Source organism: Pantoea sp. PGP6 (genome assembly GCF_053474785.1).
On record NZ_JBQBMA010000001.1, the window covers coordinates 1 to 57,671 of the forward strand.

The window sequence follows — 57,671 nt, forward strand, 5'->3', positions numbered from 1 at the left end:
GTGTCACTTACGCTTTGGCAACAGTGTCTTGCCCGTTTGCAGGATGAGCTTCCTGCCACCGAATTCAGCATGTGGATTCGTCCACTACAGGCTGAGTTAAACGACAATACGCTTGCCTTGTATGCTCCAAATCGCTTCGTACTCGACTGGGTTCGGGACAAATACCTCAATAGCATTAACGCATTACTGAATGAATTCTGCGGTCCGAACGTACCGTTATTGCGTTTTGAAGTGGGTACACGCCCGGTTCAGCAAACTGCCGCCGTCAGCCAGCCGGTGATGGCCAGCGTCAGCGCGCCTGCTATCCCGGTACAGAGCCATATCCGTCCGGCCCCGACGCAGATCATGCGTCCAAGCTGGGATAACGTGCCGGCACCCGCTGATGTGACCTACCGTTCGAATGTGAATAACCGCCATAACTTCGATAACTTCGTCGAAGGTAAATCTAACCAGCTGGCGCGCGCGGCGGCACGCCAGGTGGCAGATAATCCGGGCGGCGCGTACAACCCGCTGTTCCTGTATGGCGGCACCGGCCTGGGGAAAACCCACCTGCTGCACGCGGTAGGCAACGGCATTATTGCGCGTAAACCCAATGCTAAAGTGGTTTACATGCACTCAGAGCGCTTCGTCCAGGACATGGTTAAGGCGTTGCAGAACAATGCGATCGAAGAATTTAAGCGCTACTACCGTTCGGTCGATGCGCTGCTGATCGATGATATTCAGTTCTTCGCCAATAAAGAGCGTTCGCAGGAAGAGTTCTTCCACACCTTTAATGCCTTATTAGAAGGCAATCAGCAGATCATCCTGACCTCAGATCGTTATCCAAAAGAGATCAACGGGGTGGAAGATCGTCTGAAGTCGCGTTTTGGCTGGGGGTTAACAGTGGCGATCGAGCCGCCTGAACTGGAAACGCGCGTGGCGATCCTGATGAAAAAAGCCGACGAGAATGACATTCGTCTGCCGGGTGAAGTGGCGTTCTTTATTGCCAAGCGTTTACGCTCTAACGTTCGTGAGCTGGAAGGCGCACTGAATCGCGTGATCGCCAACGCCAACTTTACCGGCCGGGCGATCACCATCGACTTCGTGCGCGAAGCGTTGCGCGATCTGCTGGCGCTGCAGGAAAAGCTGGTCACCATTGATAATATTCAGAAGACCGTGGCTGAGTACTACAAAATTAAGGTCGCGGATCTGCTTTCCAAGCGCCGTTCGCGTTCGGTAGCGCGTCCGCGCCAGATGGCGATGGCGATGGCAAAAGAGCTGACTAACCATAGCTTGCCAGAAATTGGCGATGCCTTTGGCGGTCGCGACCACACGACGGTGCTTCACGCCTGCCGCAAGATTGAGCAGCTGCGTGAAGAGAGCCACGATATCAAAGAAGATTTCTCTAATCTCATCAGAACATTATCTTCCTGACGCTATGAAATTTATTGTTGAACGTGAGCAGTTACTGAAGCCGCTGCAACAGGTGAGCGGCCCGCTAGGGGGTCGTCCGACGCTGCCGATTCTTGGAAACCTGCTGTTGCAGGTAACAGAAGGTACGCTGTTGCTGACCGGTACCGATTTAGAAATGGAGATGGTGGCGCGCGTTGCCCTGACGCAGGCTCATGAGCCTGGAGCAACCACCGTGCCCGCGCGGAAATTCCTCGATATCTGTCGCGGATTGCCGGAAGGCGCGGAGATCACGCTGTCACTGGAAGGCGATCGCATGTTAGTGCGTTCAGGCCGCAGCCGCTTCTCGCTGTCGACCCTGCCCGCCAGCGACTTCCCGAATCTGGATGACTGGCAGAGTGAGGTTGAATTCACCCTGCCGCAGGCGACGCTGAAACGACTGATCGAAGCGACTCAGTTCTCAATGGCGCATCAGGATGTTCGCTACTACCTCAACGGGATGATGTTTGAAACCGAAGGGGAAGAGCTGCGCACCGTGGCTACCGACGGTCACCGTCTGGCGGTCTGTTCAATGCCGATCGGTCAGGCACTGCCGAGTCACTCGGTGATTGTGCCGCGTAAAGGGGTGATTGAGCTGCTGCGACTGCTGGATGGCGGCGATACGCCGCTGCAGGTGCAAATCGGCGGCAGCAATATCCGCGCGCACGTCGGCGACTTTATCTTTACGTCGAAGCTGGTTGATGGTCGTTTCCCTGACTATCGCCGCGTATTGCCGAAGAATCCCGATAAAGCGCTGGAAGCCGGCTGCGATCTGTTAAAGCAGGCATTTGCCCGCGCAGCGATTCTGTCGAATGAGAAGTTCCGCGGCGTTCGCCTCTATATCACCGAAAATCAGCTGAAAATCACCGCCAATAACCCTGAACAGGAAGAAGCGGAAGAGATGCTGGATGTCAGCTACAACGGCACCGAACTGGAGATCGGCTTTAACGTCAGTTACGTGCTGGATGTGCTGAACGCCCTGAAGTGTGAAAATGTCCGTCTGCTGCTGACCGACTCGGTGTCGAGCGTACAGATTGAAGATGTGGCGAGTCCGGCAGCAGCCTACGTCGTGATGCCCATGCGCTTGTAGAATATATCGGCCTGGCTTACTTGCTACGTTGTGCCCCGGCAGTGCTCGCCATCCTCACGTACTTCAGTACGCTCCGGTGGCTGTGCGCTGGCGGGGCGCAACGTAGCTGCGACGCCGACGGCCTGGTGACTGAGGTATCGGGCAAACCAGCTTTGCCGTTGACGCACTGGATCGCCAGGCCCAAAATTTTATTGCCCTTCACGCTGGATTGATTCATGGCTTTAACCCGCCTCCTTATCAAAGATTTTCGTAATATTGAGCAGGCTGACCTGCAGCTGGCACCCGGCTTTAATTTCCTGGTCGGCGCTAATGGCAGCGGTAAAACCAGCGTATTAGAGGCGATTTACACCCTGGGCCACGGTCGGGCGTTTCGCAGCCTGCAGGCGGGCCGCGTGATCCGTCACGACGAAGCAGCCTTTGTGCTGCATGGCCGGCTGGAAGGTAAAGAGCGGGAGATTTCTGTCGGGCTGACCAAAAACCGCGCCGGTGACAGTAAAGTACGCATTGACGGCAGCGACGGCCACAAAGTGGCTGAACTGGCGCAGCTGTTACCGATGCAGTTAATCACGCCGGAAGGGTTTACTTTGCTCAATGGCGGCCCCAAATACCGTAGAGCTTACGTCGACTGGGGCTGCTTTCATAATACGCCCGGTTTTTTCAACGCCTGGAGCAACCTGCGCCGCCTGTTAAAACAGCGCAACGCCGCCCTGCGCCAGGTCTCACGTTACAGTCAGATTCGTCCCTGGGACCAGGAACTGGTGCCGCTGGCTGAACAGATAAGCCAGTGGCGCGCCGAATACAGCGCGGCGATTTCGGCGGAGATTACTGCCACCTGCCGCCAGTTCCTGCCCGAGTTTGAGCTGCGCTTTTCATTTCAGCGCGGCTGGGACAAAGAGAGCGATTACGGCGAACTGCTGGAACGCAACTTTGAGCGCGATCGCGCCCTGACCTACACCGCCAGCGGGCCGCATAAAGCCGATTTTCGTATTCGGGCTGAAGGGACGCCGGTGGAAGATTTACTCTCACGCGGGCAGCTAAAACTGCTGATGTGTGCATTGCGTCTGGCGCAGGGCGAGTTCCTGACAAGCCAGAGCGGACGCCGTTGTGTTTACCTGATCGATGACTTTGCTTCTGAGCTGGATGACAGCCGCCGACGCCTGCTGGCAGAGCGGTTAAAAGCCACCCAGGCGCAGGTGTTTGTCAGCGCTATTTCTGCCGAGCATGTAATCGACATGACCGACGAAAAGGGCAAGATGTTCCGCGTGGAACAGGGTAAAATAGCGGTTCAACCTGAAGATTAAAATGAGCGAGAAACGTTGATGTCGAATTCTTATGACTCCTCAAGTATCAAAGTCCTGAAGGGGCTTGATGCGGTACGCAAACGCCCGGGCATGTATATCGGCGATACCGATGACGGTACCGGTCTGCATCACATGGTATTCGAGGTCGTGGATAACGCAATCGACGAAGCGCTCGCTGGTCACTGTAGTGACATCGTGGTCACCATTCATGCGGATAACTCCGTTTCGGTGCAGGATGATGGGCGCGGCATTCCAACCGGCATTCACGAAGAAGAAGGCATTTCCGCCGCTGAAGTGATCATGACGGTGCTGCATGCGGGCGGTAAGTTCGACGATAACTCCTATAAAGTCTCCGGCGGTCTGCATGGCGTCGGTGTCTCGGTGGTTAACGCCCTGTCACAGAAGCTGGAGCTGACCATTCGTCGCGAAGGCAAAGTACACCAGCAGGTCTACGTCCATGGCGTGCCGCAGGCACCGCTGTCGGTGACCGGCGAGACCGATTTGACCGGTACCCGTGTGCGCTTCTGGCCAAGCCACGAAACCTTTACCAACGTGCGCGATTTTGAGTATGACATCCTGGCGAAACGCCTGCGTGAACTGTCGTTCCTCAACTCCGGCGTGTCGATTCGTCTGGAAGATAAGCGTGACGGCAAGTCTGATCACTTCCATTACGAAGGCGGCATCCGGGCATTCGTTGAATACCTCAACAAAAACAAAACCCCGATTCACCCAACCGTGTTCTATTTCTCTACCGAGAAAGATGGCATCGGTGTGGAAGTGGCGCTGCAGTGGAACGATGGCTTCCAGGAAAACATCTACTGCTTCACCAACAACATCCCACAGCGTGACGGCGGTACCCACCTTGCGGGCTTCCGTGCGGCGATGACCCGTACCCTGAATGCCTACATGGATAAAGAGGGTTACAGCAAGAAAGCCAAAGTCAGCGCCACCGGTGACGATGCGCGTGAAGGTCTGATCGCAGTGGTTTCGGTGAAAGTGCCGGACCCAAAATTCTCATCCCAGACCAAAGACAAACTGGTTTCGTCTGAAGTGAAGTCAGCGGTTGAACAGCAGATGAACGAACTGCTGGCGGAATACCTGCTGGAAAATCCGGGTGACGCAAAAATCGTGGTCGGCAAAATCATCGACGCAGCGCGCGCCCGTGAAGCCGCACGTCGTGCCCGTGAAATGACCCGTCGTAAAGGCGCGCTGGACCTGGCGGGTCTGCCAGGCAAACTGGCGGATTGCCAGGAGCGCGACCCGGCGCTGTCTGAAATCTACCTGGTGGAGGGTGACTCCGCTGGCGGTTCGGCCAAACAGGGCCGTAACCGTAAGAATCAGGCGATTCTGCCGCTAAAAGGTAAGATCCTTAACGTTGAGAAAGCGCGCTTCGACAAAATGCTCGCCTCGCAGGAAGTGGCCACGCTGATTACCGCGCTCGGTTGCGGCATTGGTCGCGACGAGTACAACCCGGACAAGCTGCGCTATCACAGCATCATCATCATGACCGATGCCGATGTCGATGGTTCGCACATCCGTACGCTGCTGCTGACTTTCTTCTACCGTCAGATGCCGGAAATCATCGAGCGCGGCCACGTTTATATCGCGCAGCCGCCGCTGTATAAAGTGAAGAAAGGCAAGCAGGAGCAGTACATCAAAGATGACGACGCGATGGATCAATACCAGATCGCTATCGCGCTTGATGGTGCCACGCTGCACACTAATGCCAGCGCCCCGGCCCTGGCTGGTGAGCCGCTGGAGACGCTGGTCTCTGACTTCAACAGCACCCAGAAGATGATCAAGCGTATGGAGCGCCGTTATCCGGTTGCCCTGCTGCGCGCGCTGATTTATCACGACACGCTGAGCGATCTGAGCAATGAAGCAGAAGTGACCCGCTGGCTGAACAGCCTGGTGAGCTATCTCACTGAGCGCGAAGCGCACGGTAGTACCTATCTGGCGCAGGTGCGTGAAAACCGCGAGCTGAACCTGTTCGAACCGGTGCTGCGCGTCCGTACCCACGGTGTGGATACTGATTATCCGCTGGAAGCCGATTTCATCCAGGGACCTGAGTACCGCAAAATCTGTGGCCTCGGCGACAAGCTGCGTGGCCTGCTGGAAGAGGATGCTTACATTGAACGTGGCGAGCGTCGTCAACCGGTAGCCAGCTTCGAGCAGGCGATTGAGTGGCTGGTGAAAGAGTCGCGTCGCGGCCTCTCGGTACAGCGCTACAAAGGTCTGGGCGAGATGAACCCGGAACAGCTGTGGGAAACCACCATGGACCCGGATAGCCGTCGTATGCTGCGCGTTACCATTAAAGATGCGATTGGCGCTGACCAGCTATTTACTACCCTGATGGGCGATGCGGTTGAACCGCGCCGTGCCTTCATCGAAGAGAATGCGCTGAAAGCCGCCAATATCGATATCTAATCGGCTGCTGACGTCACAGGCCATCACGCAAGTGATGGCCTTTTTTTTGCCCTGCACAGTCCGATACTCGCAGACGAGGGCACCGCGTTGCCTGCAGGCTGCGATCGCGATCACTTTTTAGCGGCGGGCCCTCCCTTACTCTTGCCTCTCTTCGCGCCTCTGCGGGCGCACTATGCTGTTCAGACAGGGAGTTACACCATGATTATTTGCGATCGTCTCGACTGGGCCACAGAACGTCACGCCTTTCATCCGGTCATTGACCAGGCGATAAGCTGGATTGCTGAGACAGATTTTAGCCAGCTTGAAAGCGGGAAATACCCGATCCTCGCGGACGACAAAATGTTCTGTCTGGTGCAGGAGATGATGACCGAGCCGGCCAGCGCCCGGCGGGCAGAATCCCACGTCAGCTACATCGACATCCAGTACCTGCTGGCTGGAGTAGAGAATATCGGCGTGGCTCGCGCGCACCCGGAGCATGTGGTGACCGAAGATTTTATCCAGCAGCGTGACGTGATTTTTTATCAGCAGACGATAAACGAGTCGATGATCACCCTGATGCCCGGCATGTTTGCGCTGTTCTTCCCGCATGACGTTCATCGTCCCTGCTGCGCGCCCGCCGAACCGGCCCTGATTCGAAAAGCCGTGATTAAAATCCATCGCGATCTGTTTACCGGCTGAGGTCCGGCCGTCAGTCATTTGTCATCGCTTGCCGCTAAACTGGTCAATGTGAGCTGAATCGCGCTAGCATTGAACAAAACCCAGACGCAACGAGGACCCTATGGCTATTAAATTGATCGCTATCGATATGGATGGCACCCTGCTTAATCCGCAACATGAAATCACGCCGGGCGTGAAATCCGCTCTGGATCGCGCCCGCCAGCAGGGGGTCTCGATTGTGCTGACCACCGGCCGGCCGTTTGTCGGTATCCAGCGCTACCTGATGGAGCTGGATATGCAGACGCCCGGTCAGTACGCAATCAGCAACAACGGTGCGCTGGTCCATCAGGCCGAAGATGGCGAATGCGTAGCGGAAGTGACGCTGACCTTTGACGACTACCTCTACATTGAGCAGCTGGCGCGTGAGTTGGGCGTGCATTTCCAGGCGTTCGACAAGTCCCACCTCTATACGCCAAATAAAGACATCAGTGAATACACCATTCATGAAGCCAGCCTGACCGGGATTCCGGTACGCTACCGCGCCGTTGAAGAGATGGATCGCGCCACCCGCTTTCCGAAACTGATGATGATCGACCGGCCTGCCCTGCTGGATGCGGCCATTGCTCGTCTGCCCGAACAGGCGCGCCAGACTTACACCATTCTGAAGAGTGCGCCTTACTACCTCGAAATTCTCGATCGTCGGGTTAACAAGGGTCAGGGCGTCAGAATGCTGGCTGAGAAGCTTGGGCTGAAGCAGGAAGAAGTAATGGCGATTGGCGATCAGGAAAATGATCTGGCGATGATTGAGTATGCCGGCACCGGAGTAGCGATGGGTAATGCCATTGATTCAGTTAAGGAAATCGCCCAGTTCGTGACTAAAACCAATATGGAAGATGGCGTAGCACACGCGATTGAAGAGCTGGTGCTGTAATCGTCTGTTTTCTTGCTGGCAGGCTGCAGCGCAACAGATTGTCTGTTTTGTGATCAGGATTGTAGTACAACCTTGATAGGTGGTACTACAATTTTTGCTCAGGCATCAGCCGGGCAAAGGAACACAGACAGTGGAAAAGCAGGACGTCAGCAAAACCGATCGGATTCTTTTAACGCTGGGCGAAGAGATTGTCTCCGGCCAGTTTGTGGCGGGTCAGCCGTTGCCCGCCGAGGCGGACCTGTGCGAACGGTTCGCCACCTCCCGTAATATCATCCGCGAAGTTTATCGCTCGCTAACCGCGAAACGACTGATTGAAATTAAGCGTTATCGCGGCGCTTTCGTCACCCCGCATCAGCACTGGAACTTCCTCGACAGTGACGTCCTGCAATGGTCGTTAAAGCACAATCACGATCCACAACTCATCGCCGCGATGAACGATGTGCGGGTGCTGGTCGAGCCGCAGCTGGCGCGCTGGTCAGCCGAACGCGCCACCTCGCAGGATCTAGCCGCTATCGAGCTGGCGCTCAACGATATGATCGCCCGGCACAACGATCGTGACGCCTTTAACGAAGCCGATATGCGCTACCACGAGGCGCTGCTGGCTTCGGTTCACAATCCGATTCTGCAACAGCTCAGTATCGCCCTGGTTCAGCTGCAGAAAGCGGTTTTTGCCCGCACCTACCGCGCCGATCGCGACAATATGCCGCAAACCCTGCGTGAACATCAGAACCTGTTCGATGCCATTCGCCATCAGGATGGTGACGCCGCAGAAGCGGCGGCACGCGCCATGATTGCCAGCTCAACCCAACGCCTGAAGGAGATCGTGTGAGCCACTATATCGCTCTCGACTGGGGCTCGACCAACCTGCGCGCCTGGTACTACCGCGACGGCGACGCTGTTGAGAGCCGACGTTCAGAAGCGGGCGTCACCCGCTTAAACGGCCGCAGCCACCAGCAGGTGTTCGATGAGATAACCCACGGCTGGCCGGTGAATGCGGTGCCGGTGGTGATGGCGGGCATGGTGGGTAGCAACGCCGGCTGGAAGGCCGCGCCCTATCTTCCCTGCCCGCTGACGCTGGACTCCCTCGCGACGCAGCTGACCGCAGCCGGTGAAAATCGCTGGATCGTGCCGGGATTAAGCGTCAGCCGCCGTGACAATCACAACGTGATGCGCGGTGAAGAGACCCAGCTGCTGGGGGCGCAAACCCTGGCACCGGCGGAACTGATCGTGATGCCCGGTACCCATTCCAAGTGGGTGAAATGCGAAGCGCGCCGGGTGATCGATTTCCGCACCGTGATGACCGGCGAACTGCATCATCTGCTGCTGAACCACGCCCTGATCGGGACCGGTTTACCTCAACAGCAGCCGGATGCGGCGGCCTTTCAGCGCGGGCTGGAAACCGGCATCAACGATCCGTCCCTGCTGGCGCGCCTGTTTGAAGTGCGGGCGCAGCATCTGCTGGGTGCGCTGGCCCCCGGGTCGGTCAGCGATTTCCTCTCCGGTTTGTTGATCGGACATGAAGTCGCCAGTCAGGCGGCGCAGTCGGCGCTGAGCGGTCCGGTGACGCTGATTGCCAGTGAAGCACTGGCCCAGCGTTATCAGGCGGCTTTTGCCCTGCTCAATATCCCGCTGCAATGGCTGGCAGGCGATAGTGCCTTCCAGCAAGGAATAAGGAGAATTGTCGATGACCTTGCCCTTTAAGCTGCCGCTGATCGCCATCCTGCGCGGCATCCGGCCGGACGAAGCCGGGGCGCACGTTAGCGCCCTGATTGAGTGCGGTTTTGACAGTATTGAAGTGCCGCTCAACTCGCCCGACTGGCAGCAGACCCTGCCGCAGCTGGTACGTCAGTTTGGTGATCGGGCCATGATTGGTGCCGGAACGGTGCTGAACGTCGCGCAGGTCAACGCCGTTGCGGCAGCAGGTGCCCGCCTGCTGGTGACGCCGAATACCGATGCAGAGGTGATTGCCGGGGCAGTCCGGCAGCAGATCTGGACGGCCATCGGCTGCGCCAGCGCCAGTGAAGCCTTTACCGCGCTAAACGCAGGGGCCCATGCGCTGAAAATTTTCCCGGCATCGGCTTTTGGGCCCGCCTATATCAAGGCGATCAAAGCCGTATTGCCGCCGGAGGTGCCGCTGTTCGCAGTAGGTGGAGTGACGCCAGAAAACCTGGCGGACTATCTGGCGGCGGGCTGCGTCGGTGCCGGACTGGGCAGTGACCTGTACCGCGCCGGTCAGCCGCTGTCGCGCACCGTGGAAAAAGCTGAGGCTTTTATTGCTGCTTATAAGGATGCCGTACGATGAAAATCACAAAACTCACCACTTACCGCCTGCCGCCACGCTGGATGTTCCTGAAAATTGAAACCGATGAAGGCGTCTGCGGCTGGGGCGAGCCGGTAATCGAAGGCCGGGCGCGCAGCGTCGAAGCGGCGGTGCATGAACTGGGCGATGCACTCATCGGTCAGGACCCGGCGCGCATTAACGACTTGTGGCAGGTGATGTACCGGGGCGGTTTCTATCGCGGCGGTCCGATCCTGATGAGCGCCATTGCCGGTATCGATCAGGCGTTATGGGATATCAAAGGCAAAACGCTCGGCGTCCCGGTCTGGCAACTGCTTGGCGGTCTGGTACGCGACCGGATGAAAGCCTACAGCTGGGTTGGCGGCGATCGTCCCGCCGATGTGATTGCCGGGATTCAAACGCTGCGCGCCATCGGCATCGATACTTTCAAGCTCAACGGCTGCGCCGAAATGAGCCTGATCGATAACAGCCGCGCGGTGGATGAGGCGGTCAATACCGTGGCGCAAATCCGCGAAGTCTTTGGCAATCAGATTGAATTCGGCCTCGATTTTCATGGCCGGGTCAGCGCGCCGATGGCGAAAATATTGATCAAAGAGCTGGAGCCCTATCGGCCGCTGTTTATTGAAGAGCCGGTGCTGGCCGAGCAGGCAGAATACTATCCGCGCCTCGCCGCGCAAACCCACATTCCGATTGCCGCAGGCGAGCGCATGTACTCCCGCTTCGAGTTTAAGCGGGTGCTGGCAGCGGGCGGTCTGGCAATCGTGCAGCCCGATCTCTCCCATGCTGGCGGCATCACGGAATGCGTCAGGATTGCCGCGATGGCAGAGGCTTACGATGTCGGACTGGCACCGCACTGCCCGCTCGGACCGCTGGCGCTGGCCGCCTGTCTGCAGGTCGATTTTGTCTCGCATAACGCCATATTCCAGGAACAGAGCATGGGCATTCACTATAATCAGGGAGCGGAACTGCTTGATTATGTTGTCAATAAAGCTGATTTCGCCATGCACAATGGCAGCTTTGCGCCGCTGAACCGGCCGGGTCTCGGGGTTGAGATCGATGAAGCGCTGGTGATTGAACGCAGCCGTGATGCCCCAGACTGGCGCAACCCATTGTGGCGGCACGCTGACGGCGCCGTTGCCGAATGGTAATGTTCGCCGCTTTTCAGTAGCAGCCACCCGCTTCACCCCATAATAAGAAACACTCGCCAGGTCCCGCGCGATGCGGGATCCGGGTCCGCTATACCCTACGTGAGGATCTCCCGATGAGTGAACATCTGCATCTCAGTACCGTGAAAAAAATGAACCGGCGCATTATGCCGTTCATCATGCTGCTCTACCTGATTGCCTATATCGATCGCGCCAATATCTCCGTCGCCGCGCTACAGATGAATGCCGATCTGGCGATGACCGCCGAGATGTACGGCATCGCCGCCGGCATTTTTTACGTCACCTACATCATCTTCGAAGTGCCGAGTAACGTCCTGCTGACGCGGGTCGGTGCGCGGCGCTGGATCGCCCGCATCATGGTGAGCTGGGGCATCATTGCCGCCGGCATGAGCCTGGTCCAGACGCCCACCCAGCTTTATGTGATGCGCTTTCTGCTCGGGGCGGCAGAGGCCGGGTTTACGCCCGGCATTATCTTCTACCTCTCCTGCTGGTATCCGCGTAGCGATCGCGCCCGCGCCATGTCGATGTTCTATATCGGTGCGGCGCTGGCATCGGTGATTGGCCTGCCGCTCTCCGGCAGTCTGCTGAACATGCACGGCATGTTAGGTGTCGAGGGCTGGCGCTGGCTGTTCCTGCTGGAAGGCATTCCCGCTTTCTTCCTCGGCATCGTCACCTGGTTTTATCTTGATGATTCACCGGCCAAAGCGCGCTGGCTCTCCGGCGAGCAGCGTAGCTGGCTGCAGCAGACCATTGAACGTGACGAGAAGCATTCCGCCATTCACCATCATAACTGGCGGGTGGCGCTGAAAAGCGGTCGCGTCTGGGCGCTCAGCCTGCTGTGGCTGTTGCAGGCGTTTGGCACCATCGGCGTGACGCTGTTTCTGCCGCTGATTGTCAAGGCCGTGGCGGAGGACCGCAGTAACCTGATGGTCAGCCTGCTGTCGGCGGTGCCGTTCCTGTTTGCCTGCCTGTTTATGTATTTCAATGGCCGTCATTCGGACAAAACCGGTGAGCGGGCCCGTCATCTGGGATTGCCGTTGATCGCCGCGGGCCTGCTGCTGCTGGGCGCGATGGCAGTCTCGCAACAGTGGCTGGCCTACGGTCTGCTGGTGCTGATGGTGGGCCTCAACTGGGCGATTACGCCGGTCTTCTGGGCCGTCACCACCGAGACCATCTCCGGCGTCGCCGGGGCCGCGTCGATTGCGCTGATCAACGCCGTGGCGAACATTGCCGGCCTCGGTTTTCCGCCGATCATGGGCCGCATCAAAGATGCCACCCACAGCTACAATGATGGTTTGCTGATTGTGGCGGGCGCGCTGGTGCTGGGCGGCTTACTCGGCCTGCTGCTGGGACGAAAAAAAACCGTCGAGGGTGACGGGCGGGTGCTCAGTGAGGCGAAATCGAAGCTGCATCTTTAGCCCGTTTGGCGTAGCGTGTGGGGCAACATTTTTATCAGGTTGCCTCCATGCGCGAAAAACAGATCACCTTTGCTGCCCGCCAGCATCAGCTTACCAATATCAATGTCTGGACCGCCGATAGCCAGTGGCTGGCGTTTGACCTGCGTCCCTCCGGCGCGTCGTTTACCAGCCAGACCATTGAGCGCGTCAATGTGACCACCGGCGAGGTTGAGGTGCTGTATCAGGCGCACCACGGCGCCCATGTCGGGGTAGTTACCGTCAGCCCCGATCTGCCGCCGCGCTATGTCTGTATTCACGGCCCGGAGCATCCCGACGCAAGCTGGCAGTATGACTTTCACCATCGGCGTGGCGTCATTATTCAGAACGGCAATGCGATGAATCTCGATGCCTGCGACATTACCCCGCCCTTTACGCCCGGCGCGCTGCGGGGCGGCTCGCACGTACATGTGTTCAGTGCCGACGGGTCACGCCTCAGCTTCACCTACAACGATCATGTGATGCATGAATGGGATAGCCGCCAGGACCTGCGTAACGTGGGCATCGCCGTACCGCTGCGGGCAGTGACGCCGCAGAAGCAGCATCCCCGTGAATATGACGGCAGTTATTTTTGTCTGCTGGTCAGCCGTACCCATGCGCAGCCCCTACCCGGCAGCGACCAGATTAATCGCGCTTATGAAGAGTGCTGGGTCGGCGATCGCGGCTATCAGAAACCGGACGGCAGCTGGCAGCGCTGGGCCATCGCCTTTATTGGCGATACGCTGAATGCGCAGGGTGAAAAACGGCCTGAGGTGTTTATTGTCGATCTGCCCGAGGCGCTGGAGGATTATGCCCGCGCGGGCGAGGCGCCGCTGGAGGGCAGCGAGCGGCAGTTACCTGCACCGCCTGCTGGCGTGCAGCAGCGTCGCCTGACGGTAAGTCGCGGTCTGGCACTGCAACCGCGCCACTGGCTGCGCGCCGCGCCGGACGGCAGCCAGATCGCCTTTCTGATGGCGGACCCGCAGCAGGTGGTTCAGCTGTGGACCGTATCGCCCAACGGCGGCGAGCCACGCCAGATCACCTGGCTGAGCCACAGCATCCAGTCGGCGTTTAGCTGGCACCCCAGAGGTGAGGCGATCGCCTTTATCTGCGACAACAGCGTGATGCGGTGTGAGGTGATAAGCGGAGCATGTCAGCGGCTGACTGACCGGACAGAGCAGCCACCATCAGGTGACGCGGTGGTCTGGTCGCCTGATGGAAGCCAGATTGCTTATATGCGTGAGGTGAACGGCTGGCGGCAGCTGTTTACGGTTGCGGCGACGGCGGCTGCATAGTCGGCATCGGCTGTGCCTGCGCCAGATTTTCCTGGGTATGCGCCAGCTTCTCGCTTTGCAGTACCCGCTCGCGCGGAGAGTCGATCGATTTGTCACTGTCGTTGCGATAATAATCCCACGGCAGTAACAGCGTATCCAGCGCAGCGGAGAAAGGCAGATCGATCAGCGCCAGCGGTTTTAGTGCCCAGCTGGTGTCGTCATCGACCAGCAGATCGGCGCTGGCGCGGGTGCCAGGATAGTAGCCCTGACTGGCGCCGGTGTGTGACATAACGCTGGAGCAGCCGCTTGCCGCAACGGCACAGCAGACTACACCCGCCAGCGGTAACGTTTTCATCAATTTCATTATTATCATCCCTTCAGTCCTGACAGAAGCCTGACTGAGTTGGTTTGCCAGACAACGCCATCACTCTGGGGTGAAGTCCGTTCTGGTCCGGCAAAGGTAGTCCTGAGTGTATGTCATTTTCTCAAACAGGCGAAAAAAATTGCGTTTTCCCCCTTGAAAGCTGACGTCCGGCACCCATTTTTAGATTACGGACGCACTCACCGTTGCCGCAAGGGACAGTGAGGTGCCGTACAGAAACCTGTCCCGTAGTGGAAGGTTGCCAAAACTTGCTGAAACTCAGGAGTCTTAATATGCGTAATTTTGATCTCTCTCCACTTTATCGTTCTGCCATCGGCTTTGACCGCCTGTTTAACCTGCTCGAAGCGAATCAAAATCAGAGCAACGGCGGCTATCCTCCGTACAACGTCGAGCTGGTCGATGAAAACCACTATCGCATTACCATCGCCGTAGCCGGTTTTTCTCAGAGCGAACTGGAGATCACCGCCCACGATAATGTGCTGATCGTGCGGGGTGCCCACCCGGAAGAGCAGACCGAACGTAAATACCTGTATCAGGGTATCGCCGAACGCAACTTCGAGCGTAAATTCCAGCTGGCCGACCACATTGTGGTACGCGATGCCCGTCTGGAAAATGGTCTGTTAAGCATCGATCTTGAACGCCTGGTGCCGGAAGAAGCGAAACCACGCCGTATTGAGATTCTGAAATAATCATAACAAACGCCGCTAACGCGGCGTTTTTCGTTTTTGATATCAGTACCTGCTCAGGGAGCAAAAAGGCTGCTCCGCTCCATGGTTTCAGACGGCTGATTGAATTAACGCGATGGGAGCATACGCCTGTAGCAAAGCATAGCGGACCAGAAATGGTGTTTTTGCGTCTTTGCGAAACGCAGCCATCACGCTCTTAAACGCCGCGCCAGCGGCGTTTTTCTGTTTGCCTTTACGGCTGCGTTCGCATCGCTAAACGCTGACCCACTACCCCGCCAAATACGTTTACCAGCAGCCCCAGAATAATGATGGTAGCGCCCAGCATCTGCTGTCCCGACAGATGCTCATCCAGCACCAGCGCGGCGGTGATAATCCCGACTACCGGCACCAGCAGCGACAGCGGCGCAACGCGCCAGGTTTCGTAGCGGCTCAGCAGGTTGCCCCAAATCGCATAGCCTATGATGGTAGCGATAAACGCCAGATAAATTAACGCCAGTATGGTCTGTAACCCGATATGCAGCAGGCTATTGAGGATGGCGGCCTGGCCGTCAAACAGCAGCGAGCAGGCAAAGAAAGGCACCACCGGCACCAGCGCACTCCAGACCACCAGTGACATGATCGGCACCTTGCGGTTACGCATAATGATCTTATTGGTGATGTTACCCAGCCCCCACGACAGCGCGGCCGCCAGCGTCAGCATCATTGTCGTCAGCGTGATACCGGCCGTGGTCTGGCCCTCCATGCCAGCCGTGGCCAGCATAAACATCCCCAGCGTGGCGATAATAATTCCGACAATGTGATTCCAGCGCAGCTTCTCCGACAGCAGCAGCGCGCCCAGCAGCAGCGTGAAGAACGCCTGCGCCTGCAGCACCAGCGACGCCAGTCCGGCGGGCATGCCCAGCTTGATCGCCAGAAACAGAAACGCGAACTGACCAAAACTGATGGTCATCCCGTAGACCACCAGCCAGCGCAGCGGAATCGGCGGACGGCGCACAAAGAAGATGGCGGGAAACGCCACCAGGCTGAAGCGCAGCCCGGCCAGCAAGAAGGGCGGCATGCCCTGCAGCCCTAACTTGATCACCACAAAATTGACGCCCCATGCCACCACCACGCACAGCGCTAACAGCATATCTTTTACCGACATCGGATACTCCTTGTGCCGCTTCAGGCAGTGATCGCCACCGGCGTCGCGATATCCACACAGCAGTCGTCACCCACAATGCGAAAATAGTCCTCTACCGCCAGCGCAATTGACTTATCCAGCGCACCCGCGTTAAACCATAACGTCCCGACCTGTTGCAGCCGCGTATCGACCCGCAACGCCAGCCGGTCATCAAAACTAAACGGTGGCACCGCACCCATTACGCAGTCGGTCAGCGCCTGCGCCATCTCCGGAGCGGCAAAGGCGGACTTCTTACCGCCGATGGCGCGCGCCGCGCTTTTGAAATTGATGCGGCAATCGCCCGGCACAATCGCCAGCAGATAACGCGCATCGGCGCCCTCTGGCATGCTGACCTCAAGCACCATCGCTTTGGCCGCCTGATTGAGCGCGTTACCGCGTATCTCACTGATCAGATCGGTCTGACCCACCGCCTGATGCTCTGCCACCCGATAGTTCGCCTGATGCTGATCCAGCAGCGCGATGATTTTTTCAAACGTCGTCATTCCCCTCTCCTTAATCTGGCGCAACCTGGATTAACTCCAGGCGATAGCGTGCTTCATTTTTTTATCGGTCAGGCCGAAAAAGAAGCCCATGGTGATGCGGGTATCGCCTTCGACCCGGTCAATTTCGTGATAGAAGGCGGGATTAAACAGGTAGATATCGCCGCTGCGCGGTGAAAACTCGCAGGTTTCACTGCCCGCCACTACGCCGCTGTGGTAACCCAGTTCACCGGCGGTTTTGAACTGTTCATCTTCCGGCGACCATTTTTTGTTGTAGATGCGTAGCGCGCCGCCCGCGTTGCACTCCTGCAGGCAGACCACGCAGCTGAGCTGATGCAGGATCTGGGTTACCGCCAGACCGCTGTCGGCGGCATCACGCACGATGTTGTCGTTATGCAGGGGATTCGCCACGCCGTCGGCATGAAAGCGCACAATCGAACCGGCATACTCGCCCCGGCCCGGCTCCTGCGCGGTACGCAGGCTCTCCAGCCTTAGCGCATGTTGTACCCAGTAGTAGATCTGTTCACGCAACGTACCAAGCGACGGCGGCAGCGACGGCTGAATGTCGCGCAGCTCAGTAAAGTAGTTATCCGGCGCCGCCGTATGCCGGGCCAGATAGGGGCCGAGCGTAGTGAGCGCACCGTTGGGGTAGTGGGATACGCGGATCTTTTCCCGGCAGCGCTGAAGATCGGTCACCACCGCCTGACGGACGTCCGGCGTGAGGAAATTGCGCAGCACCAGCAACGGCACGCGTGCCGTCACGATGTCATCCAGCCAGGTCGACTCCACAAACATGTTGGGATTAATCACGCGGAACTGATTGAAAATAGCCATGTTTCTCACTCCCTAAACGGTATTTCATAGAGTTCATGATTGTTCATTCGCCGCCAGTTGCCGGCGCTGCCTGGTATTGCCACCGGTTCAGACGCGATCAGGGTACAATCGTCCTGTTGCCGAAAATGCATCGTAAAGTAGTCGGGATACGGCGTGTCGTGCGGATGCCACTGCCACGCCCAGGCCTTATCGCGGGTGACAAAAATCGCATTACCTGCGCTGCCGCCTGGCGCAACCTGGGCCATTTTTTCCCGCAGATAGTCGCGGGTGAAATCAGCCGGGGTGATCTGATCGACCAGATAGTGCAGATACTCTTCCGAATCGAAGCGCGATTCAGTCAGGCCGAGCTGACGATAGATGGTGGGCAGAAAACCGTTGTGCATCATGTACCAGCGATGTCCCGCGCTGTTGCGCCACAGCGGATGCGAAAACTCCAGCCCGTGATTTTTACTCAGGGTGGCGTGGCGCACGTGTACCGCCAGAAAGCGGCTGCGCAGCCGATCAACATCAATGCCCGGCAGCGCGTCGGCAAACGCGCCGGTGCCATGCAGGGTGCGGATCTCGCCGTTCTCCAGCCACAGACAGCCCCAGCCGTTAGGATGCTGTTTGATCGGCCCGTCGTGGTCGGCGCTTTCGCCACAGCTCATGGCGCGCGCGGCCTCCAGAATGGCAGCGCTGTCGAACCGGCCATGCGCCAGAATCATTCTGCACATACTGTGTTTCTCCCTGCCGCCGCGGACTGCGCGGCGATCACCTGATGAAAGGCCGCCAGAATCGGTTCACGCGCCGCCGCGCTCAGGCAAAAAGTCGCCAGAATCCCGGCATGGCGGGTCAGATCGGCATACAAAGACGATCGCGGTGAAACCTGCAGCGTCGGCAGCCGCAGCGTCGGCATCAGCTGACCCTGCTGATGCTGATCGATCCAGCGCTCGGCCGCCTGCAGCTGTGCCGGTTGCCGCAACCGTAGCTGGCCTACCGCGCGCGGCGCGGTGAAGGCAAATGCCGGCAGCACCGCGCCCGCCTCCAGGCCAAAAGTCACGTCTGCCCAGTCGATGCCGGTGGCTTCCTGCACCAACGTTGTCACGCCCATGCCTGACAGGCGAAAGCCCATCTCCAGAAAATGCGGAATGCCGCTCACCAGGATGAAATCGATATGGAAAGCGCCCTGACGATAGCCAAAGGTTTCGCAGCAAAACGCCATCAGGCTGGTGAATGAAGGAGGCAGCGCGGCCGCCGCCAGCGCCACATGTCCCGACTCGTAAAAGCTGACGCAGCCCTCAGCGTCACGATGCTGCTCAATCACTTTCTGGCAGCAGGTCAGCGCCTGCGGATGCCCCTGATGCACCACGCCCTGCAACGAAAATTCCTCACCTGATAATCCGCTCTCGACAATGAAACCGCTGAAGCCGCGGCCGCCGTAATTCATCGTCTGTACCAGCTTGTTCACCACCTGGCACAGCTGATCGGCCCGTTCAATCAGCCAGATCCCCAGCCCGCCGCCGCCATCCACCGGTTTCACCACGCAGGGATAGAGCAGCGCCTCTTTCGCATCCAGAATGCTGAGCGGCGAGGCGAAGAAGCGGAACTCCGGCTGTGGAAAGGCGGGCCAGGCTTTTTTCAGCGCCATGCGCTGGGCATATTTATCCAGCGGGATAAACGCGGCAGGCGCATCGGGTCCGGCCAGCATTTCCCGTACCCGTCCGGCGCTGGCGTTGTAGGCTTCAAAACCGGCCAGCACCACCTGTGGATGCGACAGCAAACCGGCGTGCAGATAAGCCTGGATCACCTCCCACGGGTTTTCTGGTCGATCAAGGCGAACGATCAGATCAAAGGGCAGCGTCAGGCTCAGCGACTGGTAATCAACAAAGTCGCCCATCTCAGCCAGCACGGTAAAGTAGCCGTCGCGCTTCGCCACCGCACAGTAGGGATTGTGTCCGTCACGGGTCGCGCCAATCTGCAGAAAAATCTTTTTCATCGCCTCGCCTTACCGGACTAACGCCCGGAAATGACTTCAGTCACGGTGTCGTTCAGCTCACCGTGGTTAACCTGAATCACCGCTTTATGGGGATCAAAACGCAGCACGCGCGACAGCGGATCGGCGCTTTTGCCGTCCAGCAGCGAACTGACCGGGTTGCTCTGCCAGCAGTGACGCATCTGCGTCAGCGTCATGCCGGAAAGCTGAGTTAACTGCTGCGCCAGCGCGTTATCTTCACTGCGCTGGTCAAGGAGATCGCGGATCGCCGCCTCATCCAGCGCAATCTGCTGCCGGGTCAGCCAGTGGTTAAGCTGTTGCCCGTGGGCGAGGAACGGCGAGTAAATCATGCAGATCAGCTGATCTTCACTGAGATCGAACGCCTCGACAGCGAACGTCGCCGCCCGCTGGCGCTGACGCTGGATCGCCGCGTCATCCTGATACCGCGCCGCCATTTCGTCGATCAGCTGCGGCGGGAAATCCTTCTTCACCATTAAGCCGAGTGCAAAGCGCACATATTCACGGATCCCTTCGGCGTAGTTGCGCTGCAGCAGGGTTTCCGCCCGCAGCCCGCGCAGATGGGCCATTAAGGTCGGATTGCCGCAGTCTGACTCAGAGAAGCTGAACATCAGCTCATCGAAACGGAAGCGCATAAACTCGCTGAGCAGCGCCCAGTGCGCGCCCGCTTCATAGGCGGTGTCCTGATAGATATTGAAAAACAGCGGATCGCGCGCTAACTGATGGGTAATGCGGTGCGCAGGCGTCAGCTGATCGGCACCGTTGATATCGGTGAAATAGCGTTCGGCGACGCCATCCAGCGTCTGCAGGAAACCGCTAAAGCCGCGGCTTTTATCCGCCACCGGCGCGTCGAACAGCCGCGACAGATGGCGCGCCCAGGCAACATAGGCTGCCTGCTCCTGCGGCGAGTCGCCGGTGATGATCACATCCACGCCACCGTCGTAATCCGCCGCCAGACCAAATGAGTTGACCATGCTGAGGTTGCAGGCGTTACAGAAGGTCGAGCGCGCATCGGCGCGAAACCGGTGGCCATTCATCAGCACATCGTTGCGATTCTGCTGCCGCACCGCCTCCGGCATCGGCAGATGCCGGGCGAAAGGACGAATCTGTAACCCATCCACCACCAGACATTCAGCCAGCGGATCGTCATGCATCGCCAGCGATTGATAAACCCGGTTGATGTTCTCCATCACGCTGTCGTTCATCGCCGCATGACGATTGGTGCTGACGCGCAGGCGAAAGGTGGCACCGCGCTGCTGCCAGATGATGCCCTGGATATAGCGGACATAGGCCACCATGTAGCTGCTGTCTTTCCCGCCGCCATAGGCGAGCAGAACTCGGTTATTTTCCAGCTGCTGCCGATCGGGTAACGCCGCCAGCAGACGGTCAGAACAGCGCTGTGCAGAGTCGATGATGGCCGGCGAAAGGTAGCCCTGAATCTCCTTCATCATGGTGGACAGATTATTCATTTTTCACTTTTTCCTTACGCGAATAGAATCACTCAACCGCCAGAACGCCTGATGTCGCAACCGGCGGCCTGCGCGGATGACGATGACGATCGGCACACCTCTCAGACGCGCAATCGCCAGGGCGACAGGTCCGTTTAGCGTCATGAATAATTAAGAGATGCAGGCTAAAGTACTTTGAATGTACTCTGTTGAATATGCACAGATCAGCGCGATATGGGGTGGTACAGATGGCCGATGTTGTCGGAGAACAGGAGAGTCAGAGCAGTCGTTACCGCCAGATAGCCGAACAGATCAAGCAGGCGATTCATGCCGGTACGCTGGCACCCGACAGTCGTCTGCCGTCGGTGCGTACCCTGGCGACGCAGTATAACGTCAGCCTCACTACCGCTCTGAAAACATTACGTACGCTGGAGGATGAGCGCTACGCCGTCGCCCGGCCGAAGTCGGGCTTTTTTGTGGCGCCGCAACGGCATCGCCCGCGACAGCTGCCCGCCGTCAGCGAACAGCCACGTGCCATCGCCCCGCTCGACGAACAGACTGAGCTGCATCTGGCGATGCTCGGTTCGGACTGCCGGGTGCGTCTCGATCTGGCGAACGGCGACAGCGCGCTCTATCCGGTGAAGAAGCTCGGCTTGCTGATGCGCCAGATGGGCTACAGCAAGCCTGCCCTGCTGGGCAACACGGTGAAAGGCACCGGCTATGCGCCGTTAAAAGTCGAAATTGCCCGCCGGGCGGTCGATTATGGCTGCAATATCAGCACCGACGATATCCTGATCACCAACGGCTGTATCGAAGCTATCTCTCTGTCGCTGCGCGCCACCACCCAGCCTGGCGACGTGGTGGCGGTCGAGTCGCCCTGCTATTTCGTGCTGCTGCAAATGCTGCACAACCTCAATCTGCGGGTGATCGAGGTTGAGGCCGGGCCGGAAGGCTATGTGAATGTGGCGAAGCTCACCGGGCTGTTTCAGCGCAAGGCGGTGCGGGTATTTCTGACTCTGTGCAACATCAATAATCCGCTGGGGAAAAGCATTCCTAACGAGCAGAAAGCCTATATTGCACGGCAGGCAGATGAAAACGATGTGGTGATCATTGAGGACGATATTTTTGGCGATACCGCCTTTGGTGAGCGCCGCCCTTTCCCGATGCGCGCCTTCAGCCCGAATGCCATTCTGTGCAGTGGCTTCTCCAAAACGGTGGCCCCCGGCATCCGCATCGGCTGGGTCCACAGCGTCAACTACATGCGCAAAATCGCCTCGCTGAAATATACCTCGACCATGGGCACCTCGGTGTTGTCGCAGGCGGCGGTCGCTGAGCTGCTGCGCAGCGGGGGTTATGACGCGCATCTGCGCAAACTGCGGCGCGAGCTGGCGCGGCAAATCAGCGCCATGCGTCAGTCGGTACTGCGGGAATTTCCGCCGGGAACCCGGGTTTCAGATCCGGAAGGCGGCTATGTGTTATGGGTGGAGATGCCTGCGCAGGCGCTGAACGTGCGCTCACTGTTTCTGAAAGCGCGGAATGCAGGCATTGGCATTGCGCCCGGCCATATTTTTGCCACCGATCAGCGCTATGACCACTGTTTCCGGCTCAATGCCGGTTTCGGCTGGAATGACGAGGTTGAACAGGCGATACGACAGCTGGCGCAGTGGTGCCAGCTGTCATTAACCGGGCCGCAGGATTAGGCGTCGCGCCAGGCGGTCTCAATCTCTTCGGCCAGAATCTGCACCGCCCGCTCGATGTTCTCCGCATCCGGCACGTAGTTCATACGCATGCATTGATGGGTGTGCGGCCATTCATGTTCCAGTCCCGGAAAGAAAAAGTGGCCCGGCACCATCAGTACGCCGCGCGCTTTGAGCCGCTGATAGAGCGTCTCGGTGCTGATCGGCAGATCGCGGAACCACAGCCAGAGGAAAATGGCCCCTTCCGGTTTGTGGATCAGGCAGCGCTCTTCCGACAGATAGCGACGCAGGATAGCGATGGTCTGCTGCACCTTCTGCTGATAAAACGGCTTTATCACCTCTTCTGACAGGCGCAACAGATCGCCACGGCGGATCATCTCACCGGCAATCGCCGGGCCAATGCTGCCGGGCGCCAGGCTGATGATGCCGTTCATGTTGCTCAGCGCCCCAATCGTTTTCTCATCGGCGATAATAATGCCGCAGCGTGCGCCCGGCAGGCCAAGCTTCGACAGACTCATGCAGAGAATAATGTTGGGATTCCACAGCGGGCGGACCTCGCTGAAGATAATGCCGGGAAACGGCACGCCGTAGGCGTTGTCGATCAACAGCGGGACGTCGTGCTGCTGCGCCAGCGCATCCAGCTGCAGCAGCTCATCGTCGGTGATCACGTTGCCGGTCGGATTGGTCGGACGCGACACGCAGATCAGCCCGATATCCTCTTTCATTGGCAGATGTTCGAAATCGACGTGATATTTGAACTGGCCGGCCGGCAGCAGTTCAATGTTCGGTTTGGCCGAGACAAACATGCCCTCTTCCAGCCCGGCATCGGCATAGCCGAGATACTCCGGTGCCAGCGGGAACAGCACGCGCTTTTTGCTGCCGTCGGCCCGGCGGCCGGCAAACAGGTTAAACAGATAGAAGAAGGCGCTCTGGCTGCCGTTGGTCAGCGCAATATTCTGCGCGCCGATCGGCCAGCCCAGCTGGTCACGCAGCAGTTCTGCCAGCGCCTCCAGCAGTGTCGCTTTGCCACGCGGGCCATCGTAATTGCAGAGTGCCTCGCTGAGCTTGCCTTCCTCGTGCATCTGCTGCAGCAGTTGCTGAAAGTAGTCGTTCATGGCCGGGATTTGCGCCGGATTGCCGCCACCCAGCATGATGGTGCCGGGCGTACGCAAGCCTGCGCCCATATCTTCCATCAGCCGTGAGATGCCGGAATGTTGGGTAAATTTGTCGCCGAACTGAGAAAAGGACATAGCGGTTAAAAATTTGTGATAACGAATCGGGGGTCCACCATAACGCCCGCCACCGGCGGGCGCAATGGGAAGGCGCAGGGATTACTTCAGCGCCTGCGGGTTAACACAGTTTTTATCGACCTTACCGCTGAGCGCAGCGATCAGATTATCCACGGCATCCAGCATCATGCCGTAGCGGGTTTCGTGAGTCGCGGAACCGATGTGCGGCAGCGTCACCACATTGGGCAGCGACAGCAGCGGAGAATCGGCCGGCAGCGGCTCTTTCTCGAACACATCCAGCCCGGCGGCGTGCAGTTTTCCCGCCTGCAGAGCAGCGATCAGCGCGTTTTCATCCACCACCGGTCCGCGACCAGCGTTGATCAGCACCGCTTCCGGCTTCATCAGAGTGATTTGCTCTGCCCCGATCAGATGATGGGTCTGTTCAGTCAGCGGCAGGCTGATGCAGACAAAGTCGCTCTGCTTCAGCAGCGTCTCCAGTTCGCAGCGCTCTGCGCCAAACCGCGTCTGCGCTTCCTGATGCTCGCGGCGTGCGTTGTAGAGGATTTTCATGCCAAAGCCAAAGTGGGCGCGCTGGGCCAGCGCCATGCCGATGCGGCCCATACCGAGGATACCCAGCGTTTTATGGTGCACGTCGATGCCAAAACGCTCCGGACCGATGCTCTTCTGCCAGTTGCCCGCTTTTACCCAGGCGTCCAGTTCCGGCACCCGACGCGCGGTGCTCAGCACCAGCGCCATGATGGTATCGGCGACGGTTTCCGTCAGCACGGTCGGGGTGTGCATCAGTACCACGTGACGCTGATTCAGCGCCTCGACGTCAAAATTGTCATAACCGACCGAGACGCTGGAGCAGGCGCGCAGTTTTGGCATTTTCGCCAGCAGTTCGCCATTCACTTTACCGCCTGATCCCAGCAGGCCTTCGGCCTGGGCCAGCGCCGCAGCGTGTTGCTGCTGGCTGGCAGGTGACAGATCGCTGATTTCAGTCACTTCGGCATGCGCCGCCAGGCGCGCGCGCAAATCGTCGGGCAGTTTTTTATACAGAATCACAGCGGGTTTCATTCGGTGGCTCCCGGTCATTAAATAAGTGACGGGCGGCGCTCAGGCCGCCCGGAAAATGAGGGCTAACGTCTGGGCTTACGCTTTCAGGCGTGTTTCGCCCCGTGCAGCGGCGGCGTCGTCTTGTTCTGCGCCGGTTTAACAATCAGCGTCAGCCACACCGACACCAGCAGCGCCGATCCCATAAAGATGTAAGACGCGGACGGGCTGCCGGTCGCACCATTAAGATAGCCGACAATCCACGATCCGATAAACGAGCCGAGCGCGCCCATACTGTTGATCAGCGCCATCGCCCCGCCGGAAACATTGCGCGGCAGCATCTCAGGAATAATGGCGAAGAACGGACCGTAAGGGGCGTACATCGCTGCACCGGCAATCACTAACAGGGTGTAGGAGAGCCAGAAGTTGCCCGATCCCACCAGATAAGAACCGAGGAACGCCAGCGCGCCGATCAGCAGCAGTGGCCAGACAAACAGCTTACGGTTTTGCGTCTTATCAGAGGCCCACGAGACCACCACCATCGCAATGGTTGCCGCCAGATACGGCACCGCTGACAGCCAGCCAGCTTCAACCATTCCCATCTGGGTACCGTTACGCAGAATCGATGGCAGCCACAGCACGAAGCCGTAAACGCCAATGCTCCAGGCAAAATATTGCAGGCAAAGAATAATCACATTGCGATTACGGAACGCTTCACTGTAGTTACGCACCGCTTTGATATTGTCCTGCTCTTTTTGCAGTTCCGCCTGCAGTGCGGCTTTCTCTGCATCACTCATCCAGCGCGCCTGTGCCGGTTTGTCCTGCACCATAAACCACCAGGCGATGGCCCAGACAACGGCCGGAATCCCTTCGAAAATGAACATTTCACGCCAGCCGAAGGATTCGATCAGATAACCTGACACCACCGACATCCACAGCACCGTCACCGGGTTACCGAGGATCAGGAAGGTGTTAGCGCGTGACCGTTCAGATTTGGTGAACCAGTTACTGATGTAGATCAGCATGGCTGGCATCACCGCAGCTTCAACTACCCCGAGGATAAAGCGGATCGCCGCCAGCATCGGAATATTGCTGACGATGCCGGTCAGCGAGGCGCAGCCGCCCCACAGAATCAGGCACCAGAAAATCAGTTTCTTGACGCTGCGGCGTTCGGCGTAGATCGCCCCAGGGATCTGGAAGAAGAAGTAGCCGAGGAAGAACAGGGCACCCAGCAGAGAGGACATACCTTTGGTAATGCCGAGATCGTCGTTTATCCCCGCCGCCGAAGCAAAGCTAAAATTAGCACGGTCAAGATAGGCCAGGCTGTAGGTGATAAACACGATGGGCATGATGAACCACCAGCGTTTTGGCGCGATTGTCTGCGTTTTCATCGAGAACTCCTGTGTCAATATGTGAGGCGCGGGCTACGCGTCGCCGAGTTGCTGACGCGTCGGCAGACCTTCGCTGTCGCCAATCACCTGAATCGCCATCGAACCAATTTTGTTGCCGCGCTGAATCGCCTGCGGCAGGCTCAGACCTTCCAGCAGCGCACTGATCACGCCAACGGCAAATCCGTCGCCAGCGCCCACGGTGTCCACCACGTTATCGACTTTGATCGCGGCAACCTGACCTTTTTCGCCGCTGGCGGTTTTATACCAAGCACCGTCACAGCCGGTTTTAATCACCACCGCTTTCACCCCTTTATCGAGGTAGAAGTCGGCAATCGCTTCCGGTTGACGATAACCGGTCAGAATCAGTCCCTCTTTCTCGCCAGGCAGCACCCAGTCGGCGTACTCTGCCAGCAGATTAAGCTGAGTACGCATCTCCTCTTCGCTGCGCCACAGCACCGGCCGCAGGTTAGGGTCGAACGAAATGGTTTTGCCGCGCGCACGCATCTCTTTTGCCGCATGTTTCAGCAGCGCCAGCGAACTGTCGGAGAGCGCAGCCGCCACGCCGCTCAGATGCAGATGGCGTGCCGAGCCAAAGTAGTCCGCGTCGAAATCGTCTACCGACAGATGGCTGGCGGCCGAGCCTTTACGGAAATACTCCACCAGCGGATCGGAGCCATCATCCACTTTGGATTTAAGCTGGAAACCGGTCGGATAACGGTTATCCACCGTCACCTGGCGATGATCAATCCCCTCTTTCTCCAGCTGTTGGCAGATAAAGCGGCCAAAGGCGTCATCCCCGACGCGGCTGACCCAGCCTGTTTTAAGGCCGAGACGCGCCAGGCCAGTCGCCACATTCAGTTCCGCACCTGCCGCGCGTTTAACAAAGGTTTCCGCGGCGGCCAGGTCGCCGGTTTCACGGGCGATAAACATCGCCATCGCTTCCCCGATAGTGACAACATCAAGCGTACCGTTGTGATGCGTAGTCATCTTCACTCCTTAAACGTTGCGCAGCAGCGACACATAATGGCGCGTGACCGCAGTCAGGTCCTCGCCTTCCAGCGGAAACTCAATCCCACGCGGAGCCGTAGCGGGCAGCTGTTGCAGCAGGGCGCGCCAGCCGTCATCGGCTTCATCCAGCGCGATTGCCCGGTAGCTGTCGTGATGCGGGATCGCTGCTTTCACGTGGATATAACCGACCTGCGCCGCCAGCTGTTGCGCGGCCCGGGCGGCATCTTCGCCGGTCCAGCACCAGTTACCCATATCAAACGTCATGCTGATCGGCAGTCCGGCTGCGCGGACCGCAGCGAAAAACTGCACGCTGGCGGCGAGCTTGCCGTGCTCGGTCTGATCGTTTTCCACCGTCAGCGACAGTGGCTGGTCAGCCAGCAGTGACGACAACGACGCCGGAAGCGTGCCGGTGAAGTGACCCAGCGCCAGCTTGAGACGCTGTGCGTTTAACTGGCGTGCTTCTTCAAAGTAGTGAGTTATGCGCGGATTTACGTCACCGTCGTCACAAAACAGCGTATCCGGCACCGAATAACTGGCGTGCAGCTGATGCTGTGCCACCGCGGCGGCCAGGGCAGGCAGATCGGCCAGCGTGGCCTGATCACACAGTTCACGACGGATTTCAACGCCGTCAGCGCCCGCCTGCTGAATGATCGGCAGCAGTGCCGTCTGACCGCCGAGCGCGGCGATCTGCGAATGGCCGTAAGCGGCGGTGACCACGATAATGTCTGGCTTCATGTTGTGCTCCATCGAGGCTTTCGCCTTAAGTTCTTTAAAAACCCTAGATGGAACCGGTTCCAAAGCAAAGCAGCAAACAATGAATTTATGATCGTGCTCACGAAGCGAGCACGCAGGGGATGAGTAAAAGTCTGAAAATTAGCGCAGAGGCTGGCTGGAACCGCGAACAATCAGTTCGCCAGAGAAGACCTGTTCGGCGACCGGCAGATCGCTGCTTTCGATGCGCGCAATCACTCGTTGCAGCGCGCTGTAACCGATCTGCCAGGTGGGCTGTTTCAGCGTGGTGATCCCGACGCCCGCCAGCGCGGCCCACTCCAGCTCATCGAAGCCAAGCAGGCCGATATCGCTGCCCCAGTGCAGATTGATCCGCTGCAGCGATCGCGCCACCTGCAACGTCAGCGCGCCGTTGGCCACCATTACCGCGCTGCGTTTGCCTGCGTGACGTTGATGAAAGGCGCGCAGCGCCTGATCAAGCGCGGCGGGTTGATGCAGCGCCAGCTCCGCATTCTCATGCTGCACCTGCGGATAAGCCGTCAGTACCTGGCGGAAAGCCTGCAAACGCTCACGTCGGGTGTTGACGCTGCCCAGCGGCTCACTCAGAAACAGCAGCGCGTCGTAACCGTTATCGACCAGATGACGCGTCGCGGTCTCCGCCGCTTCGGCATTATTCAGCCCGACCACGTCGCAGGGAAAATCCGGGATTTTTCGGTCAATCAGCACCATTGGCAGCAAAGATTGTTGCAGATGGCTCAGCACCTCTTCGCGCATTCCCACCGCATTCACCACAATGCCTTCCACCTGATAGCTGCTCAGCAGTTGCAGATAATGCTGTTCCAGGTCCACTTCGTTGTTGGTGTTACACATCAGCAGGGTGAAGCCCTGCTCGCGGCAGGCGGCTTCAATGCCACTCATCACGTCAACTGAATAGGGATTGGTGATGTCGGCGATGATCAGCCCTATCAGGCGGGTGCGGCCGCGCTTCAGGCCGCGCGCCATCTGGCTTGGCCGATAGCTGAGATCGGCAATAGCCTGCTCAATCCGGGCTTTGAGATCGGCTGAAAGAAGATGCAGCTCACCATTGAGGTAGCGTGAAACGCTGGTTTTTCCGGTTCGTGCCGCGTGAGCAACATCGCTAATGGTGGCGCGAGGCGGCCTGATTTTCATGAAATATCCTGCAAAAGTAGAAACCAGGCAGAGACTAGCACAGCCGCGTCCAGTCGCAAAAAGCCCCGACGCTACGGCGGTAATTGCAGCCACGGCTGCCACAACGTCTGTAATTGCTGCGGCGACGTGCCTTTCAGCAGCTGTAATACCATCTCTGCCAGCTGCTCGCCGACCTGATGCTGCGCCGCCTGTCGTATGGTGATAATGGGATGATCGAGAATCGCATCGCGCGGCAGTCCATCCCAGCCGATCAGCGAAATAGCGTGGTTGCCCGTCGCCCGGCCTGCCTGTTGCAGCGCCACCATCGCCCCTTCTGCCAGCGGTCCGCAGTCGGTGATAATCGCATCAGGCGGGTTTTCCTCTGCCAGCCAGGCACAGGTCTGCTGGTAGCCGGCGCGGCGCGAAGCGGGCATCGCGGCCTGCGCATAAGGCGCAAGGGTGCCCAGCGCATCCAGATAGCCCTGGCGACGATCGCGAATCCGGGTGCTGTTTTCGTTGCTGCCGAGCCAGGCAATTTTCTCTCTGCCCTGTGACAGGCAATAGGCGACCGCCAGTTGCGAACCGGCTGCGTGGTCGACATCAAACCAGGCGTAATCCTGTGGCAGATCGCTGCGGCCCAGCGCCAGAAAACGAAAATCGGTCTGTAGCAGATACGCCAGTCGCCGGTCCTGCGGGGTGATATGGGTGACGATGATGGCATCGACCGCGCGGCTGCGCAGCAGACGGGTTAACAGCGGCTGGCTGTGCGGCTTATCCGCCAGCAGCAGCAGGTCGATTTCATGGTGAGCAAGCCGTTGATCCAGCGCCAGCAGCATCTCACTGAAGTGACCGTCGCTCAGCGGCGGCGCGCTGACCGGATAAACCAGACCTACCGCGTTAGCACGCCCGGTTTTCAGACGGCGGGCAGCAGCATTGGGCCGGTAACCGCGACGCTGCGCTTCTTCTTCAATCCGTTTACGGGTTTCCTGCGCGACATCTTCGTAACCATTGAGCGCGCGGCTGACCGTGGTGACAGAAAGTCCTAATGCCGCTGCAATTGCTTTAAGTGACATAAGAGATGACTCGCTGATCAAATTTTGATCAGGCTAACATAAAGCCTGAAGTGGCTCTATCAGCAGATGCGTTACTGGAACCTTTAACGCTGATATTTACAGAAAATGTCAGCGGGATGAATGCGCCCCCGAGCGGGGGCGACACCCATTAACCGAGCGGGCTAAGGGTAATTTCAACCCGACGGTTTTGCGCTTTTCCGGCTTCGGTACTGTTGCTGGCGACCGGATTATCCGGGCCTGCGCCCTGAGTCCGCAGACGATTGCTGGCGACGCCCTGCACAATCAGCGCGCTGGCGACACTGTCGGCGCGCTGCTGTGACAGACGCATATTCAGCGCGCGCGTTCCGGTGCTGTCGGTATAACCCACCACGTTTACCGCTGTTTTTGGATACTCTTTTAGCACCATCGAAACGCCCGTCAGGGTATTCGCCCCCGCTGGCTTCAGGTTACTGCTGTTGGAGTCGAACGTCACGTTATTCGGCATGTTGAGGACGATGTTATCGCCTTCACGGGTCACGCTGACGCCGGTACCGCGCATCTTGTCGCGCAGCTTCGCTTCCTGCACGTCCATGTAGTAACCGACACCGCCACCCAGCGCTGCACCGCCGGCTGCGCCAATCAACGCGCCTTTACCGCGATCTTTCTTCGATGAGGAGAGCACGCCCACGCCGGCACCCACTAAAGCACCCAGACCGGCACCCACGCCTGACTTACCCGCCTGCGATTCGCCGGTGTAAGGATTGGTGGTACAGCCAGACAGGACCAGGCTTCCGCTTAATAACAAGGTAATCGCGACTAATTTCTTCTGCATTTTTGTTCCCTTACGTTCGACACACAGGGGAAAACTGTCCCCATAAGCGGCACGATTATGCCGCGTAAAAGTGAGGAAAGGGGTGAGGGAAAGTCTTAATTTTTCAGCAATCGCGCTTAAAGATTGTCAGGATGGCAAAAACAGCTGGTCTGATGATCGTTTATCAGCCCGCAGGCCTGCATAAACGAATAACAGATTGTCGGGCCGATGAATTTAAAACCACGCTGCTTAAGCGCCTTAGAGAGCGCAATGGCGTGCGCTGAGGTGGTGGGTGCCAGCTTATAGTCGGGATGATGATGGACAATTTGCGCATTATCGACAAATTGCCAGACGAAGCGGGCAAAATCTTCCCCTTGGGCTTCCATCGCCAGAAACGCGCGCGCATTCGCGATGATCGCGGCGATTTTGCCTGAATGGCGAATAATGCCGCTGTTATGCATCAGCGCCTCAACCGCCTGCTGATCCATTAAGGCAATCGCCTGTGGATCAAAATGGTGAAACGCCGCACGGTAATTCTGTCGCTTTTTCAATACGGTGATCCAGGATAATCCCGCTTGCTGCCCTTCCAGGCAGAGCATCTCAAACAGCGCGCGCTTGTCGGTTTGCGCCACGCCCCATTCGGTATCGTGGTATGCCAGATAGAGGGGATCCTGGGTCACCCAGCCACATCGTTGCATTATCTGATTCCTTATCGCGGAAATATTTTATCGGGCCGCTTGATCTTAGAAACAATCGGTTAATAGTTAAACAACTAACGGCTATACGACGATGGGTTATATAACGACGGGTAAAACAAGATCGCAAACCGGTGGTTAATCCAGCTTCCCCGGGAATAACTTCAGCCCCGACTGGAGATCGTATGTTGCAGAAAAGTGGGTGGAGAGACCAGCGCTATCGGATACGCGGCTGGTGTGGTGCAGGACTGTTACTGTTGACGCAACCGACCTTTGCCTGGGGCGGCGACTTTGCTGCGCCCGCGATCGTCACACCGCCGCCCGACTACAACACCATTCTGGCAGAGAAGATCTCCCGCACCTCGCTCGACTTCAGTGACGAAAATCGCGCTCTGTTCGAGGCTGCGCTCAATTCTCCGGCAGCCCTGCCGGTAGAGTTGCACAGTGAAACCGGCATCGTCGGCAGCACGCCGCTGGGAAAACGCTATCGCGCCGGGGTCGATCTGCCGGTTGGCGAATCCTTCACTACCGGTCCCGTGGCGCAATATGCGGTCGATCCGCCGCAGATGAACTGTCTGCAGTGCGATTACAGCGATCAGCAGAGCCGTGAGCAGATTGCCAGCGTCGGCTGGCGTGTCGATATGCAGCAGGGATGGATTACGCCGTGGGCCCAGCTGAGCTACAGCCATCCACTGGCGGAATCGCCACAAAACGATCGGCGCGATGCGGCGATCGGGACCCGTCAGGAGAGCGGAATCGATCTCAGCGTCGGCGCGCAGCTGCCGCTGAACAGTAATCTGGCGGCTTTCGCTTCGTTTTCACAAAACAGTGCGCTGAATGGTGATGAGCCGTTGCTGTATAGCCTCGGCATCAGCGCCAGCTTCTGAGCGGGGCATAAAAAGAGAAAGGGCGTTGAGCGTTTAAAATATAATGAGTCCGCTAATCATTATACTGGTAACACTATGCGCAACGATTTGACAATTATTGGCCGTGAAATAACGGTCTTCATACTGGCAGCACTCTTTCTCGCTCTGATGATATTGCCCATCTATATTGATGTGGCCTGGATGAATGATGCGCTGCACGAAACCTCTTTTACTGAAACCACCCAGGAAATCATGCTGGCGGTGATCGCCGCCCTGTTCTTTATTGCCGCTCAGCGCCGTCCGGCGCAGCGTGGTGCGCTGACCTTAGTGGCGGGCTTCTATAGCTGCATGCTGATCCGCGAACTCGACTTTGTGTTTGATACCATCCAGCACGGCAGCTGGATCTGGTTCGCGCTGGCGGTGACTGCCGGATGCCTTGCGGTCGCGCTGCGGACGCCGAAAAAAACCCTGCACGCGCTGGCCAGACTGCTGCAGCACCGTAGCTGGCCGGTGATGGCCTCCGGCTTTCTGGTGGTGCTGGTCTTTTCCCGCCTGTTTGGCATTCATTCGCTGTGGCAGCACCTGATGCTGGGCGATTATAACCGTGTGGTTAAAAACATGGCGGAAGAGGGAACCGAACTGCTGGGTTACGGCCTGTGCTGGCTGGCCTCGGTGCGCTATTTATGGCAAACCCGCCCGGTTGCCGTTGCCGTCAGTGCGACCCAACCCGCCTCTGCCCGTCATGCAACCTCCCCGGTGACCTCTCACTCATAATGGTCGCGCTTTTTGAGCGATCCACAACGTTAAAAAAGGTACAATAAATACTTCTGCGTCGGCGGCACTGCCCCGGCGCAAGGTGTTCGTTAACCTCAGGTCTTTTCATGTCAGTCAAAATCTTAACTTCAACGCTCATTGGCCTGGATGCCTTCCGTCAGGACCCGCTGACCGCGCTGCAACAGGCGGAAAACGGTACGCTGGCGGTATTAGAGGATTACGCGCCGGTGATGTACGCCATCACCCCGGCGCGTCTGGCGCAGTTACTGGCGCTGGAAGCCGCTGCCCGACAGCCAAATGATGTGGCGCTGGATGACAGCCTGTATGACGATGCGCCTGCGGCAATCTCTGCGCCGGTTGGTAAGTTCGCGATGTATGCTGGCTGGCAGCCAGACGCAGATTTTACCCGCCAGGCCGCCATCTGGGGCGTGGCGCTCAGCGAACCGGTTACTGCCAGCGAGCTGGCTGCTTTCGTCGCCTACTGGCAGGCAGAGGGCCGGCTGTTTCACCATGTTCAGTGGCAACAAAAGCTGGCGCGAAGCATCCAGATGAACCGTGCCGCCAACGGCGGGCAACCGAAGCGCGATATCACTCAAATCAGCAGTACTGACTACGATATTCCCGATGGTTTCCGAGGTGAATAATGAAAACGCCAAACGATCTCTTTAGTCGCCTGAAAAGAATGATGCCCGCAGGTACCCGACCAAAGTTCACTAATGGTGAAGAACTTTTGGCCTGGAACCAGGAACAAGGCCGTTTGCGCTCTGAAGCCATCGTGCGTGAGAATCGCGCAATGAAAATGCAGCGCATTATGGGCCGATCCGGTATTCGCGAACTGCATATTAACTGTTCTTTCGACAACTACCGTGTCGAAAATGAAGGCCAGCGTAAGGCACTGGAACAAGCGCGACAGTATGCGGCCGAATTCGAGGGTAGCATCGCCAGCTTTGTCTTTTCGGGCCGCCCCGGCACCGGTAAAAATCATCTGGCAGCCGCAATTGGCAACGACCTGATCCTGCGCGGTAAAAGCGTGCTGATTGTGACGGTCGCCGATCTGATGTCGAGCATGAAGGGCACCTTCAGCGGCAGCAGCGGCATTACTGAAGAGCGACTGCTTCAGGATCTCAGCAGCGTTGACCTGCTGGTGATTGATGAGATCGGCATGCAGAGCGAATCCCGCTACGAAAAAGTGATCATCAACCAGATTGTCGATCGCCGCTCCTCGTCGAAGCGCCCAACCGGCATGTTAACCAACCTTAATCCAAATGAGATGAACACCCTGCTTGGCGAACGCGTCATGGACCGGATGCGCCTCGGCAACAGCCTGTGGGTGCGCTTCGACTGGGAAAGTTATCGCAGCCGGGTGCGTGGCGACGAATATTAATACCCTGCCCGCTGCGGCGGGCAGCCTGCTGTATTGCCCGCCGGACTACCCACACGGCTGAGCGTCACCTCTGCGCTTAGCCTGCGTAACGCCGCCGGATCGATTCGTTTTCAGTCACCCTGCTGTTGGTCTGCCTCCCGCGCTGCGCCGCCGGATTGCCGGACAGGCGAGTGACCCGGTGGAGTCAGCCATGAGCCTGCTCGATTACGCTGTAATAGCGCTCTACGCGCTGATGATTGTGCTGATCACGCTGTGGGCGATGCGCAGGGTCGGCAATACCCGTGACTTCTTTACTGCCGGTGGCCGGATGCCCTGGTGGCTCTCCGGCGTTTCCCATCATATGTCTGGCTACAGCGCCGCGGTTTTTGTTGCCTACGGCGCGGTGGCTTACAACATGGGCATTACGATCTGGTTCTGGTGGGCGCTGCCTATTTCGCTGGCGGTATTTATCGGCTCCTCGCTGTTTGCCCCGCGCTGGGCCAGGCTGCGTCGTTACATGCAGATTGAATCCCCCACCGAGTATCTGCTGACCCGCTATAACCTGCCGACCCAGATGGTGCTGGCGTGCAGCGGCGTGCTGCTGAAAACGGTAGATGTCGGGGCCAAATGGGCTGCCATCGCGGTGATTATTAACGTCTTCACCGGTCTCGACCCGCTGTTCGGCATCTGCATTGCAGGCGGATTAAGTCTGTTTTACAGCGTGATCGGCGGACTGTGGGCCGATGCCTGCAACGATTTTGGTCAGTTCATCGTGCAGTTTGTCGCCGCCATTGTGATGCTGGTGGCGGTTGGACTTCAGCTCGGCGGCATCGGCGCGCTGTTGACTATCTGGGATCGGCTACCGGCCAGCCACCTTCAGATTGTGCAAGGTCCTTACACCACTGGCTTTATCTTTGCCTACCTGCTGATCTACACCCTGAGCTACAACGGCGGAACCTGGAACCTGGCGCAGCGGTTTATTGCCGCACCGGACGGACGCGAAGCGCGCAAGGCGGCACTGCTCTCTGCCGCCCTCTACCTGATCTGGCCGCTGGTGCTGTTCTGGCCGATGTGGGCTGCACCGCTGCTGTTTCCCAATCTGGCCGACCCGTCACGCGCCTGGTCGCTGATGGCGATGCAGTTACTGCCTGACGGGCTGATCGGGCTGATGCTGGTTGCGATGTTCACCCATACCCTCTCAATGACCTCGTCTGACGCCAACGCCATTACGGCGGTGGTGACCCGCGATATTCTGCCCACCATCTGGCCGCGTGCCTTTCCTCGCGGCCAGAGTTCGCTGCGGGTGGCACGCTGCACCACCTTCCTGTTTATTATCACCACCCTGGTGATTGCCCTGAATGCCAGCCGGTTCGGCGGCGTATTGTCGCTACTGGTTATCTGGTTTGGCGGGCTGGTCGGGCCGATATCGATCCCGATGCTGCTGGGTTTGCTGCCCGCTTTCCGTCGATCTGGCAGCACCGCAGCGCTGGTCAGTTGGGCGGCAGGCGTCGGGACCTTCTTCTTCGTGCGGTTTGTGATTGACGATGCCAGCCTGGCGACTCAGGTGGCGGCACCGGTATTGTCATCGCTGTTGCTGTTTACCCTGCTCGGCTGGCTGCGTCGCTCGCCCGTCAGCCCACAGGTCGATGTGCTGCTGAGCGCGCTTAATCAGGATCGTTCGGCATCGCCGGAAGCGGTCTGGCGGCATAAAACCCTGAGTTAAGCCGCTCAGACGCCGACCCATCGGCCGGATCTCGCCTGGTTGTGTGAAATAGCACGCAAAAGTGTGGGATGACGAATACGTACGGGCTGATACACTGAATTCTTTCTCCTCTGGTGGGTGAATTCGCCATGAAAGCGAACGGAAAAGGTCCCGCGTTACTGCGACTTAACAACCAAAAGCGGGTCATGACGCAGTTGCGAAAACTGCGCATCACCTCGCGCCAGGATCTGGCCCAGACCTTATCGCTCAGCAAAAATACCGTCTCACTGATCATTGATGATTTGCTGGAGCAGGAGTTAATTGAGGAGCTGGGACCGGTCAGCGTGGCAGCAGCAGGACGCCCTAAAATCGAGATTACCCTGCGCCCGGAGAAGCTGAAGAGCGCAGGCGTAATGGTGGAACGCAATGTGATTCACTGGCGGGTCTGCGACTACTTTTCTCAGGTACTGGCCGAACAGACGCTGCGTACCGACACTGAAAATCCGACCCGGCTGCTGGCTGAGCTGTCGATGCTGTGTCGTGAGCTGGCCGAGCGCTACCCCGATTTGCTGGGGATCGGCCTCGGCTTTACCGGCATCGTTGATCCCCGGCGCGGCTGGATGCATCTCTCATCACACCTCGACTGGCAGGATGTGGATCTGCTGACCGCGCTGCGGAAGCAGGTACGGCTACCGATCCGCATCATGAACAACGTAAAGGCCGCTGCGCTGCTGGCAGTACAGCAGCGCGGGCTCTCCGTCGACAGCGGCCACTTTTATCTGCGCATCTCAGAGGGGATTGGCGGGGCGCAGGTGCAGCACGGCGAAGTTTTTACCGGACACAGCTGGACCGCCGGTGAGGCGGGCCACCTGACCGTTCAGCCTGACGGCCCGCGCTGCAGTTGCGGCCGACGGGGCTGCCTTGAGGCGTTAATCAGCCAGCCGGCAGTGCAACAGCAGCTGGCGCAGCGCCAGCCCGGCCTGAGCTGGCAGAACCGCGACAGCGCACCGCGAATAGTGGATGAGGTGATGGCGCAGGCTGGTAGCTATCTGGGTGCGGCGCTGAGTCAGATCATGCTGCTGCTCAATCCGGCGACCATCATGATCGATTGTCCGTGGAGCGCCAGCCCGGCCTTTTGCAAGGCGGTGCGCGATACCACCCAGGCCAGCGCCCTCGCCTTTACCGCCGCCCATACCCAGCTGCTTTTCCTTGAAAACCGCATCGATCCGGCCAATGGGCTGGCGCTGGCGGTGATTGAGCAGGCCGAACAGCGGGTCGGTTAACCCGCCAGATAAGGCAGCGAGTGCTGCCTTTTTATGATCGGACGTCACTTACCGGCACGCTAACCGTCTCGTCCGCTTCGCGTGGGTCGATATTAAACTTCTCCAGTACGCGTGCGTGGATTTTCTCCAGCGGCATTCCGGCCGTTTCCGGCAGGTAGCGGAAGGTGAAGAAGTACATGCCGAGCGAAAACAGCGCGAACAGCAGCAGCGGGAAGCCGCCGTGGAACGTCTCCAGCAGCACGGTGTTGCTGTTGAGAATCGGAAAGGTGGTGCTGATAATAAAGTTCGCCACCGACATGGCACAGATTGAGATGCCGACGCAGATTGATCGGATTTCCGTGGGAAACAGCTCGCCCAGCACGGTCCAGACAATCTGTCCCCAGGTCATACCAAAGAACACCATATAGGCAAACAATCCCACCACCGCCAGCAGACCCGGCAGGCGGTAATAGAACGCGATAAAGGTATAGGCGAGGAAAATGGCAGAGGTGATCGCCCCCAGCAGCAATAGCTTACGCCGTCCGACCTTATCGATCAGCGCCATCCCCATCAGCACGCCGACAAACTGGCAGACTGACAGCCAGAAAGTCTGTAGTAGCGCCGAATCGGTGCTGCCGGAGACATTTTTCAGCAGCGTCGGGCCGAAATACTGAATCACGTTGATGCCGCTGATCTGATTACCGACTGCCAGACCAATACCGATGATCAACAGCGGCAGCGTGGTTTTATTCAGACGGAAGCGGGCTTTATGGCGGCTGGCGGCTTCATCAGAAAACGAGTGCTTAATCTCATTGAATACGCTCTCGGCGTGCGCCGGGTTAGAGATTTTGCTCAGGGTATCCAGCGCTTCTTTATCTTTGCCTTTCAGCACGTTCCAGCGTGGTGATTCCGGGATAAAGGCAATGAAAAAGATGAACAGCGCACAGGGCACCAGCGCGGTAGCCAGAATGTAACGCCAGCCGATATCCACCATCGCCTCGGGCAACATCGATTTGTTGATGAAATAGTTAGTCAGCAGCACCACCGATTGACCACCAACGCAGCAGACAGCGTAGAGCGCGCTGGTCCGGCCGCGAAATTTCGACGGCGACAGCTCCGCCAGATAAATCGGCGAGATCACTGACGCCAGACCAATCGCCAGGCCGCCCAGGATACGGAACGCGACAAAGGTGAAAAAGTTATGGGCGATTGCGGTACCAACCACCGAGGCGGTAAACAGCAGCGCAGTAATCGCGAGCGATTTTTTGCGGCCGAATTTATCACTGAGCTTTGGCGCAATAAAACAGCCGACCAGGCTGCCCAGCAGGATGTTTGATACCGCCCAGCCGGTTTCTGCCGGGGTGAGCTGAAAATAGTCACTGAGCGGTTCGATGGCGCCGGAGATAATCGACGAGTCATAGCCCATCAGCAGACCGCCAAAGGCGGCGACGGTGCAACAGAGCATGACATATTTCATGTTGTAGCGTTTTTGCCGGGTTTCCATTTTTCAGGCTCCTGTTCTCTACTGCCTGAACCGAAACGGTTCAGAAAGAGGGGGCATAGTTGTCAGAGGTTTACGGGCTTCAGCGATCAAGCACCAGTGAAATATATTTTCTAAATCAGATAATTTGGATTAATTCTTTCGGAAATGTGAGCGGGGTTCGAAAATTTTGTGGAGGCGCTGAGGTAAAACCATCATAAAAAGGGTTATTAATCAGGATAATAAACAGCAATATGCTGCCTGAGCCCGTTTTTTCTCAACGGCAGCGGGCTGGCCGAGCGACATTTTTTCCGCTGACAGCAGCCTGAAAGCCTGGGGGAGGCGTAAAAACGCCTACAGGATGAGAGGGGAAAAGTTGCTTATTAATCCGATGATTTATAAGGTTATAATGAGTATTCCATGCCATTCACCCTGTCGGCGGCTGGCCTGACTTTGGTCCGATGAGTCGGTTTTGTCCGGCGGATGAAATATAATTTCCATCCCGCCGCTTTTATGAACGATAGGATTTAGAGGCGAGCGGTCGGCCAGTATCACCTGGACCGGCCTGGCCCCACGGCTACAACACGTTTTCACCATAAAGCTGGCGATACTCTTTCGGTGTGGTGTCGTACCCTTTCCTGAAGACCGAATAGAAATACTGCAGGGACGGATAACCGCACATCTGCGAGATTTCATTGATATTGAGTGACGACGATGCCAGCAGTTCGCGGGCTTTTTCCAGCTTTTCACGGTGGATCATCGCATGAATGGTGTCGCCGGTTTCATCGCGAAACCGTTTTTCCAGATTGGATCGCGACAGGCCGATGGCATCCAGCACCTGCTCCACCTTAATGCCCTTACAGGCGTTAAAGCGGATGTAATGCATCGCCTGAATGACGGCAGGATCGCGCAGCGAACGGAAGTCGGTAGAGCGACGGGCGATCACTTTGACCGGCGGCACCAGGATGCGCTGAAGCGGTAGCGGCTGCTTATCCAGCAGGCGGTGCAGCAGTTTGGCCGCCTGGTAACCCATTTGCCGCGAGCCCTGCGCCACCGATGAGAGCGCGACGCGCGACAGATAGCGCGTCAGCTCTTCGTTATCAATGCCGATAACCGCCAGCTTTTCCGGCACCGGAATTTTCAGATGCTCACAGGCCTGCAGCAGATGGCGCGCCCGTGAGTCGGTGACGGCGATAATGCCGGTTTGCGGTGGCAGCGTCTGCAGCCAGTCGGCGAGCCGGTTCTGAGCGTGCTGCCAGTTTTCCGGCGCGGTCTCCATGCCCTGATAGACCACCCCCTGATAGCGCTCCCGCATCACCAGCTGACGAAATGCCTGTTCCCGTTCCTGCGCCCAGCGCTTGCCGCTTGAAGCCGGCAAACCGTAAAAGGCAAAGCGGTTGATGCCTTTCTCTTTGAGATGCATAAACGCCCGCTCCACCAGCGCGGCATTATCGGTGGCGATGTAATGCACCGGCGGATAATCCTCCTGTCGGTGATATGAGCCGCCAACGCCGACGATCGGCACCGGCACATTCGACAGCAGGGTTTCGATTGAGCGATCGTCGTAATCGGCGATCACGCCGTCGCCCAGCCACTCCCGAATATTGTCGATGCGGCAGCGGAAGTCCTCCTCAATGAAAATGTCCCAGTCGGTTTGCGACGCCTGTAGATATTCCCCGACGCCCTCAACAACCTGACGGTCATACACCTTGTTAGCGTTAAACAACAAGGTAATGCGATAACGTTTATCATGCATGGTGGCGATTCCCTTAAATGCTCAGCGCATTGCATAGCACGGCTGACAGGGGCATAAAAATGGTTTGCGCCACAATGTGATCCTCCACGCGATTACACCCGACGCCGCGTGGCGGTATCCATCCACACCGCCAGCAGCAGAATGGCACCCTTGACGATGTACTGCCAGAAGGTCGGCACGTCCATCATGCTCATGCCGTTATCCAGTGAAGCCATGATAAATGCCCCCATCACCGCACCGGCTACCGAGCCGACCCCACCGGCCAGGCTGGTACCGCCAATCACACAGGCGGCGATGGCGTCGAGTTCCGCAATGTTGCCAGCCGAAGGCGAACCGGCACCCAGCCGCGAACTGAGGATCAGACCCGCAATGGCCACCATCACGCCGTTAATCGCAAACACCGCCAGTTTGGTACGCGCCACGTTAATCCCTGACAGTCGCGCCGCATCGATATTGCCGCCGATTGCGTAAATGCGTCGGCCAAAAGCGGTCCGGGTCGCCATAAACATCCCGGCCAGCAACAGCAGGGCGAGCAGTAATACCGGGGTCGGTACGCCGCGATAATCGTTCAGCAACCAGATCGCGCCCAGCACCAGTATCGCGGTAATCGCCTGACGTGCCACGGTGCCGCTGGCCGGGCTTTGGGCCAGTCCAATCTGCTGACGGCGCAGGCGTAAACGCCATTGCCACAGCATAAACAGCGCCAGACCGGCGAAACCAAAGCCGAAACCGACGCCGCCCGGCAGGTAGCTCTGGCCGATCTGCGACATGCCCGGCGTGATTGGCGCAACCGTGGTGCCATCGGTGATCCCCACCAGGATGCCACGAAAGGCCAGCATCCCCGCCAGCGTGACGATGAATGACGGCACTTTGCGATAGGCGACCCACCAGCCGTTCCAGGTCCCCAGCAGCAGTCCCATCACCAGGGTAACCACAATGGTCAGCGGCAGCGGCCAGCCCAGCCAGACGTCAAAAATCGCTGCGGCGCCGCCCAGTAATCCCATCATTGAGCCGACCGACAGATCGATCTCCGCCGAGATAATCACAAACACCATCCCCACCGCCAGAATGCCGGTAATCGCGGTCTGTCGCAGCAGGTTGGAAACGTTACGCGGGCTGAGCCACGCGCCATCGGTGGTCCAGGTAAAGAACAGGGCAATCAGCACAATCGCTCCCAGCATCACCAGCACCTGGAGATTAGGCAGCGGGAATTTGCCGGGCGACGGCTTGCCCGGGGTTCCTGACAGGCCACTTTGGGTACTTTCACTCTTAAGCATAATGTTCACTCCGCAGGGCGGCTTCCATCACCTGCTCCTGAGTCAGGTTATCGTTGATCAAATCAGCTTTAATTTGCCCTTCATGCATCACCAGTATCCGATCGCTCAGGCCCAGTACTTCCGGCAGCTCGGACGAAATCACAATCACCGCGATCCCCTGCTGCACCAGCGCATTGATCAGCAGGTAGATCTCCTGACGTGCACCAACATCAATGCCGCGCGTCGGCTCATCCAGAATCAGGATTTGCGGGTTAAGCAGCAGGCACTTCGCCAGAATCGCTTTCTGCTGATTGCCGCCGCTCAGCCGGCCAATCGGTAATTCAGAGGAGGAAGTCTTCACCCGCAGACGGGTAATCGCCGCGTTGATCGCCTGCTGTTCCTGCGCTTCATCGAGGGTGGAAAGCCGGTGGCTGAACTGATCCAGCGCCGCGAGGGTGATATTTTTTCCCACCGCCATCAGCGGCACGATGCCATCTTTTTTACGGTCTTCCGGCACCATGGCGATGCCGTGTGCAATGGCGGCGCGGCAATCGGTGATCCTGACCGGCTTGCCGTTGATCCAGATATCGCCCTGCCAGCGTCCCGGCCAGACCCCGAACAGGCACTGCACGGTTTCGGTTCTGCCCGCCCCGACCAGCCCGGCGATGCCGAGAATTTCCCCGCGCTTCAGGCTGAAGGAGACGTTGTTGACGCGGCGAATATGCCGGTTAACCGGATGCCAGGCCGTGAGGTTCTCGACTTTCAGCACCGTATCGCCAATCTGATGCGGCGCATGGGGATAGAGCGCGGTCAGCTCGCGTCCGACCATCATGGTGATGATGTCATCTTCACTCAGGCCGGTTGCCGTGCGGGTGGCGATATGCTGACCGTCGCGAATGACGCAGATGGTATCGGAGATCGCTTTGACCTCGTTCAGCTTGTGGGAGATGTAGATGCAGGCGATGCCGTGTTCACGCAGGTTACGGATAATGCCGAGCAGCACCTCCGTCTCCTGTTCGGTCAGTGAGGAGGTCGGCTCATCCAGGATCAGTAACCGGACCTGCTTGTTAAGCGCACGCGCGATCTCCACCAGCTGCTGCTGACCGAGGCCCAAATCGCCGACCCGCGCGGCGGGAGAGACGTTCAGCCCGACCCGGGCCAGCAGTTGCTGGCAGCGCAGCGTCATGGTTTCATCATCAACCATGCCGAAACGCCCCAGCTCGGCACCGAGGAAAATGTTCTCCATCACCGTCAGTTGCCGCACCAGTGCCAGCTCCTGATGGATGATCACAATCCCTTTGCGCTCGGTATCACGAATGGTCTGCGCCTCTATTTTGTCGCCGGCAAAGTAAATCTGGCCGTCAAAATCACCGTGCGGATAGAGCCCGCAGAGGATTTTCATCAGGGTCGATTTACCTGAGCCATTTTCGCCACACAGCGACATCACTTCGCCCGCATCCAGCTGCAGGCTGACATCATTCAGCGCTTTCACCGCGCCGAAACGCTTGGTGATATTGTTCATTTCCAGCAGCATCGACTGTTCTCCCTCACGCCAGGCGCGGTCAGAGTTCGCTCTGTTTGTGGAAACCGTCTTTCACCACGGTGCTTTCGATATTGTCTTTGTTGACCTGAATCGGGGTCAGCAGCCGCGATGGAACCTCTTTAAGTCCGTTGTTCAGCGTGCTGTTGCTGGCCGGCTTTTTGCCATCGCCCAGTTCGACTGCGATTTTTGCTGCTTCGGTGGCGAGTTCGGTGATCGGCTTGTATACCGTCATGGTCTGGGTGCCGGCTTTAATCCGTTTGATGGCCGCCAGGTCAGCATCCTGGCCGGAGATCGCCACTTTGCCGGCCAGTCCCTGGGCGCTCAGCGCCTGAATCGCCCCGCCGGCGGTAGCATCATTAGACGCCACAACCGCATCGATATGGTTACCGTTGGCGGTCAGCGCGTTTTCCATAATTTTCAGAGCGTTTTCCGGCAGCCAGGCATCGACCCACTGATCGCCGACAATTTTAATGCTGCCATTATCGATAAAGGGTTTTAATACTTTCATCTGGCCGGCGCGGAACAGGCGGGCATTATTATCTACCGGGGAACCGCCCATTAAAAAGTAGTTGCCCTTAGGCACCTTTTTCACAATGCTTTCGGCCTGCAACTCACCCACTTTTTCATTATCAAACGAGATATAAAAATCAATGTCAGCGTTATTTATCATCCGGTCGTAGGCCAGTACTTTAATCCCTTCACGTTTTGCTTCGGCGACCACGTTACTCAGCACCTGGCCGTTATAGGGAATAATCACCAGCACATCGACGCCGCGGTTGATCATATTTTCAATCTGCGACATCTGGGTCTCTTCATTGCCGTTTGCCGACTGGACAAACACCTGCGCACCCAGCGATTCCGCCTGCTTCACGAAAATATCGCGGTCTTTTTGCCAGCGTTCCAGACGTAAATCATCAATTGCCATGCCGATCTTCACTTCTTTGGCCACGCTGGTCTGGCTGAACAGAGCCAGCGCAGCGCAGACGGCTAACAGCGCATGTTTCATCTTCATTGCGTTTATCCTGTAGGTTGAGGCTATTGTCGTTGCAGGCCCATGAACCAGGCGGATGAATTGTTGCCCTGATTTTCCCGTTACATCAATTACTGATTTTTATCCGGCCATTACGTTTTTTGGTTTATTTCTTTTTTTATGAGCGCGATCGATATTTCATCTTTTTCGGACTGAGCAAGAGACCCGGCAGTAACCGCGCTGAGATCAGCTTTATTTTGCGAGCCAGCGCACAAATAATAATTATCTGATACGCAGTGTGAAATATCGTAATTGAGCCGCGCCGACAGCCAATATCAAATATCGCTTCAATGCAGACCATTCGGGTCCCGATGCTAAGGAGCAAACCATGCACGCTTATTTCGATCAGATCGATCGCGTCCGTTACGAAGGAACCAAATCGACTCAGCCTCTCGCGTTTCGTCATTACAATCCTGACGAAGTGATCCTCGGCAAGACCATGGCGGAACATCTGCGCTTTGCGGCCTGCTACTGGCATACCTTCTGCTGGAACGGAGCGGATATGTTTGGCGTCGGCGCGTTTGATCGCCCATGGCAAAAAAATGGTGATGCGCTGCAGCTGGCGAAGCAAAAAGCGGACGTCGCCTTTGAGTTCTTTCACAAGCTGAACGTGCCTTATTACTGCTTTCATGATGTGGATGTTTCGCCGGAAGGCGATTCGCTGCGCAGCTATCAGGACAATTTTGCCATCATGACCGATAAGCTGCTGGAGAAGCAGCAGGAGACCGGGGTGAAGCTGCTGTGGGGCACGGCGAACTGCTTTACCCATCCACGCTACGGCGCGGGCGCGGCGACCAATCCCGATCCGGCGGTCTTCGCCTGGGCCGCGACTCAGGTGTGCAGCGCCATGCAGGCCACCAAAACCCTTGGCGGTGAAAACTATGTGCTGTGGGGCGGCCGCGAAGGGTATGAAACTCTGCTGAATACCGATCTGCGCCAGGAGCGCGAGCAGATTGGCCGCTTTATGCAGATGGTGGTTGAGCACAAACACAAAATCGGTTTCCAGGGCACACTGCTGATTGAGCCGAAGCCGCAGGAACCGACCAAGCATCAGTACGACTACGACGTCGCCACGGTGTATGGCTTCCTCAAACAGTTCGGTCTGGAGAAAGAGATCAAAGTGAACGTCGAGGCCAATCACGCCACGCTGGCCGGTCACTCTTTCCACCACGAAATAGCTACCGCCATTGCGCTGGGCATTTTCGGCTCGGTCGATGCCAACCGCGGCGACGCGCAGTGTGGCTGGGACACCGATCAGTTCCCGGTCAGCGTGGAGGAGAATGCGCTGGTGATGTATGAGATCCTCAAGGCGGGCGGCTTTACCACCGGCGGCTTAAACTTTGATGCCAAAGTGCGTCGCCAGAGCACCGACAAATACGATCTGTTCTACGGCCATATCGGCGCGATGGATACCATGGCGCTGGCGCTGAAAGTCGCGGCCCGGATGATCGACGACGGCGAGCTGGATAAGCGCGTGGCACAGCGTTACAGCGGCTGGAATGGTGAGTTCGGCCAGCAAATTTTGAAAGGCGAGTTTTCACTGGCCACGCTGGCGGCGCATGCTCAGCAACAGCAGTTGAATCCGCAACATCAGAGCGGACGCCAGGAGCAGCTGGAAAACCTGGTGAATCACTATCTGTTTGATTTCTAAAGGCTCAGGAGCAGAACATGTTTATCGGGATCGATTTAGGCACCTCTGGCGTCAAAGTGGTGCTGGTGGATGCCGCCGGCCAGGTGCAGGCGACAGAAACAGCGCCGCTGCAGGTTTCACGTCCACAGCCGCTGTGGAGCGAACAGGATCCCGAAAGCTGGTGGCAGGCGCTGGACCACGCCATGCAGGCGCTGAGCGGGCAGCACGATCTGCGCGCCGTTGAGGCGATCGGGCTGAGCGGCCAGATGCATGGCGCGACCCTGCTGGACAGCGCCGGCCGCGTTCTGCGTCCGGCGATACTGTGGAATGATGGGCGTAGTGAGGCGCAGTGCCGTGAACTGGAACAGAAGGTGCCGGACGCCCGGGCGATCACCGGCAACCTGATGATGCCCGGTTTCACGGCGCCCAAGCTGCTGTGGGTGCAGCAACACCAACCGGTCATTTTCAGTCAGATCGCGAAGGTGCTGTTGCCAAAAGATTACCTACGCTGGCGGATGAGCGGTGACTTCGCCACCGACCTGTCAGATGCGGCAGGCACGCTGTGGCTGGATGTGGCGCGGCGAGACTGGAGTGATGAGATGCTGCGCGCCTGCGATCTCAGTCGTGAGCAGATGCCACAACTGTATGAGGGCAATGCCATAACCGGCACGCTGGATACTGCCCTGGCGGCGCGCTGGAAAATGAATCCGGTGCCGCTGGCGGCGGGCGGTGGCGATAATGCGGCGGGCGCGGTCGGCGTTGGCATGACTGAGCCGGGTCAGGGCATGCTCTCACTGGGCACCTCCGGCGTCTACTTTGTGGTCAGCGAGGGCTATCTGAGTAATCCTCAGCGCGCCGTTCACAGTTTCTGTCATGCCTTACCGCAGCGCTGGCATCTGATGTCGGTGATGCTCAGCGCCGCTTCCTGCCTCGACTGGGCGGCTGAACTGACCGGCTGTCACGATGTACCGGCACTGCTGGATGAGGCGGCGCGGGCGCGCGATGACGTGCCGCCGCTGTGGTTTTTACCCTATCTCTCCGGCGAACGCACGCCGCACAATAATCCCAACGCCAGAGGCGCTTTCTTTGGCTTTACCCACCAGCATGGTCGTCCGGAACTGGCGCGGGCGGTGCTGGAAGGCGTGGGATTTGCGCTGGCGCAGGGGATGGATGTGCTGCATGAATGCGGCGTGCAGCCAAAAAGTATTATGTTGATCGGGGGCGGCGCACGCAGTGCGATGTGGCGGCAGATGCTGGCGGACATCAGCGGTCAGACGCTCGATTACTGCCACGGTGGTGAGGTCGGACCGGCACTCGGCGCGGCCAGGCTGGCGCAGCTGGCACTGGATGGTCAGGCTGCGGCACCGACGCTTACCCTGGTGCAACGCCACCGGCCGGACAGCGCGCGCAGGGCGCATTACCAGCCGCTGCGGCAGACGTTTGCCGCGCTGTATCAGCAACTGCTGCCGTTAATGCACTAAACCGCGACAAACCCCGACGCGCTGACCGGTAACCGCCGTGTCGGTGCGTTTCGCTTATCCGTTTACCGGCCGGTAGCATCACAGCCGGGATGGGTGTTCACATCCCGGCAGATCCGTGCCCTGCTTTCAGCCAATCGCGCCCAGCGTGTCATCCTGACTGTGCTTTTTCGGCAGCAGGAACAGGGTGGCCACAATATCCAGCAGATAGATCAGCGCCAGCAGCGTAATCGCCGCCGCAAAGGAGAACTGGCTCGCCAGCAGGCCAATCACCACCGGGCCGAAGCCGCCGACGCCCCGCCCAAGGTTAAACAGGACGTTTTGCGCCGTGGCCCGCACCTGTGGCGGGAAGGTATCGGAGATCAGCGCGCCGTAGCCACCAATCATCCCATTAACGAACATCCCCATGATCGCCCCGGTAACCAGCATGATGCCGGGATCGCGTAACTGAGCATAAATCACCACCATCACTACCGCGCCAAACTGATAGAGCAGGAAAATCTTCCAGCGCGCAAAGCGATCGGCCAGCACACCAAACAGCCAGATACCGAAGGTCATACCGACCACCGTTACCGCCGTCCACAGACCCGATTTGGTCAGGCTGAAGCCGAAGCTGGAGGAGAGGTAGCTCGGCATCCAGATCATCAGGCCGTAGTAGCCAAAATTCTGTACCGAACAGAGGATGAAAATGCCGAGGCTGGCTTTTGCAGTCGCGCGATCGCGGACCAGCAGCTTGAGGCGCGCCGGGAAAGAGAGCGAGGGAACGTTTTTGACCTGTCGGCGATAGGCCTCCGGTTCGCCCATGCTGCGACGGATCACAAACGAGACCAGCGCGGGTAATAAACCGACCAGAAACATGCCGCGCCAGCCGATCACGCTCAGCAGCGGCGGCGTAATAAAGGCCGCCAGCAGCACACCGAGCTGCCAGCCGATACCGACCCACGCCGAGGCGCGGTTGCGCTTCTCTGCCGGCCAGGCTTCGGCAATCAGCGCCATACCGATGCCGAACTCTCCGCCCAGCCCGACGCCCGCCAGGGTACGCCAGGCCAGCAGATCCCAGTAGCCCTGCGCCACGGCGCACAGGCCGGTAAACACCGAGAACACCAGGATAGTGATGGTCAGCATACGAATACGCCCAAAGCGATCGCTGAGATGGCCAAACACAATACCGCCGATGACCGCGCCGATCAGCGTCCAGGTGACCAGCGATCCCGCCTGCGATGGATTGAGCGCCAGCGAGACGCTGATCGCCGGCAGCATAAAGCCAAGGATCAGCAGATCAAATCCATCCATCGCATAACCGCTGACGGCGGCCAGCATCGCTTTACCAGGCGTGACGCCGGGTTTAGCCTGGGGAGAAGGAGACATTATTCAGCACCTCAGAAGGAAAAGTGCCGCAAGTATAAAGAGTGTTGCCGGGGGGACCAATCGAAAACGCCGAACCGTACGCCAGCGCGGCGTACGGTTGCGGTCACTCAGGAGGGCTTATTGCTGCCATCATCGCCTGACAGCAGTTCGTCGAGCCGGTCACCGCCAACGTGGCGGAAATCCTGACCTTTGACAAAATAGAAGATGATTTCACAGATGTTCTGGCAGCGATCGCCGATGCGCTCAATCGCCCGGGCGCAGAACAACGCCGTCAGTACGCTGGGAATGGTACGCGGATCTTCCATCATGTAGGTCATCAGCTGACGCACAATGCCCTCGTACTCTTTATCCACCTTTTTATCTTCACGGTAGATAGCGATCGCTTCGTTGAGGTCCATGCGCGCAAAAGCGTCCAGCACATCATGCAGCATCTGTACGGTATGACGACCCAGCGACTCGAGACTCACCAGCAGCGGCAGATGTTGCTGACCGAACTTCTCCAGCGCGGTGCGGCTGATCTTCTCCGCTACGTCACCAATCCGTTCCAGCTCAGAAATGGTTTTGATGATCGCCATCACCAGCCGCAAATCGATAGCGGTTGGTTGACGTTTGGCGATGATGCGCACGCAGGCCTCATCAATCTCCACTTCCATCATGTTGACCTTCTGGTCGCCGTCGATCACCCGCTGCGCCAGTTCACCATCGAGGTTATGCATCGCGGTGATGGCGTCGGTCAGCTGCTGCTCGACCATGCCACCCATGATCATCACCTGGGTGCGAATGTGCTCCAGCTCGGCATTGAACTGACCGGAGATATGTTTGTTCAGATTCAGATTATCCATGGCGATCTCCTGTCAAATCAGCCGTAGCGGCCGGTAATGTAGTCTTCAGTTTGCTTCTGTGCCGGCTTGGTGAACAGCGTGTCGGTATCGCTGAATTCAATCAGTTCGCCCAGATACATAAATGCGGTGTGGTCGGAGCAGCGTGCGGCCTGCTGCATGTTGTGCGTCACGATCACCACGGTGTAGTCCTGCTTCAGCTCGGTAATCAGCTCTTCAATACGCCCGGTTGAAATCGGGTCGAGCGCCGAACAGGGTTCATCCAGCAACAGCACTTCCGGGCGAATCGCGATACCGCGGGCGATGCACAGACGCTGCTGCTGACCACCGGAGAGACTGTAACCGCTCTGATGCAGCTTGTCTTTGGTTTCGTTCCACAGCGCGGCTTTAGTCAGCGCCCACTGGACCCGTTCGTCCATATCGGCACGTGACAGCTTCTCAAACAGGCGAACACCGAAGGCGATATTGTCATAAATCGACATCGGAAACGGCGTCGGCTTCTGAAACACCATGCCGACCCGGGCGCGCAGCAGCGCGATATCCTGTTGCGCCGCCAGAATGTTGTCGCCGTCCAGCAGGATATCGCCTTCAGCCCGCTGATCCGGGTAGAGCGAGTACATTTTATTGAAGGTCCGCAGCAGGGTCGATTTACCACAGCCGGATGGCCCGATAAATGCGGTGACCTGATTTTTGGCGATATCCAGATTGATATTCTTTAACGCGTGAAACTTACCGTAATAGAAGTTCAGATTACGGACCTGAATTTTATCGGCTGATGCAGTCGCGATACTCATTGCTCGTCTCTCTTATACGGCGCCGCGCAGGGCAGCGCCGGAAGTTAACCGTGTTTACCTTTGGCAAAAATCACCCGCGCTACGATATTCAGCAGCAGCACGCACAAGGTAATAATCAGTACGCCAGCCCAGGCCAGGCTCTGCCATTCGGCGAACGGGCTCATGGCGAACTTAAAGATGGTGACCGGCAGATTCGCCAGCGGCTGCATCATGTCGGTGCTCCAGAACTGGTTCGACAGCGCGGTAAACAGCAGCGGCGCGGTCTCACCAGCGATGCGGGCAATCGCCAGCAATACCCCGGTGATAATGCCGGAGACCGACGCCTTCAGGGTGATGGCGGAGATCATCTTCCACTTCGGCGTGCCCAGCGCATAAGCCGCTTCACGCATGCTGTCCGGCACCAGCCGCAGCATGTTCTCGGTGGTACGAATTACGATCGGCACCTGCAGCAGCGCCAGCGCAATCACCCCGGCCCAGCCGGAGAAGTGCTGCATCTGCGACACCACAATGGTGTAGACAAACAGCCCGACCACAATCGACGGCGCTGACAGCAGAATGTCGTTAATAAAGCGGATCACTTCCGACAGAAACGACTTGCGGCCATATTCCGCCAGGTAGATGCCGGCCATGATGCCCAGCGGCGTGCCGAAGAAGGTCGACCAGAAAATCAGTAATCCGCTGCCCGCTAAGGCGTTCGCCAGGCCGCCGCCGGCAGTATTCGGTGGCGGCGTTGATTCGGTGAACAGCGACCACGACAGGCCATCAAGGCCGCGTGATACGGTGGTGAACAGGATCCACACCAGCCAGAACAGACCAAATGCCATGGTCAGCAGCGACAGCGTCAGCGCTATCTTGTTTTTGGTGCTGCGCCAGGACTGCATCTTACGACGGGATGCGTCGAGTTCGGCGCGCGCCTGAACTTCAATGGTGGTCATGATCGCGCTCCTTCACTTTTCGCCAGCCGCATAATCATCAGTTTTGAAATCGCCAGCACGATAAAGGTAATCACAAACAGAATCAGACCCAGCTCCATCAGCGCCGCCACATGCACGCCGGATTCCGCTTCAGCGAACTCATTGGCGAGGGCGGAGGTGATGCTGTTGCCCGGCATAAACAGCGACGGGCTATCGAGCTGGTAGGTGTTGCCGATAATAAAGGTCACCGCCATGGTTTCACCCAGTGCGCGGCCCAGTCCCAGCATCACGCCCCCTATCACACCGTTTTTGGTGAAGGGCAGCACGATACGCCAGATCACTTCCCAGGTGGTGCAGCCGATGCCGTAGGCCGACTCTTTCATCATCACCGGCGTCTGCTCAAACACATCGCGCATCACGGAGGCGATGTAGGGGATGATCATGATCGCCAGAATCACGCCAGCGGCCAGAATACCGATACCGAATGCCGGACCGGAGAACAGCTCACCGACAATCGGAATGCCTGACATCACGTCGTTGACCGGCGTCTGGAAATATTCAGCAAACAGCGGCGCAAACACGAACAGGCCCCACATGCCATAGACAATGCTGGGGATCGCGGCCAGCAGCTCAATGGCGGTACCCAGCGGGCGACGCAGCCAGCCTGGCGCGAGTTCGGTCAGGAACAGCGCGATACCAAAACTGACCGGCACGGCAATAATCAGCGCGATGATAGAGGTGACGAGGGTGCCGTAAATCGGTACCAGCGCACCAAATTGTTCGTTGGGGGCATCCCAGGTTTTGGTCCACAAAAAGGAGAAACCAAACTTCTGAATGCTTGGCCATGAGGAGATGATCAGGGAGACGATAATGCCGCCCATCAGCAACAGGACGATCAGCGCGGCAAGCTTGACCAGCGCACCAAATATTCTGTCACCTTGCTTGCCTGGGGCTTTGAATGCCGGCTTGGTTGCAGCCATAGAAGTCTCAGTCTTCAGGAGTTATCAGGGCGGCAGTACGCCGCCCGTTGGGTCTGACCGAACCGGAGTCCGGCCAGGGTCGGTCAATTACTGATAAAGCGCCTTACCAGAACTGTCTTTGATATTGGCTTTCCAGGCAGCGCGAATCTGCTCGGTCACGCTCTCTGGCAGGGCGGCATAATCCAGCGCGGTAGCGGTTTTGCTGCCGTTTTTGTATGCCCAGTCAAAGAACTTCAGCACTTCGCTGCCTTTGGCCGCATTAGCCTGATCTTTGTAAACCAGGATAAAGGTGGTGGAAGAGATAGGCCAGGCATCCGCGCCTTTCTGGAAGGTCAGGTCCTGAGCAAATGATTTGCTCCAGTCTGCGCCTTTCGCCGCGTTGCTGAAGCTGGTTTCGCCTGGGGCGACCGGTTTGCCATCAGCGTCCATCAGTTTGGTGTAGGTCAGGTTGTTCTGTTTGGCGTAGGCGTATTCCACATAGCCGATTGAACCCGGCAGACGCTGTACAAACGCAGCCACGCCGTCGTTGCCTTTGCCACCCAGACCGACCGGCCAGTTTACGGTGTTGCCTTTACCGATTTTGCTGTTCCAGTCCGGGTTCACTTTCGCCAGGTAGCTGGTGAAGACAAACGAAGTACCGGAACCATCAGCGCGGCGTACCACGTTGATATTAGTCTCTGGCAGTTTCACGCCCGGGTTCAGTTTAGCGATCGCCGGATCGTTCCACTTTTTGATGGTGCCGAGGTAGATGTCGCCGACGGTTTTACCGTCCAGCGTCAGTTCACCTGATTTGATGCCCGGCAGGTTAACCGCCAGCACCACGCCGCCGATCACCGTCGGGAACTGGAACAGGCCATTTTTCTGCAGATCTTCATCTTTCATTGGCGCATCGGACGCACCGAAATCGACGGTTTTGGCGATGATTTGTTTCACGCCGCCAGATGAACCGATGCCCTGGTAGTTAACTTTACTACCGGTGGCTTGCTGATACTCTGCTGCCCACTTGGCATAAACCGGCGCCGGGAACGTCCCGCCTGCGCCCGTCAGATCGGTGGCCGCAAAAGCAGATACCGCGCTGACTGCAAAGGTGGCGGCGAGGATTCGGGCTACGGTGCTACGCATCAGTGTCATGTTCCCTCCAGGGGAGAAAATTCAGGCTCGGGGCCGTTTTAGTAAGAGTCAGTGATTGCTGCAGGAGGGAAAATAGGACAGTTTGATGACAGTGAAATGTACGAAATATGACAGTTATATGACAGCAGGCAAAAATGAAGCGGGCCCGCGACCGGGCCCACTTTGTTATTCTACGGTAACCGATTTCGCCAGGTTACGCGGCTGATCGACGTCAGTGCCTTTGATCAGCGCGACGTGATACGACAGTAGCTGCAACGGCACGGTATAGAAGATTGGCGCAATCACCTCTTCAACGTGGGGCAGCGGGATAATCTTCATCCCGTCACTGTCGCTGAAGCCCGCATCCTGATCGGCAAACACATACAGCAGACCGCCGCGTGCCCGCACCTCTTCGATGTTGGATTTGAGCTTCTCCAGCAGTTCGTTGTTGGGTGCCACCACGATCACCGGCATATCGGCATCAATCAGCGCCAGCGGGCCGTGCTTCAGCTCGCCCGCCGCATAGGCTTCGGCGTGAATGTAGGAGATCTCCTTCAGCTTCAGCGCCCCTTCCATGGCGATCGGATACTGATCGCCGCGGCCGAGGAACAGCGCATGATGCTTATCTGAGAAGCCCTCTGCCAGATTTTCAATCAGCTTATCCTGCGCCAGCATCTGTTCGATCCGGCTGGGCAGCGCCTGCAGCGCATGGACAATCTCATGCTCGGTTTCCGCCGCCATGCCTTTCAGCCGGCCCAGCTTCGCCACCAGCATCAGTAACACTGCCAGCTGCGTAGTAAAGGCTTTGGTCGAGGCAACACCGATTTCGGTGCCCGCTTTGGTCATCAGCGCCAAATCAGATTCCCGCACCAGCGACGAACCGGCCACGTTACACACCGCCAGGGAACCGAGATAGCCCAGCTCTTTGGAGAGACGCAGCGCTGCCAGGGTATCGGCCGTTTCGCCCGATTGCGATAAGGTGATCAGCAGGCTGTTTTTCCGCACCGCCGACTTGCGGTAGCGAAACTCAGAGGCGATCTCGACATCACACGGAATATTGGCCAGCGACTCAAACCAGTAGCGTGACACCATACCGGAGTTATACGAGGTGCCGCAGGCGATAATCTGGATATGCTCCACCTGCGCCAGCAGCGCTTCTGCACCTGCGCCCAGCTCGCTGAGATCGACCTGGCCGTGACTGAAACGGCCGCTCAGGGTGCTTTTCAGCGCCATCGGCTGCTCGTAGATCTCTTTCTGCATGTAATGGCGGTAGATGCCTTTGTCACCGGCATCATACTGCAGGGTCGATTCGATCTCTGCGCGCGTCACCGGTTTACCAGTACGATCAACGATGGTCACATCGCGACGGCTGATTTCAGCGATATCACCCTCTTCCAGATAGATGAACCGACGCGTCACCGGCAGCAGCGCCAGCTGATCGGAGGCAATAAAGTTCTCGCCCACGCCACGGCCAATCACCAGCGGGCTGCCGGAGCGTGCCGCCACCAGCAGCGACGGATCGCGGCTGTCCATGATCACCATGCCATAGGCGCCGCGCAGTTGCGGGATGACGCGTAGCACCACTTCACGCAGCGTTCCGCCCTGCTTCTGCTCCCAGTGAACCAGATGCGCCACCACTTCGGTGTCGGTTTCAGAGGCAAACACGTAACCACGCTCGATCATCGCAGCGCGCAGCGGCTCATGGTTTTCAATGATGCCGTTGTGCACGATAACGATGTGCTCAGAAACGTGCGGATGCGCATTGGCTTCCGACGGCTCGCCGTGCGTTGCCCAACGCGTATGGGCAATACCGGTGCCGCCAATCAGCGGCTGCTGTTCGGCTGCATCGGCCAGCTTCTGCACTTTCCCTAAACGTCGCAGGCGCGTTACGTGCCCCTGACGATCGACCACGGCCAGACCGGCCGAATCATATCCGCGATACTCAAGACGACGCAGGCCTTCCAGCAGAATTTCTGCGATATCGCGTTGTGCTACTGCACCAACAATTCCACACATAATGATGTTTTCCTGACTACATGGCTGTTCGCCACTTTCGTTGTCATGCGACCTGATATCCGGCTTTGCCGGTTCCCCGAGCCTTGTAGAGAGTGGGGATTATAGTTTTGGCACTGCATCGGCCCGCATGAAGCGGGCCGTTAAAATTATTTTTTCTTCTGTGGGCGCTGCCAGTCCGCTTTGTGATTCTGCTCTTTGCGGTTGTAGACCAGTCCCGCTTCGGTGACATCTTTCATGATGGTGGTGCCCGCCGCAATGGTAGCACCTGCCGCCACGCTGACCGGCGCCACCAGCTGGGTGTCCGAGCCGACAAACACGTTATCACCGATCACGGTTTTTGATTTATTCGCGCCATCATAGTTGCAGGTAATGGTGCCGGCCCCGATGTTGACGTTAGCGCCGATCTCCGCGTCGCCCAGATAGGAGAGGTGACCCGCTTTCGAACCTTCGCCCAGACGGGCTTTTTTCATCTCAACGAAGTTGCCGACATGGGCGGCATGTGCCAGCTCACTGCCGGGACGCAGTCGGGCGAAAGGTCCGACGGTACAGGCGCTGGCCAGATTCGCATCCTCGATCACCGAATAAGGGCTGATTTCGCAATCGTCGCCAATCACGCTGTTTTTGATGATGCAGCCCGCGCCGATTTTTACCCGATCGCCCAGCGCCACCTGACCTTCAATGATGACGTTGGTGTCGATTTCCACATCCCGGCCGTGGGTCAGGGTACCGCGCAGGTCAAAGCGGGCCGGATCGCGCAGCATCACGCCCGCCAGCAGCAGGCGCTCAGCCTGTTCAGTCTGATAAGTGCGTTCCAGCGTTGCCAGCTGCAGACGATTATTCACACCATCGGTCTCACTGATGCGCGTCGGATGAACCGCCTCAATCACCCGGCCTTCCTGATGCGCCAGCGCGATGATATCGGTGATGTAGTATTCACCCTGCGCGTTATTGTTGGTGAGCTGCGCCAGCCAGCGTTTCAGATCGCCGCCGTTGGCGATCAGGATACCGGTGTTGATTTCAGTGATTTGCAGCTGCTCTGGCGTGGCATCTTTCTGCTCGACGATGCCGACAATGGTGCCGTTCTCGCGCACGATGCGGCCATAGCCGGTCGGATTCTCCAGCACCACGGTGAGCAGGCCGATGCCGCCCTGCGGTTTGGCCTCACGCAGGCGCTGTAACGTCGCTTCAGCGATCAGCGGTACGTCGCCGTAGAGCATCAGAATGTCTTCATCGTCAGCGAAGCAGGGCGCGGCCTGCTGCATGGCGTGGCCGGTGCCGAGTTGTTCGGCCTGCAGCACCCAGTTGAGGGCGCTGTCGGTGAGGGTGGCTTTAAGACGATCGCCGCCGTGACCATAAACCAGATGCACCTGCTGCGCGCCCAGCCCTTTGGCCGCGTCAATCACATGCTGCACCATCGGCTTGCCTGCCAGCGTATGCAGAACTTTTGGCAGATCGGAATACATACGGGTGCCCTTGCCAGCGGCAAGGATCACCACACTCATCGCACTGTTAGACATAACTATCCTGAGTGAATTTTTACGGGTGAAAGTAAAACGGTTTGAGGGTGAGATTACTACATTTTTCTCAGGCCGAAATTAGGCGGGAGGGCGCAGATGACCCGGCAGGCAAAAAAAATGCCAGCCCGGAGGCTGGCATTTCGTGACGCATAAAGCTGGATTACATCGCTT

General features: G+C 58.0%; 52 protein-coding genes (1 of these 52 running past the window's edge). 22 read left to right on the forward strand and 30 right to left on the reverse strand.

The window, feature by feature from the left end:
- From dnaA to ACLIBF_RS00060, 12 genes are all read left to right on the forward strand, one after another.
- Positions 1-1,413: chromosomal replication initiator protein DnaA (dnaA, locus tag ACLIBF_RS00005; protein ID WP_448309086.1), on the forward strand; the 1,413-nt coding region annotated here is incomplete at its 5' end.
- A 4-nt stretch (positions 1,414-1,417) separates the two neighbouring features.
- Positions 1,418-2,518, forward strand: coding sequence for a DNA polymerase III subunit beta (gene dnaN, locus ACLIBF_RS00010; RefSeq protein WP_031375180.1), 1,101 nt, complete (start codon positions 1,418-1,420; stop codon positions 2,516-2,518).
- Between the two features lie 215 nt (positions 2,519-2,733).
- Positions 2,734-3,819, forward strand: coding sequence for a DNA replication/repair protein RecF (recF, locus tag ACLIBF_RS00015; RefSeq protein WP_046289494.1), 1,086 nt, complete (start codon positions 2,734-2,736; stop codon positions 3,817-3,819).
- An 18-nt stretch (positions 3,820-3,837) separates the two neighbouring features.
- The gene (gyrB, locus tag ACLIBF_RS00020) at positions 3,838-6,246 is read left to right on the forward strand and encodes a DNA topoisomerase (ATP-hydrolyzing) subunit B (RefSeq protein WP_031375178.1); all 2,409 of its coding nucleotides are present in this window, start codon (positions 3,838-3,840) and stop codon (positions 6,244-6,246) included.
- Between the two features lie 198 nt (positions 6,247-6,444).
- On the forward strand, positions 6,445-6,924 hold the full coding sequence (locus ACLIBF_RS00025) for a YhcH/YjgK/YiaL family protein (RefSeq protein ID WP_031375177.1): 480 nt from the start codon (positions 6,445-6,447) through the stop codon (positions 6,922-6,924).
- 100 nt (positions 6,925-7,024) lie between these two features.
- Positions 7,025-7,834 carry a sugar-phosphatase gene (yidA, locus tag ACLIBF_RS00030; protein ID WP_046289495.1) on the forward strand — a complete coding sequence of 270 codons (810 nt, stop codon included), beginning with the start codon at positions 7,025-7,027 and terminating at the stop codon, positions 7,832-7,834.
- 130 nt (positions 7,835-7,964) lie between these two features.
- Positions 7,965-8,663: a FadR/GntR family transcriptional regulator gene (locus ACLIBF_RS00035; protein ID WP_279810135.1), complete on the forward strand. Its 699-nt coding sequence runs from the start codon at positions 7,965-7,967 to the stop codon at positions 8,661-8,663.
- Complete coding sequence (locus ACLIBF_RS00040) at positions 8,660-9,535, forward strand: 2-dehydro-3-deoxygalactonokinase (RefSeq protein WP_089561632.1); 876 nt, start codon at positions 8,660-8,662, stop codon at positions 9,533-9,535. Before ACLIBF_RS00035 ends, ACLIBF_RS00040 begins: the two co-directional genes overlap by 4 nt.
- Positions 9,519-10,136, forward strand: a complete 618-nt coding sequence (locus tag ACLIBF_RS00045; RefSeq protein WP_448309090.1) for a 2-dehydro-3-deoxy-6-phosphogalactonate aldolase — start codon at positions 9,519-9,521, stop codon at positions 10,134-10,136. The genes ACLIBF_RS00040 and ACLIBF_RS00045 overlap by 17 nt, the downstream gene beginning before the upstream one ends.
- Positions 10,133-11,281, forward strand: a complete 1,149-nt coding sequence (gene dgoD, locus ACLIBF_RS00050; protein WP_279810132.1) for a galactonate dehydratase — start codon at positions 10,133-10,135, stop codon at positions 11,279-11,281. The genes ACLIBF_RS00045 and dgoD overlap by 4 nt, the downstream gene beginning before the upstream one ends.
- Before the next feature lie 113 nt (positions 11,282-11,394).
- Positions 11,395-12,717, forward strand: a complete 1,323-nt coding sequence (locus ACLIBF_RS00055) for an MFS transporter (protein WP_069728637.1) — start codon at positions 11,395-11,397, stop codon at positions 12,715-12,717.
- Between the two features lie 47 nt (positions 12,718-12,764).
- Complete coding sequence (locus ACLIBF_RS00060) at positions 12,765-14,027, forward strand: DUF3748 domain-containing protein (RefSeq protein ID WP_069728638.1); 1,263 nt, start codon at positions 12,765-12,767, stop codon at positions 14,025-14,027.
- Here ACLIBF_RS00060 and ACLIBF_RS00065 read toward each other — a convergent pair.
- Positions 13,999-14,370 carry a YceK/YidQ family lipoprotein gene (locus ACLIBF_RS00065; RefSeq protein ID WP_031378056.1) on the reverse strand — a complete coding sequence of 124 codons (372 nt, stop codon included), beginning with the start codon at positions 14,368-14,370 and terminating at the stop codon, positions 13,999-14,001. The genes ACLIBF_RS00060 and ACLIBF_RS00065 overlap by 29 nt on opposite strands.
- A gap of 290 nt (positions 14,371-14,660) precedes the next feature.
- Between ACLIBF_RS00065 and ibpA the strand changes: the two genes are divergently transcribed.
- A complete protein-coding gene (ibpA, locus tag ACLIBF_RS00070; RefSeq protein ID WP_046289498.1) occupies positions 14,661-15,077 on the forward strand; it encodes a small heat shock chaperone IbpA in 417 nt (138 codons plus the stop codon).
- A 229-nt stretch (positions 15,078-15,306) separates the two neighbouring features.
- Here the strand turns inward: ibpA and ACLIBF_RS00075 are convergent, their stop codons facing one another.
- From ACLIBF_RS00075 to ACLIBF_RS00100, 6 genes are read right to left on the reverse strand one after another with little or no spacing between them, the layout of a single operon-like run.
- A complete protein-coding gene (locus ACLIBF_RS00075) occupies positions 15,307-16,218 on the reverse strand; it encodes an EamA family transporter (protein ID WP_031376130.1) in 912 nt (303 codons plus the stop codon).
- A gap of 20 nt (positions 16,219-16,238) precedes the next feature.
- On the reverse strand, positions 16,239-16,739 hold the full coding sequence (locus tag ACLIBF_RS00080; protein ID WP_031376131.1) for a YbaK/EbsC family protein: 501 nt from the start codon (positions 16,737-16,739) through the stop codon (positions 16,239-16,241).
- A 30-nt stretch (positions 16,740-16,769) separates the two neighbouring features.
- Positions 16,770-17,570, reverse strand: a complete 801-nt coding sequence (locus ACLIBF_RS00085; RefSeq protein WP_031376132.1) for a 2OG-Fe(II)-dependent halogenase WelO5 family protein — start codon at positions 17,568-17,570, stop codon at positions 16,770-16,772.
- Positions 17,571-17,575: 5 nt separating this feature from the next.
- A complete protein-coding gene (locus ACLIBF_RS00090) occupies positions 17,576-18,283 on the reverse strand; it encodes a class II glutamine amidotransferase (protein ID WP_031376133.1) in 708 nt (235 codons plus the stop codon).
- On the reverse strand, positions 18,271-19,545 hold the full coding sequence (locus ACLIBF_RS00095) for an ATP-grasp domain-containing protein (RefSeq protein WP_279810131.1): 1,275 nt from the start codon (positions 19,543-19,545) through the stop codon (positions 18,271-18,273). Before ACLIBF_RS00095 ends, ACLIBF_RS00090 begins: the two co-directional genes overlap by 13 nt.
- Before the next feature lie 17 nt (positions 19,546-19,562).
- Positions 19,563-21,029: a hypothetical protein gene (locus ACLIBF_RS00100; RefSeq protein WP_069728641.1), complete on the reverse strand. Its 1,467-nt coding sequence runs from the start codon at positions 21,027-21,029 to the stop codon at positions 19,563-19,565.
- A gap of 227 nt (positions 21,030-21,256) precedes the next feature.
- Between ACLIBF_RS00100 and ACLIBF_RS00105 the strand changes: the two genes are divergently transcribed.
- Entirely contained in the window at positions 21,257-22,708 is a 1,452-nt protein-coding gene (locus ACLIBF_RS00105) for an aminotransferase-like domain-containing protein (protein ID WP_031376136.1), read from the forward strand.
- On the opposite strand, the gene ACLIBF_RS00110 is transcribed toward ACLIBF_RS00105, so the two are convergent.
- The 9 genes from ACLIBF_RS00110 to ACLIBF_RS00150 all read right to left on the reverse strand — a co-directional run bounded on the left by ACLIBF_RS00110 (position 22,705) and on the right by ACLIBF_RS00150 (position 31,825).
- Entirely contained in the window at positions 22,705-23,955 is a 1,251-nt protein-coding gene (locus tag ACLIBF_RS00110; protein ID WP_069728642.1) for a valine--pyruvate transaminase, read from the reverse strand. The two genes, ACLIBF_RS00105 and ACLIBF_RS00110, sit on opposite strands and share 4 nt — an antisense overlap.
- Before the next feature lie 81 nt (positions 23,956-24,036).
- Positions 24,037-25,011 (reverse strand): glyoxylate/hydroxypyruvate reductase GhrB, encoded by a 975-nt coding sequence (gene ghrB, locus ACLIBF_RS00115; RefSeq protein ID WP_069728643.1) that lies wholly within the window; start codon positions 25,009-25,011, stop codon positions 24,037-24,039.
- A gap of 83 nt (positions 25,012-25,094) precedes the next feature.
- The gene (locus ACLIBF_RS00120) at positions 25,095-26,378 is read right to left on the reverse strand and encodes an MFS transporter (protein ID WP_031376139.1); all 1,284 of its coding nucleotides are present in this window, start codon (positions 26,376-26,378) and stop codon (positions 25,095-25,097) included.
- A 33-nt stretch (positions 26,379-26,411) separates the two neighbouring features.
- On the reverse strand, positions 26,412-27,365 hold the full coding sequence (locus ACLIBF_RS00125; protein WP_031376140.1) for a sugar kinase: 954 nt from the start codon (positions 27,363-27,365) through the stop codon (positions 26,412-26,414).
- Positions 27,366-27,374: 9 nt separating this feature from the next.
- Positions 27,375-28,121 (reverse strand): xylose isomerase, encoded by a 747-nt coding sequence (locus ACLIBF_RS00130; RefSeq protein ID WP_089561640.1) that lies wholly within the window; start codon positions 28,119-28,121, stop codon positions 27,375-27,377.
- Positions 28,122-28,259: 138 nt separating this feature from the next.
- The gene (locus ACLIBF_RS00135) at positions 28,260-29,285 is read right to left on the reverse strand and encodes a LacI family DNA-binding transcriptional regulator (protein ID WP_089561641.1); all 1,026 of its coding nucleotides are present in this window, start codon (positions 29,283-29,285) and stop codon (positions 28,260-28,262) included.
- 71 nt (positions 29,286-29,356) lie between these two features.
- Positions 29,357-30,337, reverse strand: coding sequence for a LacI family DNA-binding transcriptional regulator (locus ACLIBF_RS00140; protein WP_031376143.1), 981 nt, complete (start codon positions 30,335-30,337; stop codon positions 29,357-29,359).
- 148 nt (positions 30,338-30,485) lie between these two features.
- Complete coding sequence (locus ACLIBF_RS00145) at positions 30,486-31,148, reverse strand: OmpA family lipoprotein (RefSeq protein ID WP_031376144.1); 663 nt, start codon at positions 31,146-31,148, stop codon at positions 30,486-30,488.
- 116 nt (positions 31,149-31,264) lie between these two features.
- Positions 31,265-31,825 carry a DNA-3-methyladenine glycosylase I gene (locus tag ACLIBF_RS00150; RefSeq protein ID WP_031376145.1) on the reverse strand — a complete coding sequence of 187 codons (561 nt, stop codon included), beginning with the start codon at positions 31,823-31,825 and terminating at the stop codon, positions 31,265-31,267.
- Between the two features lie 182 nt (positions 31,826-32,007).
- Between ACLIBF_RS00150 and ACLIBF_RS00155 the strand changes: the two genes are divergently transcribed.
- The 6 genes from ACLIBF_RS00155 to ACLIBF_RS00180 all read left to right on the forward strand — a co-directional run bounded on the left by ACLIBF_RS00155 (position 32,008) and on the right by ACLIBF_RS00180 (position 37,810).
- Positions 32,008-32,709: an autotransporter gene (locus tag ACLIBF_RS00155; RefSeq protein ID WP_069728648.1), complete on the forward strand. Its 702-nt coding sequence runs from the start codon at positions 32,008-32,010 to the stop codon at positions 32,707-32,709.
- Positions 32,710-32,784: 75 nt separating this feature from the next.
- On the forward strand, positions 32,785-33,462 hold the full coding sequence (locus ACLIBF_RS00160; RefSeq protein WP_031376147.1) for a hypothetical protein: 678 nt from the start codon (positions 32,785-32,787) through the stop codon (positions 33,460-33,462).
- Between the two features lie 107 nt (positions 33,463-33,569).
- Positions 33,570-34,106 carry a primosomal protein DnaT gene (dnaT, locus tag ACLIBF_RS00165; protein WP_031376148.1) on the forward strand — a complete coding sequence of 179 codons (537 nt, stop codon included), beginning with the start codon at positions 33,570-33,572 and terminating at the stop codon, positions 34,104-34,106.
- Positions 34,106-34,846, forward strand: a complete 741-nt coding sequence (gene dnaC / locus ACLIBF_RS00170; RefSeq protein WP_031376149.1) for a DNA replication protein DnaC — start codon at positions 34,106-34,108, stop codon at positions 34,844-34,846. The genes dnaT and dnaC overlap by 1 nt, the downstream gene beginning before the upstream one ends.
- Before the next feature lie 190 nt (positions 34,847-35,036).
- Positions 35,037-36,548, forward strand: a complete 1,512-nt coding sequence (locus ACLIBF_RS00175) for a sodium:solute symporter family protein (protein WP_448309096.1) — start codon at positions 35,037-35,039, stop codon at positions 36,546-36,548.
- 128 nt (positions 36,549-36,676) lie between these two features.
- Positions 36,677-37,810, forward strand: coding sequence for an ROK family protein (locus tag ACLIBF_RS00180; protein ID WP_448309098.1), 1,134 nt, complete (start codon positions 36,677-36,679; stop codon positions 37,808-37,810).
- Between the two features lie 31 nt (positions 37,811-37,841).
- Here ACLIBF_RS00180 and ACLIBF_RS00185 read toward each other — a convergent pair whose 3' ends face one another.
- The 5 genes from ACLIBF_RS00185 to xylF form a co-directional block, all read right to left on the reverse strand.
- Positions 37,842-39,293 (reverse strand): sugar porter family MFS transporter, encoded by a 1,452-nt coding sequence (locus ACLIBF_RS00185; protein WP_069728651.1) that lies wholly within the window; start codon positions 39,291-39,293, stop codon positions 37,842-37,844.
- Positions 39,294-39,846: 553 nt separating this feature from the next.
- Positions 39,847-41,025, reverse strand: coding sequence for a D-xylose utilization transcriptional activator XylR (gene xylR / locus ACLIBF_RS00190; protein ID WP_031376153.1), 1,179 nt, complete (start codon positions 41,023-41,025; stop codon positions 39,847-39,849).
- Between the two features lie 92 nt (positions 41,026-41,117).
- Entirely contained in the window at positions 41,118-42,302 is a 1,185-nt protein-coding gene (gene xylH, locus ACLIBF_RS00195; protein WP_031376154.1) for a xylose ABC transporter permease XylH, read from the reverse strand.
- Entirely contained in the window at positions 42,295-43,815 is a 1,521-nt protein-coding gene (locus ACLIBF_RS00200; RefSeq protein WP_069728652.1) for a xylose ABC transporter ATP-binding protein, read from the reverse strand. Before ACLIBF_RS00200 ends, xylH begins: the two co-directional genes overlap by 8 nt.
- Before the next feature lie 28 nt (positions 43,816-43,843).
- Positions 43,844-44,836, reverse strand: a complete 993-nt coding sequence (gene xylF / locus ACLIBF_RS00205; RefSeq protein ID WP_448309100.1) for a D-xylose ABC transporter substrate-binding protein — start codon at positions 44,834-44,836, stop codon at positions 43,844-43,846.
- Between the two features lie 346 nt (positions 44,837-45,182).
- Between xylF and xylA the strand changes: the two genes are divergently transcribed.
- Both xylA and xylB read left to right on the forward strand, forming a co-directional pair.
- Positions 45,183-46,505, forward strand: a complete 1,323-nt coding sequence (xylA, locus tag ACLIBF_RS00210) for a xylose isomerase (RefSeq protein ID WP_031376156.1) — start codon at positions 45,183-45,185, stop codon at positions 46,503-46,505.
- 17 nt (positions 46,506-46,522) lie between these two features.
- Positions 46,523-47,965, forward strand: coding sequence for a xylulokinase (gene xylB, locus ACLIBF_RS00215; protein WP_448309102.1), 1,443 nt, complete (start codon positions 46,523-46,525; stop codon positions 47,963-47,965).
- Between the two features lie 126 nt (positions 47,966-48,091).
- On the opposite strand, the gene ACLIBF_RS00220 is transcribed toward xylB, so the two are convergent.
- From ACLIBF_RS00220 to ACLIBF_RS00260, 9 genes are all read right to left on the reverse strand, one after another.
- On the reverse strand, positions 48,092-49,330 hold the full coding sequence (locus ACLIBF_RS00220; protein WP_031376158.1) for an MFS transporter: 1,239 nt from the start codon (positions 49,328-49,330) through the stop codon (positions 48,092-48,094).
- 107 nt (positions 49,331-49,437) lie between these two features.
- A complete protein-coding gene (phoU, locus tag ACLIBF_RS00225; protein WP_031376159.1) occupies positions 49,438-50,172 on the reverse strand; it encodes a phosphate signaling complex protein PhoU in 735 nt (244 codons plus the stop codon).
- A 17-nt stretch (positions 50,173-50,189) separates the two neighbouring features.
- On the reverse strand, positions 50,190-50,963 hold the full coding sequence (pstB, locus tag ACLIBF_RS00230) for a phosphate ABC transporter ATP-binding protein PstB (protein WP_031376160.1): 774 nt from the start codon (positions 50,961-50,963) through the stop codon (positions 50,190-50,192).
- 44 nt (positions 50,964-51,007) lie between these two features.
- A complete protein-coding gene (gene pstA, locus ACLIBF_RS00235; RefSeq protein ID WP_031376161.1) occupies positions 51,008-51,898 on the reverse strand; it encodes a phosphate ABC transporter permease PstA in 891 nt (296 codons plus the stop codon).
- Entirely contained in the window at positions 51,895-52,857 is a 963-nt protein-coding gene (gene pstC / locus ACLIBF_RS00240; protein WP_031376162.1) for a phosphate ABC transporter permease PstC, read from the reverse strand. Before pstC ends, pstA begins: the two co-directional genes overlap by 4 nt.
- 87 nt (positions 52,858-52,944) lie before the next feature.
- Positions 52,945-53,988 (reverse strand): phosphate ABC transporter substrate-binding protein PstS, encoded by a 1,044-nt coding sequence (gene pstS, locus ACLIBF_RS00245; RefSeq protein ID WP_031376163.1) that lies wholly within the window; start codon positions 53,986-53,988, stop codon positions 52,945-52,947.
- Between the two features lie 165 nt (positions 53,989-54,153).
- Positions 54,154-55,983: a glutamine--fructose-6-phosphate transaminase (isomerizing) gene (glmS, locus tag ACLIBF_RS00250; RefSeq protein ID WP_031376164.1), complete on the reverse strand. Its 1,830-nt coding sequence runs from the start codon at positions 55,981-55,983 to the stop codon at positions 54,154-54,156.
- Between the two features lie 146 nt (positions 55,984-56,129).
- Positions 56,130-57,500, reverse strand: a complete 1,371-nt coding sequence (gene glmU / locus ACLIBF_RS00255) for a bifunctional UDP-N-acetylglucosamine diphosphorylase/glucosamine-1-phosphate N-acetyltransferase GlmU (protein WP_089561648.1) — start codon at positions 57,498-57,500, stop codon at positions 56,130-56,132.
- A gap of 160 nt (positions 57,501-57,660) precedes the next feature.
- A protein-coding gene (locus ACLIBF_RS00260; RefSeq protein WP_031376165.1) for a F0F1 ATP synthase subunit epsilon crosses the window boundary here: on the reverse strand, positions 57,661-57,671 show its end. 409 nt of this gene lie beyond the right edge of the window; the window shows 11 of its 420 coding nt (coding positions 410-420); its start codon lies off the right edge, out of view — the gene reads right to left on this strand; it ends in the stop codon at positions 57,661-57,663.

Excerpts from the sequence above, each read along its gene's own strand:
- ghrB (WP_069728643.1), bottom strand. The coding sequence starts at position 25,011 with ATGAAACCCGCTGTGATTCTGTATAAAAAACTGCCCGACGATTTGCGC.
- ACLIBF_RS00160 (WP_031376147.1), top strand. The coding sequence starts at position 32,785 with ATGCGCAACGATTTGACAATTATTGGCCGTGAAATAACGGTCTTCATA.
- ACLIBF_RS00220 (WP_031376158.1), bottom strand. The coding sequence starts at position 49,330 with ATGTCTCCTTCTCCCCAGGCTAAACCCGGCGTCACGCCTGGTAAAGCG.
- ACLIBF_RS00185 (WP_069728651.1), bottom strand. The coding sequence starts at position 39,293 with ATGGAAACCCGGCAAAAACGCTACAACATGAAATATGTCATGCTCTGT.
- pstS (WP_031376163.1), bottom strand. The coding sequence starts at position 53,988 with ATGACACTGATGCGTAGCACCGTAGCCCGAATCCTCGCCGCCACCTTT.
- phoU (WP_031376159.1), bottom strand. The coding sequence starts at position 50,172 with ATGGATAATCTGAATCTGAACAAACATATCTCCGGTCAGTTCAATGCC.
- xylH (WP_031376154.1), bottom strand. The coding sequence starts at position 42,302 with ATGCTTAAGAGTGAAAGTACCCAAAGTGGCCTGTCAGGAACCCCGGGC.
- dnaC (WP_031376149.1), top strand. The coding sequence starts at position 34,106 with ATGAAAACGCCAAACGATCTCTTTAGTCGCCTGAAAAGAATGATGCCC.
- dgoD (WP_279810132.1), top strand. The coding sequence starts at position 10,133 with ATGAAAATCACAAAACTCACCACTTACCGCCTGCCGCCACGCTGGATG.
- dnaT (WP_031376148.1), top strand. The coding sequence starts at position 33,570 with ATGTCAGTCAAAATCTTAACTTCAACGCTCATTGGCCTGGATGCCTTC.
- ACLIBF_RS00025 (WP_031375177.1), top strand. The coding sequence starts at position 6,445 with ATGATTATTTGCGATCGTCTCGACTGGGCCACAGAACGTCACGCCTTT.
- ACLIBF_RS00155 (WP_069728648.1), top strand. The coding sequence starts at position 32,008 with ATGTTGCAGAAAAGTGGGTGGAGAGACCAGCGCTATCGGATACGCGGC.
- xylF (WP_448309100.1), bottom strand. The coding sequence starts at position 44,836 with ATGAAGATGAAACATGCGCTGTTAGCCGTCTGCGCTGCGCTGGCTCTG.
- ibpA (WP_046289498.1), top strand. The coding sequence starts at position 14,661 with ATGCGTAATTTTGATCTCTCTCCACTTTATCGTTCTGCCATCGGCTTT.
- ACLIBF_RS00045 (WP_448309090.1), top strand. The coding sequence starts at position 9,519 with ATGACCTTGCCCTTTAAGCTGCCGCTGATCGCCATCCTGCGCGGCATC.
- ACLIBF_RS00075 (WP_031376130.1), bottom strand. The coding sequence starts at position 16,218 with ATGTCGGTAAAAGATATGCTGTTAGCGCTGTGCGTGGTGGTGGCATGG.
- ACLIBF_RS00120 (WP_031376139.1), bottom strand. The coding sequence starts at position 26,378 with ATGAAAACGCAGACAATCGCGCCAAAACGCTGGTGGTTCATCATGCCC.
- glmS (WP_031376164.1), bottom strand. The coding sequence starts at position 55,983 with ATGTGTGGAATTGTTGGTGCAGTAGCACAACGCGATATCGCAGAAATT.
- ACLIBF_RS00140 (WP_031376143.1), bottom strand. The coding sequence starts at position 30,337 with ATGTCACTTAAAGCAATTGCAGCGGCATTAGGACTTTCTGTCACCACG.
- ACLIBF_RS00080 (WP_031376131.1), bottom strand. The coding sequence starts at position 16,739 with ATGACGACGTTTGAAAAAATCATCGCGCTGCTGGATCAGCATCAGGCG.
- glmU (WP_089561648.1), bottom strand. The coding sequence starts at position 57,500 with ATGTCTAACAGTGCGATGAGTGTGGTGATCCTTGCCGCTGGCAAGGGC.
- pstB (WP_031376160.1), bottom strand. The coding sequence starts at position 50,963 with ATGAGTATCGCGACTGCATCAGCCGATAAAATTCAGGTCCGTAATCTG.
- ACLIBF_RS00130 (WP_089561640.1), bottom strand. The coding sequence starts at position 28,121 with ATGAAGCCAGACATTATCGTGGTCACCGCCGCTTACGGCCATTCGCAG.
- ACLIBF_RS00085 (WP_031376132.1), bottom strand. The coding sequence starts at position 17,570 with ATGGCTATTTTCAATCAGTTCCGCGTGATTAATCCCAACATGTTTGTG.
- ACLIBF_RS00105 (WP_031376136.1), top strand. The coding sequence starts at position 21,257 with ATGGCCGATGTTGTCGGAGAACAGGAGAGTCAGAGCAGTCGTTACCGC.
- xylB (WP_448309102.1), top strand. The coding sequence starts at position 46,523 with ATGTTTATCGGGATCGATTTAGGCACCTCTGGCGTCAAAGTGGTGCTG.
- ACLIBF_RS00110 (WP_069728642.1), bottom strand. The coding sequence starts at position 23,955 with ATGTCCTTTTCTCAGTTCGGCGACAAATTTACCCAACATTCCGGCATC.
- ACLIBF_RS00145 (WP_031376144.1), bottom strand. The coding sequence starts at position 31,148 with ATGCAGAAGAAATTAGTCGCGATTACCTTGTTATTAAGCGGAAGCCTG.
- xylR (WP_031376153.1), bottom strand. The coding sequence starts at position 41,025 with ATGCATGATAAACGTTATCGCATTACCTTGTTGTTTAACGCTAACAAG.
- ACLIBF_RS00090 (WP_031376133.1), bottom strand. The coding sequence starts at position 18,283 with ATGTGCAGAATGATTCTGGCGCATGGCCGGTTCGACAGCGCTGCCATT.
- ACLIBF_RS00200 (WP_069728652.1), bottom strand. The coding sequence starts at position 43,815 with ATGCTGCTGGAAATGAACAATATCACCAAGCGTTTCGGCGCGGTGAAA.
- ACLIBF_RS00100 (WP_069728641.1), bottom strand. The coding sequence starts at position 21,029 with ATGAATAATCTGTCCACCATGATGAAGGAGATTCAGGGCTACCTTTCG.
- ACLIBF_RS00060 (WP_069728638.1), top strand. The coding sequence starts at position 12,765 with ATGCGCGAAAAACAGATCACCTTTGCTGCCCGCCAGCATCAGCTTACC.
- ACLIBF_RS00135 (WP_089561641.1), bottom strand. The coding sequence starts at position 29,285 with ATGAAAATCAGGCCGCCTCGCGCCACCATTAGCGATGTTGCTCACGCG.
- pstA (WP_031376161.1), bottom strand. The coding sequence starts at position 51,898 with ATGACCACCATTGAAGTTCAGGCGCGCGCCGAACTCGACGCATCCCGT.
- ACLIBF_RS00055 (WP_069728637.1), top strand. The coding sequence starts at position 11,395 with ATGAGTGAACATCTGCATCTCAGTACCGTGAAAAAAATGAACCGGCGC.
- ACLIBF_RS00065 (WP_031378056.1), bottom strand. The coding sequence starts at position 14,370 with ATGAAATTGATGAAAACGTTACCGCTGGCGGGTGTAGTCTGCTGTGCC.
- ACLIBF_RS00175 (WP_448309096.1), top strand. The coding sequence starts at position 35,037 with ATGAGCCTGCTCGATTACGCTGTAATAGCGCTCTACGCGCTGATGATT.
- ACLIBF_RS00150 (WP_031376145.1), bottom strand. The coding sequence starts at position 31,825 with ATGCAACGATGTGGCTGGGTGACCCAGGATCCCCTCTATCTGGCATAC.
- dnaN (WP_031375180.1), top strand. The coding sequence starts at position 1,418 with ATGAAATTTATTGTTGAACGTGAGCAGTTACTGAAGCCGCTGCAACAG.
- yidA (WP_046289495.1), top strand. The coding sequence starts at position 7,025 with ATGGCTATTAAATTGATCGCTATCGATATGGATGGCACCCTGCTTAAT.
- ACLIBF_RS00095 (WP_279810131.1), bottom strand. The coding sequence starts at position 19,545 with ATGAAAAAGATTTTTCTGCAGATTGGCGCGACCCGTGACGGACACAAT.
- ACLIBF_RS00180 (WP_448309098.1), top strand. The coding sequence starts at position 36,677 with ATGAAAGCGAACGGAAAAGGTCCCGCGTTACTGCGACTTAACAACCAA.
- gyrB (WP_031375178.1), top strand. The coding sequence starts at position 3,838 with ATGTCGAATTCTTATGACTCCTCAAGTATCAAAGTCCTGAAGGGGCTT.
- ACLIBF_RS00125 (WP_031376140.1), bottom strand. The coding sequence starts at position 27,365 with ATGACTACGCATCACAACGGTACGCTTGATGTTGTCACTATCGGGGAA.
- recF (WP_046289494.1), top strand. The coding sequence starts at position 2,734 with ATGGCTTTAACCCGCCTCCTTATCAAAGATTTTCGTAATATTGAGCAG.
- pstC (WP_031376162.1), bottom strand. The coding sequence starts at position 52,857 with ATGGCTGCAACCAAGCCGGCATTCAAAGCCCCAGGCAAGCAAGGTGAC.
- xylA (WP_031376156.1), top strand. The coding sequence starts at position 45,183 with ATGCACGCTTATTTCGATCAGATCGATCGCGTCCGTTACGAAGGAACC.